At 58.2% G+C, this 56,616-nt stretch carries 55 protein-coding genes (2 of these 55 running past the window's edge); 29 read left to right on the top strand and 26 right to left on the bottom strand.

The window, feature by feature from the left end:
* The 8 genes from ACR0AW_RS07195 to ACR0AW_RS07160 all read right to left on the bottom strand — a co-directional run.
* A protein-coding gene (locus tag ACR0AW_RS07195) for a type II secretion system F family protein (RefSeq protein WP_170397358.1) crosses the window boundary here: on the bottom strand, positions 1–235 show its 5' end (the start). 734 nt of this gene lie to the left of the window's left edge; 235 of the gene's 969 nt are visible here — the first part of the coding sequence; its start codon is at positions 233–235; its stop codon lies beyond the left edge, outside the window.
* Positions 236–247: 12 nt separating this feature from the next.
* Positions 248–1,687 (bottom strand): TadA family conjugal transfer-associated ATPase, encoded by a 1,440-nt coding sequence (locus ACR0AW_RS07190; protein WP_170397349.1) that lies wholly within the window; start codon positions 1,685–1,687, stop codon positions 248–250.
* A 17-nt stretch (positions 1,688–1,704) separates the two neighbouring features.
* Positions 1,705–2,937 (bottom strand): AAA family ATPase, encoded by a 1,233-nt coding sequence (locus ACR0AW_RS07185; protein ID WP_170733261.1) that lies wholly within the window; start codon positions 2,935–2,937, stop codon positions 1,705–1,707.
* A gap of 201 nt (positions 2,938–3,138) precedes the next feature.
* On the bottom strand, positions 3,139–3,765 hold the full coding sequence (locus ACR0AW_RS07180) for an OmpA family protein (protein ID WP_170397345.1): 627 nt from the start codon (positions 3,763–3,765) through the stop codon (positions 3,139–3,141).
* 17 nt (positions 3,766–3,782) lie between these two features.
* Positions 3,783–5,189, bottom strand: a complete 1,407-nt coding sequence (locus ACR0AW_RS07175; RefSeq protein WP_170397343.1) for a type II and III secretion system protein family protein — start codon at positions 5,187–5,189, stop codon at positions 3,783–3,785.
* Positions 5,190–5,385: 196 nt separating this feature from the next.
* The gene (cpaB, locus tag ACR0AW_RS07170) at positions 5,386–6,267 is read right to left on the bottom strand and encodes a Flp pilus assembly protein CpaB (RefSeq protein ID WP_170424295.1); all 882 of its coding nucleotides are present in this window, start codon (positions 6,265–6,267) and stop codon (positions 5,386–5,388) included.
* Positions 6,268–6,435: 168 nt separating this feature from the next.
* Positions 6,436–6,618 carry a hypothetical protein gene (locus ACR0AW_RS07165; RefSeq protein ID WP_170424293.1) on the bottom strand — a complete coding sequence of 61 codons (183 nt, stop codon included), beginning with the start codon at positions 6,616–6,618 and terminating at the stop codon, positions 6,436–6,438.
* A gap of 94 nt (positions 6,619–6,712) precedes the next feature.
* Positions 6,713–6,907, bottom strand: a complete 195-nt coding sequence (locus tag ACR0AW_RS07160) for a hypothetical protein (protein WP_170511390.1) — start codon at positions 6,905–6,907, stop codon at positions 6,713–6,715.
* A 352-nt stretch (positions 6,908–7,259) separates the two neighbouring features.
* Between ACR0AW_RS07160 and ACR0AW_RS07155 the strand changes: the two genes are divergently transcribed.
* The gene (locus ACR0AW_RS07155; RefSeq protein WP_170424291.1) at positions 7,260–8,126 is read left to right on the top strand and encodes a transglycosylase SLT domain-containing protein; all 867 of its coding nucleotides are present in this window, start codon (positions 7,260–7,262) and stop codon (positions 8,124–8,126) included.
* 45 nt (positions 8,127–8,171) lie between these two features.
* Here ACR0AW_RS07155 and ACR0AW_RS07150 read toward each other — a convergent pair whose 3' ends face one another.
* The 5 genes from ACR0AW_RS07150 to tldD all read right to left on the bottom strand — a co-directional run bounded on the left by ACR0AW_RS07150 (position 8,172) and on the right by tldD (position 15,187).
* Positions 8,172–8,798 carry a 3-oxoacid CoA-transferase subunit B gene (locus ACR0AW_RS07150; protein ID WP_170397333.1) on the bottom strand — a complete coding sequence of 209 codons (627 nt, stop codon included), beginning with the start codon at positions 8,796–8,798 and terminating at the stop codon, positions 8,172–8,174.
* Positions 8,798–9,502, bottom strand: coding sequence for a CoA transferase subunit A (locus tag ACR0AW_RS07145; protein WP_170404323.1), 705 nt, complete (start codon positions 9,500–9,502; stop codon positions 8,798–8,800). Before ACR0AW_RS07145 ends, ACR0AW_RS07150 begins: the two co-directional genes overlap by 1 nt.
* A gap of 92 nt (positions 9,503–9,594) precedes the next feature.
* Positions 9,595–12,219: a type I DNA topoisomerase gene (gene topA / locus ACR0AW_RS07140; protein WP_170733260.1), complete on the bottom strand. Its 2,625-nt coding sequence runs from the start codon at positions 12,217–12,219 to the stop codon at positions 9,595–9,597.
* Positions 12,220–12,388: 169 nt separating this feature from the next.
* A complete protein-coding gene (gene dprA, locus ACR0AW_RS07135; RefSeq protein WP_170564718.1) occupies positions 12,389–13,525 on the bottom strand; it encodes a DNA-processing protein DprA in 1,137 nt (378 codons plus the stop codon).
* Positions 13,526–13,765: 240 nt separating this feature from the next.
* A complete protein-coding gene (tldD, locus tag ACR0AW_RS07130) occupies positions 13,766–15,187 on the bottom strand; it encodes a metalloprotease TldD (RefSeq protein WP_170663870.1) in 1,422 nt (473 codons plus the stop codon).
* 176 nt (positions 15,188–15,363) lie between these two features.
* Here tldD and coxB point away from each other — a divergent pair, with 176 nt between their 5' ends.
* From coxB to ACR0AW_RS07075, 11 genes are all read left to right on the top strand, one after another.
* Positions 15,364–16,275 carry a cytochrome c oxidase subunit II gene (gene coxB / locus ACR0AW_RS07125; protein ID WP_170397324.1) on the top strand — a complete coding sequence of 304 codons (912 nt, stop codon included), beginning with the start codon at positions 15,364–15,366 and terminating at the stop codon, positions 16,273–16,275.
* A 74-nt stretch (positions 16,276–16,349) separates the two neighbouring features.
* Complete coding sequence (gene cyoE / locus ACR0AW_RS07120; RefSeq protein WP_170397322.1) at positions 16,350–17,306, top strand: heme o synthase; 957 nt, start codon at positions 16,350–16,352, stop codon at positions 17,304–17,306.
* A complete protein-coding gene (locus ACR0AW_RS07115) occupies positions 17,303–17,464 on the top strand; it encodes a hypothetical protein (protein WP_170397320.1) in 162 nt (53 codons plus the stop codon). Before cyoE ends, ACR0AW_RS07115 begins: the two co-directional genes overlap by 4 nt.
* The gene (locus ACR0AW_RS07110) at positions 17,464–18,039 is read left to right on the top strand and encodes a cytochrome c oxidase assembly protein (RefSeq protein ID WP_170397318.1); all 576 of its coding nucleotides are present in this window, start codon (positions 17,464–17,466) and stop codon (positions 18,037–18,039) included. The genes ACR0AW_RS07115 and ACR0AW_RS07110 overlap by 1 nt, the downstream gene beginning before the upstream one ends.
* 22 nt (positions 18,040–18,061) lie before the next feature.
* Complete coding sequence (locus ACR0AW_RS07105; RefSeq protein WP_170397316.1) at positions 18,062–18,877, top strand: cytochrome c oxidase subunit 3; 816 nt, start codon at positions 18,062–18,064, stop codon at positions 18,875–18,877.
* A gap of 156 nt (positions 18,878–19,033) precedes the next feature.
* Positions 19,034–19,711, top strand: a complete 678-nt coding sequence (locus tag ACR0AW_RS07100) for an SURF1 family protein (RefSeq protein WP_170733259.1) — start codon at positions 19,034–19,036, stop codon at positions 19,709–19,711.
* Positions 19,708–21,096, top strand: a complete 1,389-nt coding sequence (gene thrC / locus ACR0AW_RS07095; RefSeq protein WP_170733258.1) for a threonine synthase — start codon at positions 19,708–19,710, stop codon at positions 21,094–21,096. The genes ACR0AW_RS07100 and thrC overlap by 4 nt, the downstream gene beginning before the upstream one ends.
* Complete coding sequence (locus ACR0AW_RS07090; RefSeq protein WP_170733257.1) at positions 21,093–22,355, top strand: M16 family metallopeptidase; 1,263 nt, start codon at positions 21,093–21,095, stop codon at positions 22,353–22,355. The genes thrC and ACR0AW_RS07090 overlap by 4 nt, the downstream gene beginning before the upstream one ends.
* Positions 22,355–22,939, top strand: coding sequence for a GNAT family N-acetyltransferase (locus ACR0AW_RS07085; protein WP_170397308.1), 585 nt, complete (start codon positions 22,355–22,357; stop codon positions 22,937–22,939). Before ACR0AW_RS07090 ends, ACR0AW_RS07085 begins: the two co-directional genes overlap by 1 nt.
* Before the next feature lie 128 nt (positions 22,940–23,067).
* Positions 23,068–23,859, top strand: coding sequence for an MBL fold metallo-hydrolase (locus ACR0AW_RS07080; RefSeq protein ID WP_480776495.1), 792 nt, complete (start codon positions 23,068–23,070; stop codon positions 23,857–23,859).
* A 38-nt stretch (positions 23,860–23,897) separates the two neighbouring features.
* A complete protein-coding gene (locus tag ACR0AW_RS07075; RefSeq protein WP_170733255.1) occupies positions 23,898–25,310 on the top strand; it encodes an FAD-binding oxidoreductase in 1,413 nt (470 codons plus the stop codon).
* 39 nt (positions 25,311–25,349) lie between these two features.
* On the opposite strand, the gene ACR0AW_RS07070 is transcribed toward ACR0AW_RS07075, so the two are convergent.
* The 3 genes from ACR0AW_RS07070 to ACR0AW_RS07060 all read right to left on the bottom strand — a co-directional run bounded on the left by ACR0AW_RS07070 (position 25,350) and on the right by ACR0AW_RS07060 (position 26,760).
* Positions 25,350–25,832 (bottom strand): fasciclin domain-containing protein, encoded by a 483-nt coding sequence (locus ACR0AW_RS07070; protein WP_170424274.1) that lies wholly within the window; start codon positions 25,830–25,832, stop codon positions 25,350–25,352.
* A gap of 171 nt (positions 25,833–26,003) precedes the next feature.
* Complete coding sequence (locus ACR0AW_RS07065) at positions 26,004–26,543, bottom strand: adenine phosphoribosyltransferase (protein WP_010441681.1); 540 nt, start codon at positions 26,541–26,543, stop codon at positions 26,004–26,006.
* Positions 26,544–26,625: 82 nt separating this feature from the next.
* Positions 26,626–26,760 carry a hypothetical protein gene (locus tag ACR0AW_RS07060; RefSeq protein WP_255612018.1) on the bottom strand — a complete coding sequence of 45 codons (135 nt, stop codon included), beginning with the start codon at positions 26,758–26,760 and terminating at the stop codon, positions 26,626–26,628.
* A 107-nt stretch (positions 26,761–26,867) separates the two neighbouring features.
* Here ACR0AW_RS07060 and ACR0AW_RS07055 point away from each other — a divergent pair, with 107 nt between their 5' ends.
* Positions 26,868–27,041, top strand: a complete 174-nt coding sequence (locus ACR0AW_RS07055) for a hypothetical protein (RefSeq protein ID WP_170397300.1) — start codon at positions 26,868–26,870, stop codon at positions 27,039–27,041.
* A gap of 2 nt (positions 27,042–27,043) precedes the next feature.
* On the opposite strand, the gene ACR0AW_RS07050 is transcribed toward ACR0AW_RS07055, so the two are convergent.
* Positions 27,044–27,673: a LysE family translocator gene (locus ACR0AW_RS07050; RefSeq protein ID WP_170733254.1), complete on the bottom strand. Its 630-nt coding sequence runs from the start codon at positions 27,671–27,673 to the stop codon at positions 27,044–27,046.
* Between the two features lie 284 nt (positions 27,674–27,957).
* Here ACR0AW_RS07050 and ACR0AW_RS07045 point away from each other — a divergent pair, with 284 nt between their 5' ends.
* Positions 27,958–28,815 (top strand): alpha/beta hydrolase, encoded by an 858-nt coding sequence (locus tag ACR0AW_RS07045; RefSeq protein ID WP_170733253.1) that lies wholly within the window; start codon positions 27,958–27,960, stop codon positions 28,813–28,815.
* Between the two features lie 2 nt (positions 28,816–28,817).
* On the opposite strand, the gene ACR0AW_RS07040 is transcribed toward ACR0AW_RS07045, so the two are convergent.
* Positions 28,818–29,690, bottom strand: coding sequence for an S-methyl-5'-thioadenosine phosphorylase (locus ACR0AW_RS07040; RefSeq protein WP_170511367.1), 873 nt, complete (start codon positions 29,688–29,690; stop codon positions 28,818–28,820).
* Positions 29,691–29,895: 205 nt separating this feature from the next.
* Here ACR0AW_RS07040 and ACR0AW_RS07035 point away from each other — a divergent pair, with 205 nt between their 5' ends.
* Entirely contained in the window at positions 29,896–31,530 is a 1,635-nt protein-coding gene (locus tag ACR0AW_RS07035) for a SulP family inorganic anion transporter (RefSeq protein ID WP_170733252.1), read from the top strand.
* A gap of 30 nt (positions 31,531–31,560) precedes the next feature.
* On the opposite strand, the gene ACR0AW_RS07030 is transcribed toward ACR0AW_RS07035, so the two are convergent.
* Entirely contained in the window at positions 31,561–32,205 is a 645-nt protein-coding gene (locus ACR0AW_RS07030) for a CatB-related O-acetyltransferase (protein ID WP_170733251.1), read from the bottom strand.
* Positions 32,205–32,810, bottom strand: a complete 606-nt coding sequence (locus ACR0AW_RS07025) for a flavin reductase family protein (protein WP_170511439.1) — start codon at positions 32,808–32,810, stop codon at positions 32,205–32,207. Before ACR0AW_RS07025 ends, ACR0AW_RS07030 begins: the two co-directional genes overlap by 1 nt.
* 72 nt (positions 32,811–32,882) lie before the next feature.
* Between ACR0AW_RS07025 and ACR0AW_RS07020 the strand changes: the two genes are divergently transcribed.
* The 5 genes from ACR0AW_RS07020 (at position 32,883) to ACR0AW_RS07000 (ending at position 35,933) form a co-directional block, all read left to right on the top strand.
* Complete coding sequence (locus tag ACR0AW_RS07020; RefSeq protein ID WP_170397287.1) at positions 32,883–33,377, top strand: GNAT family N-acetyltransferase; 495 nt, start codon at positions 32,883–32,885, stop codon at positions 33,375–33,377.
* Between the two features lie 53 nt (positions 33,378–33,430).
* A complete protein-coding gene (locus ACR0AW_RS07015; protein ID WP_170404266.1) occupies positions 33,431–34,198 on the top strand; it encodes an EcsC family protein in 768 nt (255 codons plus the stop codon).
* 80 nt (positions 34,199–34,278) lie between these two features.
* Positions 34,279–34,764, top strand: a complete 486-nt coding sequence (locus tag ACR0AW_RS07010; RefSeq protein ID WP_170733249.1) for an NUDIX hydrolase — start codon at positions 34,279–34,281, stop codon at positions 34,762–34,764.
* 71 nt (positions 34,765–34,835) lie between these two features.
* Positions 34,836–35,291: a DUF1178 family protein gene (locus tag ACR0AW_RS07005; protein WP_170397281.1), complete on the top strand. Its 456-nt coding sequence runs from the start codon at positions 34,836–34,838 to the stop codon at positions 35,289–35,291.
* A 3-nt stretch (positions 35,292–35,294) separates the two neighbouring features.
* Positions 35,295–35,933, top strand: a complete 639-nt coding sequence (locus tag ACR0AW_RS07000; RefSeq protein ID WP_170397279.1) for an SDR family NAD(P)-dependent oxidoreductase — start codon at positions 35,295–35,297, stop codon at positions 35,931–35,933.
* Here the strand turns inward: ACR0AW_RS07000 and ACR0AW_RS06995 are convergent.
* On the bottom strand, positions 35,927–36,283 hold the full coding sequence (locus ACR0AW_RS06995) for a hypothetical protein (RefSeq protein WP_170733248.1): 357 nt from the start codon (positions 36,281–36,283) through the stop codon (positions 35,927–35,929). The two genes, ACR0AW_RS07000 and ACR0AW_RS06995, sit on opposite strands and share 7 nt — an antisense overlap.
* Before the next feature lie 155 nt (positions 36,284–36,438).
* Here ACR0AW_RS06995 and ACR0AW_RS06990 point away from each other — a divergent pair, with 155 nt between their 5' ends.
* The 6 genes from ACR0AW_RS06990 (at position 36,439) to ACR0AW_RS06965 (ending at position 45,264) form a co-directional block, all read left to right on the top strand.
* Complete coding sequence (locus ACR0AW_RS06990) at positions 36,439–37,677, top strand: aspartate kinase (protein ID WP_170397275.1); 1,239 nt, start codon at positions 36,439–36,441, stop codon at positions 37,675–37,677.
* A 45-nt stretch (positions 37,678–37,722) separates the two neighbouring features.
* On the top strand, positions 37,723–39,966 hold the full coding sequence (ptsP, locus tag ACR0AW_RS06985; RefSeq protein WP_170511353.1) for a phosphoenolpyruvate--protein phosphotransferase: 2,244 nt from the start codon (positions 37,723–37,725) through the stop codon (positions 39,964–39,966).
* A gap of 165 nt (positions 39,967–40,131) precedes the next feature.
* Complete coding sequence (zwf, locus tag ACR0AW_RS06980; protein ID WP_170466131.1) at positions 40,132–41,577, top strand: glucose-6-phosphate dehydrogenase; 1,446 nt, start codon at positions 40,132–40,134, stop codon at positions 41,575–41,577.
* A 2-nt stretch (positions 41,578–41,579) separates the two neighbouring features.
* Positions 41,580–43,385 carry a phosphogluconate dehydratase gene (gene edd / locus ACR0AW_RS06975; RefSeq protein ID WP_480438811.1) on the top strand — a complete coding sequence of 602 codons (1,806 nt, stop codon included), beginning with the start codon at positions 41,580–41,582 and terminating at the stop codon, positions 43,383–43,385.
* A gap of 4 nt (positions 43,386–43,389) precedes the next feature.
* Positions 43,390–44,022: a bifunctional 4-hydroxy-2-oxoglutarate aldolase/2-dehydro-3-deoxy-phosphogluconate aldolase gene (locus ACR0AW_RS06970; protein WP_170733247.1), complete on the top strand. Its 633-nt coding sequence runs from the start codon at positions 43,390–43,392 to the stop codon at positions 44,020–44,022.
* A 51-nt stretch (positions 44,023–44,073) separates the two neighbouring features.
* The gene (locus ACR0AW_RS06965) at positions 44,074–45,264 is read left to right on the top strand and encodes an aminotransferase class V-fold PLP-dependent enzyme (protein ID WP_170733246.1); all 1,191 of its coding nucleotides are present in this window, start codon (positions 44,074–44,076) and stop codon (positions 45,262–45,264) included.
* Positions 45,265–45,345: 81 nt separating this feature from the next.
* On the opposite strand, the gene ACR0AW_RS06960 is transcribed toward ACR0AW_RS06965, so the two are convergent.
* Positions 45,346–46,455 (bottom strand): pyridoxal phosphate-dependent aminotransferase, encoded by a 1,110-nt coding sequence (locus tag ACR0AW_RS06960; RefSeq protein ID WP_170733245.1) that lies wholly within the window; start codon positions 46,453–46,455, stop codon positions 45,346–45,348.
* A 149-nt stretch (positions 46,456–46,604) separates the two neighbouring features.
* Between ACR0AW_RS06960 and ACR0AW_RS06955 the strand changes: the two genes are divergently transcribed.
* Positions 46,605–47,387, top strand: coding sequence for a crotonase/enoyl-CoA hydratase family protein (locus ACR0AW_RS06955; RefSeq protein ID WP_170733244.1), 783 nt, complete (start codon positions 46,605–46,607; stop codon positions 47,385–47,387).
* Here the strand turns inward: ACR0AW_RS06955 and ACR0AW_RS06950 are convergent, their stop codons facing one another.
* The 4 genes from ACR0AW_RS06950 to ACR0AW_RS06935 all read right to left on the bottom strand — a co-directional run bounded on the left by ACR0AW_RS06950 (position 47,388) and on the right by ACR0AW_RS06935 (position 53,221).
* On the bottom strand, positions 47,388–47,720 hold the full coding sequence (locus ACR0AW_RS06950; RefSeq protein WP_170511344.1) for a DnaJ family domain-containing protein: 333 nt from the start codon (positions 47,718–47,720) through the stop codon (positions 47,388–47,390). It abuts the gene before it with no gap.
* 39 nt (positions 47,721–47,759) lie between these two features.
* Positions 47,760–48,920: a benzoate/H(+) symporter BenE family transporter gene (locus tag ACR0AW_RS06945; protein ID WP_170424251.1), complete on the bottom strand. Its 1,161-nt coding sequence runs from the start codon at positions 48,918–48,920 to the stop codon at positions 47,760–47,762.
* A gap of 146 nt (positions 48,921–49,066) precedes the next feature.
* Positions 49,067–52,228, bottom strand: a complete 3,162-nt coding sequence (locus tag ACR0AW_RS06940; protein WP_170733243.1) for a valine--tRNA ligase — start codon at positions 52,226–52,228, stop codon at positions 49,067–49,069.
* 93 nt (positions 52,229–52,321) lie between these two features.
* Positions 52,322–53,221 (bottom strand): phytanoyl-CoA dioxygenase family protein, encoded by a 900-nt coding sequence (locus tag ACR0AW_RS06935; protein ID WP_170733242.1) that lies wholly within the window; start codon positions 53,219–53,221, stop codon positions 52,322–52,324.
* Between the two features lie 177 nt (positions 53,222–53,398).
* Here ACR0AW_RS06935 and ACR0AW_RS06930 point away from each other — a divergent pair, with 177 nt between their 5' ends.
* Both ACR0AW_RS06930 and ACR0AW_RS06925 read left to right on the top strand, forming a co-directional pair.
* Positions 53,399–55,690, top strand: a complete 2,292-nt coding sequence (locus ACR0AW_RS06930; RefSeq protein WP_170733241.1) for a xanthine dehydrogenase family protein molybdopterin-binding subunit — start codon at positions 53,399–53,401, stop codon at positions 55,688–55,690.
* Positions 55,668–56,616 carry the 5' portion of a T6SS phospholipase effector Tle1-like catalytic domain-containing protein gene (locus tag ACR0AW_RS06925; protein ID WP_170733240.1) on the top strand. Its footprint extends 128 nt past the window's final position, so the window shows 949 of its 1,077 coding nt (coding positions 1–949); the start codon lies at positions 55,668–55,670; its stop codon lies off the right edge, out of view. The genes ACR0AW_RS06930 and ACR0AW_RS06925 overlap by 23 nt, the downstream gene beginning before the upstream one ends.

Raw genomic sequence — 56,616 nt, 5'->3', positions numbered from 1 at the left:
CCAATAGCGAGTAGAGCGGTATGCTCTGCGACTTCATGTGCTGCTGCATTTCCTTGCGCAGCTGCTCCAGTACTTGCTCGCGCCCGACGCCCTTATCGATCATGTCCAGCCTGCGATTGACGCGGCTGTTCAGGCTGATCGATTTTCCGAATGCGACGAGATATATACCTTCGACCAGGGCAAAGACCCCGACGAAAATCACGATGTAGATGAGCGCCTCGACAGGCAGTTGCATATCTTGGTTCTCCTACATCGTGGTTGGATCGTAGATCGAGGCGGGCAGATCGAAGCCCCACAGACGGAAGCGCTCGGAATAGTGGCTGCGCACACCTGTGGCGGTGAAATGACCGATGATTTTGTTGTCGGGGGTCAGGCCAACACGTTGAAATTTAAATATTTCCTGCATCGAGATGACGTCACCTTCCATGCCGGTAATTTCGGTGATTGATGTCATCCGGCGCGAACCATCCTGCAGACGGCTGGCCTGAACGATCAGATTTACAGCCGACGAGATCTGGCTGCGGACCGCTTTGATCGGCATTTCGATCCCCGCCATGGCGATCATGTTTTCAAGACGCGAGATGCCATCGCGGGCCGAGTTGGCGTGGATCGTGGTCATCGAACCATCGTGGCCTGTGTTCATGGCCTGAAGCATGTCGATCACCTCGGCGCCACGCGTCTCACCAACGATGATGCGGTCGGGGCGCATACGCAGGGCGTTCTTCAAACAATCGCGAGGGCTGACCTCACCTTTGCCTTCAACGTTGGGCGGGCGGCTTTCCATCCGGCCAACATGTGTCTGCTGCAGCTGAAGTTCCGCCGTATCCTCAATGGTCAGAATGCGCTCGGCGTCGTCGATAAAGCTCGACAGCGCGTTCAGCGTTGTCGTTTTACCGGAACCGGTACCGCCCGAAACAATGATATTCAGACGAGTCGACACGGCGGCTTGCAGATAGGCTGCCATTTCTTCGGTAAACGCACCGAAATTGACCAGATCGTCGATGCCGAGCTTGTCTTTCTTAAACTTACGAATGGAAACAAGCGAACCATCCACCGCGATCGGCGGCACCATCGCATTGAAACGTGAGCCATCAGCCAAGCGGGCGTCAACATACGGGTTGGATTCATCGACACGGCGACCAACGGCAGAAACGATCTTGTCGATGATCCGCATCAGGTGCTTTTCGTCTTTGAACGTGATGTCGCTGATCTCAAGCTTACCGGCCCGTTCGACAAAAATCTGCTGGGGGCCGTTGACCAGAATATCGTTGACCGAGTCGTCTTGTAGCAGCGCTTCCAGCGGCCCGAGACCGGTGACCTCGTCATAAAGCTCTTTGTTCAGCTGGCTGCGGTCTTCACGGTTCAGAACGATGTTGCGGGCTTCCAGAACTTCGCTGGCAATCGCGCTGATTTCTGTCCGCAGCTCGGATTCTTCAGCTTTTTCAAGGGCTGCGAGGTTCAGGTTTTCAAGAAGCTCGCGGTGCAGCTCAAGCTTGATTTCGCCCAGCCGTTCCTTGCGTTTGCGTTCCTTGTCGTTTCCAACAACTTCTGCTGCCTTTTTCTTGACCGGCTTGCGCGCAATTGCGTTGGCAGCTGGTGCCGCAGCTGCCGCTGCCGGGGCCTCGACTTTCGACGCCTGGGTTTCAACCGGCTGCGCCGAAGGCTGTTTTTTGTATCTTGAAAACACGGCAGCTCCCCTTTGAGTTATGCGGCTTCGGCGTCACTGCTGCCAAGGCTATGAAGCGATTGAGCCAATTTGGCGATTTCCCGGCGCAGTGGGTTCTTGGCCGCTGAATTTGCCAGCGGTAAACCGTGGTCGCCGCTTTGCATGACGGGTTTGCCGCCATCGGGCAGAAGCAGATCAATGGAAATACCCAGACTTTCGCCCATACGTTTAACCCGGCTTTTACCGTTGAGATCGGTAAATTTCGGAGCCCGATTCATAGCAAACCGCAGTTTGTTGAAGGGTAATTCCTCGGCCTGCAGTGCCCGTTTCAGACGCAATGCATTCTGGGCCGAGCGCATATCCAGCTCGAGCAAGGCAAAATAGACATGGGCGGCCTGCAGAACCGTTTCTGACCAGTGAACAAGTGTTTTTGGCATGTCTATGACGACATAATCAAAATTCGCGCGTGCGGTGTCGATCACACGCTGAATGTCCTCAGGCGTGATGATGTCCAGCGGCACCATGTCAGATGGCGCCGTTAGAACTTGCAGCTTCTCTTCAAACGTCTGGAGCGCTTGTCCGAAAGAGTCTTCGTCCATCGAATCCGTGTCTGAGAGCATTTCGAACACGGCTTCATGACGAGGCAGATCCAAATAGGTCGAAACTGTGCCGTATTGCAGATCTAGATCGATCAGGCACACTTTCGGGGCTTCTTTGGCTGAAACCGTTGCAAGTTCCCATGCCAGATTGACCGCCATGGTTGTAGAACCGACACCACCTGCCAGGCCCTGCACGACAAAAAGCGCCCCTTCTTTCGAGGAGCCGTTCGTCGCAGTGGGCGCTGCCTGTGGTGCCACAACCGGATCGGGTTGTTGCATACGATCGATGGCTTCCTGAAGTTCATTTTCGGGAAGCGGGTAGGGGACAAACTCGTCCGCACCTCTGCGTAGCAGCTGATGCAATGCGGCAGGGGTGACATCCTCGGCGATCAAGACAACCTTGATGCCTTTTTCCTTGGCCTGAGTGATGATCTCACCCATCAGTGTCAGGTTGTCTTCGTCATCGCCGTCCAGCGCCAGCGCTACAAATTGAAGCGTCTTGGCTTCGGGTTGGCTAAAGAACGCAAGCGCTTCGGCAAATCCAAGATCACCCCAGCGTTCGCCCAGCGCAGCTTCCATATCCTCGATCAAAAGGTCGAAGTTCTGGACATCACGGCTGATGGTGCAGGCCAAAATGGCGTTATTATCGTCTTTCGGCGTCGCGCTTGTCATTAACACAATCCTCATCGAGAGGGCTGAGCAAACCATTTGAACGCGAGAAGATTCAGTTCTGGTATGCTGTCGCCCGATGCGGTCGATTTTGGCCGCAGGTCACCCAATTGTTCACAAAGTGGCTTGGAAGTTAGGCAAGAATTGGGCGCAAAAGAACCAATTGTAGGGAAATGGGCGACAATGCCGCCCATTTCCTATTTATTAGTCGCTGGTACCACCGGCGTCTTCTTGCCGTTGGATATCGCTTATCGGGATCGCGCTTGAGATGTATTCGCGATAGATCACGTCCGCATATTTTCCATCCAGAATATTTGGATGCCGGTCGAAGAAGCCCGATACCTCGGTCACTGTCCGCCGATTGCGTCGATCCCGATCTTGGGTGGCAACCAACGGCCTGGATTTACCAAAGGAAACAACGGCTTCCAACCGTGAGCGCGATATTCCTTGTCGTGTCAGGAATGCAACGGCGGCATTGGCGCGGCGCTGGCCCAATCGCTTGTTATATGCCTCAGAGCCAACGGCATCCGTGTGCCCATAGACACGGAACCGCGCCTCGGGGAACTGTTTGATCCAGGCCGCCTGCTGCAACAGGATTCGTTGCGCCGAAGCGTCCAATTGCGCGCTATCGAATGCAAAGTTGATCTGTGTTGGCACCTCGGCAGCGAAACGCCGCGCGAGGATTTGGCCATAGGTCAACTCACCATTCATGACCTGAATGTTGTTCAGTGTAGCGTTACCAAACGTGCCCTGATCGATTTCGTACCCGGCCTCGCGTGTACAACCGGCGACAGCAACCGAAAGACCCAGTGTGATGATCCACTTTTCCATTGGTTCTATCCTCTCTATCAGTCCAGCACGTAGCCGTAAGAGGTGCCAAAATCCTGATTGGCAACTTCAGAGGCTGCACCATTTCCGGCGCGTTCAGTCCGAGAGATCTTGCCGTTTACGAACAGATCGAACTCGCTGGGCGGTTTCACGCGATCGGTCGGCAGGGCAAGCGCCTCGCCACGAGTGGGCGACACCAGATGCGCGGTAATGATGATGATCAATTCACTCTGCTCACGCTGATACTGAGCGCTCCTGAACAACGCGCCCAATACAGGCACATCGCCAAGCCAGGGAACCTGGCTGTTCAGATCCGTGAAATCATCCTGGATTAGGCCTGCAATGGCAAAGCTCTCACCGTCGCGCAACTCGATGGTTGTCCGTGTTTGACGCGTGATGAAGCTAGGAACATTGTCGCCGTTGATCGTGAAGTTCGCACTCTGGTCGATGCTCGATACTGATGCACCCAGTTCCAGGTTGATCAGGTTGCCATCGACGACGCGCGGAACAAACAGCAGCTGTACGCCAAACTGACGATACTCGATCGCAACGACACCGTCGCCTTGGGGTACTGGGATTGGCACCTCACCACCGGCAAGGAACTCCGCCTCTTGGCCAGACAGTGCAGAAAGATTCGGTTCTGCCAAGCTGCGAACCAAACCCTTGGTTTCAAGGGCTTCCAAAAGCAGTCTAACCTGCGTTGAACCCGCGCCGAAACCGAACAGAATGGCACCGGAATTTGTCTGAACAAACGGGATGTTGTTCGCCAGTGCGTTGTTCAGTGCGCCCTGGTTATTCAAGGAATTGAAGCCCGCAGTGGTGTCGCCACCGCCAAAGCCCAACGATGCCGACAAGTTTTTGGCTACAGAGCGGTTCATTTCCGCAAAGCGCACTTTCAGCATGACCTGCTGCACGCCGCCGACATTCATCAGGTTCGATACACGTTCAGGGGCATACCGTTCTGCCAACTCAAGCGCACGCGCCAGTTTGGCACTGCTGGAAACTGTTCCCGACAAGACGATCCCATCATTGGCGGTCCGAACCTCGATTCGCTCACTGGGAAGAATCTGACGCAAGCGTTCTTTGAATTCCGAAACATCAGGGGAAACACGCACACGCACGTTGGTAATCAGATTACCCGCGCCGTCGAACATTGTCAGGGTGGTTGTACCCGGTGCCCGACCGAGAACATAGATAGTGCGGTCCGACAGGGTCGAAATATCCGCTATGCCTGCATTAGCAATGCTGATGTCTGCGAACGGTTGTTCGCTCTCCACCACGATTGCGCGATTTACGGGGACATCCAGCGTTTCCGCCGTACCCTTTTTAACCACGCGAAGATTTTGGGCCCAAGCGGCATCGCCGATTGGGCTCACAACTAGCGACAACCCCAGCAGGGTTGCGCTGATCCAGGAACGTATTGTCATGTGACCTGCCTCTCCGATCACCACTCGATTTTTTTTGGGTCTTATGCCCTATGCTATGAAACCCTGCGACAGAACCAGATTTATTGCAATAATCAATGGTTTCTGGAAAGTTCCTTATGTGGATTATGCGCAACAACACAAAGAAAGAGACCGCGCAAAATGCGCGGTCTTTGTCTCGTAAAGGTCTGAAACTTAGTTAGTTTGTACAGGGAATTGGGGTCTCTACCGTCTCGCCGCCACGACGGGTGCGGATTGTGCAGACCTTCTCCGGAGCTGCGACGGGGGCCGGGGCCCTCTCTTCAATGCCAAGCAAAGACTGCTGATCGACTTCAACCACCTCTGCCACCTTGTCATCTTGAGCGCCAACCAGTGCCAGCGACATGCGACCCGTGTTCTGAGCCTGCGCCAAAGCGGCGATCTGTTGTGGCGTCGCTGCAACTGTGACCGTGCGAGCAATGGTTGTGCCGGTCACATCCAGACCCGCCGACTGATCAACAGCGACCAATTCGATGTTCGTCAGTACCAAACGAGTAATCTCACCGCGGCCAGAATCACTGGTGCCACGCAATGAGCCGGTCCAATACACGTCCACCGTATCGCCTGGGCGCAAAAAGCCCGATACGCCAGATGCCACATCAACGCTTATCGCAAATGCGCGCATTCCCTTGGGCAATTGTGACCTGAGGCCAGCAGTCTCGCCTGGATTAGTGACTTTGACTTCCATAATCGCTTCGTCTTTCTCCATCGCGCGGAGAACGAATCGTTCATTGTTTTTGATTTCCGGGAATAGGGTTGTCATGTCCACGAAGGCACCCTCGGGAATCGCATCCTCTGGCCACTGAACGACGCGGATATCTTCCTGGTTCAAACGTTCGCCGTATTTGAAGGAGCGATTCGAAACCAAAACGCCTACTGTCGGGACAATGCCCGCCTGCGCATTGGCAAGCGCCTCTTCGCGCAACTTGCGTTCCTGAGCAAGTTTGGCCTGATTGTCCGTGATGTATTCGCGTGCCATATAGACAGCACCACCGGCCAACGCGACCCCGATGATAAGAACAAGTCCAAAAACAGCTCGCATTTGTCCCTCTTTATTTTCCGTAGACCGCGACTCTTGAAGTCACATCGATTCAGGATCCAAGATATTTTTCAATTGTGTCGAAAAAGCGGACAATCCCGGTAATTTTTGGCAGAAAATTCGCTTATTCGCAGGGTTGCCGTCTCGCTAGTAAATGGGAACGGGCCCGCGCTACTCAAAGACCATCTCTTCTACTTCTACATTTGCGATCGGCTGTCCCGCTGTTAGAAGTCCTTGGCTCAGGATGAAGTAGATTATTGCGGCGAGACCTGCGATTGCAGCAGTTAAAACCACCCAGTCTACGGTTATCGCGCCGGTCTCATCGGTTCGGAAACTATATACTCTTTTTAACATTGGACTATACCGGATCGCTCTCTTCTGAAAACAAAGGGGCCACGCCTTTGAGTAAAGACATGGCCCCAAGTTGTTATGCTAGACCGATAACAGATTAATCGGTATCCGGAACTGTCACAGTTACCGAACCCAGAGCGTCATCGATGTTGCCTGCCAGGCTGCTGGCACCATTGTGGATCTGGTTGTAAGCAACGGCTGCCAGGCCAACAACAGCTGCGGTCAGAACGACCCAGTCTACAGTTACGGCGCCGTCTTCGTCTTTGCGGAAGTTCTTGATGAACTTGATCATGTTATGTCCCTCCTAAAGGATCAAAAATTAATTAACCTCGGCGTCTTTCAGAGCTTTCTCTCTCAGTCCGCTCCCGATCGTCTCGGTATGGATATATGTTTGACCCCTGTGCGTGGCAGGAATTGGGCCAAACCAATATTTTTTTGCTCAAAGCTTAATTTTTTGTTGGTGAATTTAGTAACTAATTGGAAATAAATAAAAAAAATCACACCTTTTTTGTACTTCCGTTGTGTGGGCGATGCAAAATGGCGGCAATTGAGGCGAAATTGCCCCAATTCGCTTGGTTTTTCTGGTGTTGCGGGCCGTTATGATGTTCAAAATGCTTCAAAAGATAAGAAATCGAGGCAGGCAAATGTATTTCCGGGACGCAGTAATATGCGCCGGTGCAGCGGTGTTTCTGATGGCGGGTGCAATTCCTGTCACTGCAACCGAAACCGAGCCGCGCGGCGTCTATAAGCGCATAAAGGCCCCGAAACCGGGGACACGTCCGCGCGTGACGATTCAGATCACGCCCGAACAACATGCAGCATCACCATCAGCCCCCAGCACTGGCGCCAAGCTGGAAGTGCCTGAGATTGCCGCTATCGCAAAGCCGCCCCCATCGGTTCCTCAGAAGATTGCGGGGGCGACCAAGCCAGTTGGCTCTTATAAAGCATTCTGGAGCCGGGTATCCCCCGATCTAGCGCAGGCCAGCGCAGGTAGGCTGAGAGAGGCCGTTCAAGCGCTCACTGCCACGGGTGTCGCGGCGCCGCGTCTGCAGACCTTGCAAGACATCGCAGAAAAGCGAGGGGTGGATATTCTACGTTCGACCGTAGGGACCAATGTCTCACCCGCACTTGTCCTAGCCGTTATCTCGGTAGAATCTGCGGGCCGCACACAGGCTGTCAGTTCTGCCGGGGCGCAGGGCTTGATGCAATTGATGCCAGCTACCGCCGAACGTTTTGGGGTAGAGGACAGCCTGAAACCTGAACAGAATATCGAAGGTGGGGTCAAATACCTGCATTGGCTCATGAACGAGTTCGACAATGACCCGATTCTTGTATTGGCAGGTTACAATGCCGGCGAAGGGGCCGTGCGCAAGCATAGTGGTGTGCCACCTTATGCCGAGACCAGAGACTACGTGCCCAAGGTTCTGGCCGCGTTTCAGGTCGCGAGTGCTCTTTGTACAACAACACCGCAGTTCGTTTCGGACCCCTGCATTTTTCAGACTTCGAACTAAAAAAGGCCCGCGTCGCAGCGGGCCTTATGAATCATTGGCCTGAGGTCAATCTACGATTGTTGCCTGAGTCGCTCCTCGCATCTCGTCCTCGCTGACGCCATCGGCCAGTTCGACGATCTTCAGGCCACCTTCGACGACATCCAGAACACCCAGATTGGTGATGATGCGATCCACAACGCCCTGGCCAGTTAGAGGCAGCGTACATTCCTTCAGCACTTTAGAATCACCATGCTTGTTGGTGTGATCCATCACTACAATCACGCGACCAACGCCAGCGACCAGATCCATCGCACCGCCCATACCTTTGACCAGCTTGCCGGGGATCATCCAGTTGGCCAGGTCTCCTTTCTCGTCCACTTCCATCGCACCCAAAATCGCAGCAGCGATCTTACCGCCTCGGATCATGGCGAACGAGGTCGCGCTATCGAAGTAAGAGGTGCGGGACAGTTCGGTAATCGTCTGCTTGCCTGCGTTGATCAGGTCAGCGTCTTCCTCGCCCTCAAACGGGAAAGGCCCCATGCCCAGCATACCGTTTTCGGACTGTAGGGTGATGTCCTTGTCCCCTACATAGTTCGCCACCAGCGTCGGAATACCGATGCCGAGGTTCACATACATGCCGTCTTCCAGCTCTTCTGCCGCACGTGCGGCCATCTGATTGCGATCCCAGGGCATTATGCGTCCTCCTTCTTGCGGGTGGTGCGCTGTTCGATGCGCTTTTCGTGGCTGCCTTGGATAATGCGATGCACATAGATGCCGGGCAGGTGGATGCCATCCGGGTCCAGCGAGCCGCGCGGGACGATTTCTTCAACCTCAGCCACACAAATCTTGCCGCAAGTCGCTGCGGGCACGTTAAAGTTGCGGGCGGTCTTGCGGAACACGAGGTTCCCGGTGTCATCGGCTTTCCACGCCTTTACGATCGCGAGGTCGGCGAAGATGCCTTCCTCCATGATATAGGTCTCGCCGTTGAAGTCCTTGTGCTCTTTGCCTTCCGCGATCACCGTTCCCACGCCCGTCTTGGTGTAAAACCCGGGGATGCCAGCGCCACCGGCCCGCATCCGCTCGGCCAGTGTGCCTTGTGGATTGAATTCCAGCTCCAGTTCTCCACTCAGATACTGGCGCATGAATTCGGCGTTTTCCCCTACGTAAGAGCTGATCATCTTTTTGACCTGCTTGGTTTGCAGCAGGATGCCGATGCCAAAATCATCCACACCTGCGTTATTCGAGGCAAATGTCAGATCCTTCGCGCCTGAGGCCTTGATTGCTTCAAGCAGCATTTCCGGGATACCGCACAGCCCAAAGCCGCCCGCAGCGATCAGCATGCCGTCCGATATCACCCCATCGAGCGCCTCATCGGCATTGTCATAGATTTTCTTCATGGAAAACTCCCCCAATGACATGGTGTTGGGCCGATTTGTGCCGCCACGTCACGGGGAAGTCAACGAATCCAAGGGGCAGGTGGTATTTCTACCTAACTTGCTTTCTTGGTGGTCTTCTTGGCAGCAGCTTTCTTCTTGGGGGCTGCCTTTTTCTTTGTGCCTTTCTTGGCCGCGCGTTCATTGACCAGTTCGATGGCCATTTCCTGGGTCACATCCTCGGGTTTGATGTCTTTGGGGATCGTCGCGTTGACCTTTTCCCATTTCACATACGGTCCATAGCGCCCGTCCAGTACCTGCATCGCGCCGCCATCGGGATGGTCGCCCAGCTCTTTCAGCGGCTTCGCGGCCGCCCGACGTCCGCGACCTGGATTGGAGCGTTTTTCGGCCAACAGTTCGACGGCGCGGTTCATGCCGATCTCAAACACATCGTTCGGGTCTTTGAGGTTGGCGTAGACAGGCTTTGCCTCGTCGGCCAACTGATGCATTAGATAAGGTCCAAAGCGACCAAAGTTCGAACTGATCATGCCACCTTCGGGGTGCTCGCCGATCTGACGGGGCAAGGACAGAAGAGTCAGAGCTTTCTCCAGATCCATGTCGTCTTTGCTCCAGCCACGGGGCAGGGACGCACGAGGAGGCTTCTTGTTCTCAGGCGTGGGCTCTCCGCGCTGGACATATGGCCCAAATCGACCGGATTTCAGCCAGATCTCATCGCCCGCATCTTCGCCCAGCAAACGCTCGTCACCTTCCGCGCCCTCACCAGCGATCGGGCGGGTATAAGTGCACTCAGGATAGTTGCCACAACCGACAAACCCGCCGGTGCGCGAAGTTTTCAGATGTAACTGGCCAACACCGCATTTCGGGCAAATGCGCGGGTCAGAGCCATCTTCACGCGGCGGATACAGCTGCGGTGCCAGCGCTTCGTCCAGCTTGTCCAGCACTTCCGAGATACGCAGCTCCGATGTCTCACCAATTGCGGCAGAGAAATCGCGCCAGAACTTGCCGAGCAGATCCTTGTAGTCACGTTCACCTGCGCTGACGTCGTCAAGCTCTTCTTCCAGATTGGCGGTGAACTCGTAGCCCACATACTGGCGAAAGAAATTCAGCAGGAAGATGGTGACGATTCGGCCCTTTTCTTCGGGGATCAGCCGATTCTTGTCTTTACGTACATATTCACGATCCTGAATCGTGGTGACAATCGAGGCATAGGTCGACGGACGCCCGATCCCCAGCTCTTCCATCCGTTTGACCAGCGTGGCCTCTGTATAGCGCGGGGGCGGTTGGGTGTGATGCTGCAGCGCCAGAACGGATTCGTTCTCGGCCAGAATGGCGGCCTTTTCCGAGTCGGCGGTGGCCTTGGCAAACTGATCACGCAGCGAGGTCTTGGCAAAACGTGCGGGATCGCCCTGCATGATCTGTGGCAAGCGCTTGTCGTCATCGTCGACCACGTCATCGCGACCTTCTTCGTAAACGCGCATGAAGCCATCGAACAGCACCACCTGACCGGTGGCGCGCAGGCCAACCTGACCGTCCGTGCTGGTAATCTCGACAGTCGTGCGTTCAAGCCGTGCGGCAGCCATCTGACAGGCAATGGTGCGTTTCCAGATCAGATCATAAAGCTTGCGCTGATCCTCATCGGTCACCTTCAGCGCCTTGGCATCGCGCGACATATCTGTCGGGCGAATACACTCGTGTGCTTCCTGAGCGTTCTTGGCCTTGTTTTTGTACATGCGCGGGCTGTCTGGCACGTATTCCGCACCATAACGGTCGGCGATTGCATCGCGCGCTGCCGCCACGGCCTCGGGGGCCATGTCGATACCGTCGGTTCGCATGTAGGTAATGTATCCGGCCTCATACAGCCGCTGGGCCACCTGCATCGCATGGCGTGCGCCCATGCCGAACTTGCGGCTGGCTTCTTGCTGTAAGGTCGACGTCATGAACGGGGCAGAGGGGTTGCGCGCGGCAGGCTTGGCCTCGACCGATGTCACGCTCAGATCACGGCTGGTGATCGCCTGAACCGCCAGTTCGGCTTGCGTTGCATTCGCTAGATCGTGCTTGTCCAGTTTCTTGCCTGCCAGCGTGACTAGACGCGCCTCGTAGGTCTGGCCCCGAGGCGTCTCGAACACAGCCTTGACCGACCAGTATTCGACCGGCTTGAAGGCTTCGATCTCCATCTCGCGTTCGACGATGAGGCGCAGGCAGACCGATTGCACGCGCCCCGCTGAACGGGCACCCGGCAACTTGCGCCACAGAACGGGCGACAGGTTGAACCCTACCAGATAGTCCAGCGCGCGGCGGGCCAGATAGGCCTCGACCAGCGGCATATCGACCTCACGCGGGTTCTGCATCGCCTCGGTCACGGCGTCCTTGGTGATCGCGTTGAACGTCACGCGGCTGACTGGCGTGTCCTTCTTGATCGAACGCCGCTTGGTCAGCGCTTCTTGCAGGTGCCAGCTGATTGCCTCGCCTTCGCGATCAGGGTCAGTCGCGAGGATCAGTGCGTTGTCTTCTTTCAGAGCGTCGGCGATCGCCTTGACATGCTTACGGCTGTCATTGCCGACCTCCCATTTCATTGAAAATTCATGCTCGGGATCGACCGACCCATCCTTTGGCGGCAGGTCCCGCACATGGCCATATGAGGCCAAAACGGTGTAGTCGGGGCCAAGATATTTATTGATTGTTTTTGCTTTGGCCGGAGATTCTACAACAACTACGGGCATTTAAGAGGAATCCTCGCTCGACGGATTTTGCGCTTTGTATGACCGTGCAAAATGTGTGGGGCAAGATCGAATTGTCAATGCGTTCGTTTTCACCACCAAAAATACTTTGGATTAAAGCCTGATCTGGTCGTGCCGCTCGCGGAATCAGGTGCCGAATCCATTCGATAGCTTAGGCGCAAAGTGACAGCAGGCCGCCTGGTTGCCGCTGAATCTTGCCCTCAAGCTCCAGATCGACCAACACAGGGCCGACTTCGCCCGCAGATGCAGCGATGTCTCGGATCAACTGGTCTTCCGCGATCGGAGATGGGCCAAGTCGAGTCAGAATCGCCTCGTGCAAGGCTTGGGGCGTGATTTCGGCTGAGTCTGCCTCGGGTCCAAGGGGTAGGATTTGTTGGGCAGAAGATTGTAGCTGTTGCTTGGGCAAAGCATCAATAACGTCTTCTGCATTGCGGACGAGTGTCGCCCCGTCTCGGATCAGCAGATTGCATCCTGCCGCGCGGGCGTCAAAGGGATGGCCGGGCACGGCCAGAACCTCGCGCCCTTGGTCCAGGGCGTCCCGCGCGGTGATCAAGCTGCCGGATTTCGCCGCGGCCTCGACAACGACCACTGCCTGCGCCAGACCCGAGATAATGCGATTGCGGCGTGGAAAATGTCGTGCCTGAGGCGTTGTGCCCATCGGTTGTTCAGACAGGCGAAGTCCAGTGTCTGCGATATCTCGCGCCAGATCGGCATTTTCGGCCGGATAGATCACATCAACCCCACCTGCTAACACTGCCACAGTACCGGTCGCCAATGCGGCGAAGTGCGCCGAGGTGTCAATGCCGCGGGCAAGCCCCGAGACCACGACATAGTCTTGCTTACCCAGATCCGTCGCCAACGCCCGCGCCATGCGCGCGCCCAGCGAAGAACAGTTCCGTGCCCCGACCATGGCAATTGCCCGGCGTTTCAAGATCGACGGATCGCCGATTGCCCAAAGCATCGGGGGCGCATCCGAAAGGTCACATAACGCGTAAGGGTAATCGGCGGCCCCAAGGCACAAAAGCCGCGCTTTGGCGACCTTTGCGGCCTTGAGCTCCGCCTCAATTACGCCGGGCGGGCAGATTTCATAATCCTCGATCCCGGCAGCGCGCGCCATTTCCGGCAACGCGGCCAGCGCGTTCTGCGCCGAGCCATGTTCGCGCAATAAGCGCCGGAATGTTGCCGGCCCTACTTTGCGTGAGCGCAACAGACGGAGCCAGGAAAACCGGTCCTCTTCCGTGGTGGGTGGGAGTGGGGGGTGATTGGAAGAAAGCTGCTCTTCGGTCATCCGATGCTCCGCCTGATTGCAAAACTGGTTTACGGTGCAGCGGGTTAACAGCCTGTGAATCTTAGAAAATTAGATCAGTATTTTTCGAACCCATCCCTCGGAGAGATGATTATGTCATTGAAAGAAAGAAAGAAAATTCGTGCGAATTATCTTGGCTCACATATCCATGGATGAGTTTTTGATTTGACGCGAAGGGTAGTGTGTTAACCCTTCGCGCCTCGATTCTCATTTTGGGCCGACTCAGGTGGCAGAGCCGCCCACAGTCAGCCCATCCATCAAAACGGTAGGTTGGCCGACACCGACCGGCACCCATTGCCCATCCTTGCCACATGTGCCCATGCCGGGATCCAGCGCCATGTCATTGCCCAGTCCCCGAATGCGTTTTAGCGCCGAGGGGCCGTCGCCAATCAGCGTCGCGCCTTTGACCGGAGCGCCGATCTTGCCGTTCTCGACACGATATGCCTCGGTGCAGGAGAACACGAACTTGCCGTTGGTGATGTCGACCTGGCCGCCGCCGAAGCCCACAGCCCAGATACCGTCTTTGATATCTGCCACCAACGAGGCCGGATCGGCATCGCCACCCAACATGATTGTGTTGGTCATGCGCGGCATCGGTTTATGGGCATAGCTTTGACGCCGGCCGTTCCCGGTTGGAGAAACGCCCATCAGGCGTGCGTTCTGTCGGTCCTGCATATATCCGGTGAGGATTCCATCCTCGATCAGAACTGTACGCGAACTGGGTGTACCTTCGTCATCCATTGATATCGAACCGCGTCGGTCTGCAATCGTCCCATCATCCACGACTGTTACACCTTTCGAAGCGATCTGCTGCCCCATCAGCCCGGCAAAAGCGGAACTGCCCTTGCGGTTGAAATCACCTTCAAGCCCGTGGCCGATGGCCTCGTGCAACAGAATGCCGGGCCATCCGGGGCCCAACGCGACTTCCATCACGCCGGCAGGTGCAGGGACGGCATCCAGATTGACCATCGCGATCCGCAGAGCCTCACGCGCCTTATCTTGCCAGTCTGAGGGATCGATCAAGCCATCCAGCCCCACGCGACCGCCACCTCCGGCAGAACCGCTTTCGCGTCTGCCGTTCTGTTCTACTATAACCGAGATGTTCAGGCGGGTCATCGGGCGTATATCGCGCACCTGCACACCATCGGGGCGAAGAATCTCGACCTCCTGCACTGCAGCGGCAATCGTGGCGCTGACTTGCACAACCCGGGAATCCAGACCACGGGTAAAAGCGTCTATCTCGCGCAGTGTCTCGATTTTGACCGGGAAGGCGGCGGATTCGATCGGGTCTTCATCGGTATATAACCTGGTATTGGTGGCACGTGGTGGCCCGGCCAGCGTCCCACCACCATCGCCGACCGCCAACCGCGCGGTTTCGGCTGCACGCTTCAGAGAGGGAATCGAAACATCCGTTGAATGCGCGTATCCAGCCACTTCACCCTGCACCGCGCGAAGACCGAATCCCTCGGAAGCGTCGTAAGAAGCCGTGCGCAATCGGCCGTCATCAAACACCAAAGATTCGGATTTGCGCCGTTCTACGAACAGTTCCCCATCCTCGGCGCCATCAGTTGCAGCCTTCAGTACAGCAAGCGCTTCATCCTTGGGAAGAACGCTTTCAAACGGGCGAAACGGGGCCTGAGTCATCAGTTGTGACCTTTCGGGTTTGATCCAGATCAAAAATAGCGTCTGTTTGACGCAAGCATTTTGCTTTATCTACCCGACGGAATATGGTTTTTAACGCGGCCAAAGACAACGGGAGAGGTGCGACCGATTCACACCTTTTCGCGAGAGACGCAAAGATCAAACGATCAGGACAGAAAATGAAGAATGCTTTGATGCTTTCCGGGCTTGCTACGGCCCTCTCCAGCCTTCCCGCCATGGCTCAGGAGCTTGAGATTATTGGCAAGCCGGTTGACGGCGGCATGGGGTTCCAGCCTGCTGCCACCAGCCTTGCTGAAGGGATTCAGTCGCTGGACAACATGATTCTGGTGATCATCACCGCGATTTGTGTGTTTGTTGCGGGTCTGCTGGTTTATTGCATCGTACGCTATAACCAGCGCGTAAACCCGAACCCGGCTCGGTTCTCGCATTACACTCCGGTTGAGATTGCATGGACTTTGGGCCCGATCCTGATTCTGGTCTTCATCGGGGCTTTCTCGCTGCCGGTTCTTTTCAAGCAACAAGAGATTCCCGAAGGCGACATCACCATCAAAGTCGTGGGGAACCAGTGGTACTGGACCTACGAATATGTCGATCATGACTTTGCCTTCGACAGCTATCTCCTGGGCCACCCGGCCACCCTCGACGAGGGCGCGCGCCCGGCTGATGCCGACGTAACACCGTTTGTTCTGGACGATGCGATGCGGGCGAAGCTGGCCGATGCAGGCTATGGCGAAGACGAATGGCTTCTCGCCACCGATACCGCCGTCGTTGTTCCGGTTGGCAAGATTGTCGTGATGCAGGTTACCGCATCGGACGTGATCCATTCCTGGACCATTCCTTCGTTCGGCGTGAAGCAGGACGGCGTTCCTGGTCGTCTGGCCGAACTGTGGTTCGAAGCAGACAAGGAAGGCGTCTATTTCGGACAGTGCTCTGAGCTGTGCGGTAAAGACCATGCCTATATGCCAATCACTGTCAAAGTGGTCAGCGAAGAGGCATATGAACAGTGGCTGCAGGGCGCGCTTGAAGAATATGCAGGTCAGCCTGCTTCCTACCAAGTGGCCTCGAACTAAGCCCTTTGCGGCCTAGGTAAACACATGCGGGCTGCGCGGAAATCGCGCAGCTTTTGCCCCGAAAAGGACCGGATATGAGCGACGCGAGCTTCAATGCCAGCACCGTCTCTGCGCAGACCCGCGCGGACGAGGCCAGCTTTGGTGATTATTTCGCCCTGCTGAAGCCGCGCGTGATGTCGCTGGTCGTATTCACGGCTTTGGTCGGACTACTTGCGGCTCCTGTTCCGATACATCCGTTTGTTGGCTTCTGCGCCATCCTGTTCATCGCTATTGGTGGCGGTGCATCCGGCGCGCTGAACATGTGGTGGGACGCGGATATCGACCGCGTGATGAAGCGCACCAAAGGCCGTCCAATCCCCTCTGGCAAAGTTGAAGAAGGCGAGGCATTGGCGCTGGGTCTGGCTCTGTCTGGCCTGTCCGTGATTATGCTGGGTTTGGCAACCAACTGGTTTGCAGGGGCGTTTCTGGCCTTCACTATTTTCTTCTATGTTGTCGTCTACACGATGTGGCTTAAACGCTCGACGCCTCAGAACATCGTCATTGGTGGTGCCGCGGGGGCGTTCCCGCCGGTCATCGGATGGGTCGCGGCCACTGGCTCGATGACGCTCGAACCGTGGTTGATGTTTGCCCTGACATTCATGTGGACACCTCCGCATTTCTGGGCGTTGGCCTTGTTCATGCGCTCGGACTATGACGATGCCGGGGTGCCGATGTTGACCGTCACCCATGGTCGACGCGCGACGCGCTGGCATATTCTGGTTTATACCGCGTTGCTGGCGTTGCTGGCGGTGGGGACTGCGTTCTCGGATATCGGAGGCCCGATTTATCTAGTTGTTGCGCTGGTTCTGAATGGCTTGTTTCTGCGGGGGGCCTGGCAGATTTCTCGTCGAAACGAAGACGATTCGGAGGCCGACAACTTCAAGGTCGAACGCAGTTTCTTCAAACTGTCGCTGCTGTACCTGTTTCTGCATTTCGGCGCGATTCTCGTCGAGGCCCTGTTGAAACCTTACGGATTAGGAGGCTGGTCATGAGCCTGCGCAAAACTCACGAACTTCACCAAAGACGGTTCAGCCGCAATCTGGGCGTCGGCCTGACACTGGCCGCGTTCATCGTGATCATCTTCGGCCTGACAGTCGTCAAGGTCTCGAACACAGATTTTAGTCTGGCGACGCAGCAGGTGCAGAACTGATGAAGTTGACGGGGCCACAGAAAACGGTCGCGCAACTGGTCGGCGTCGTCGTCCTTATGGGCGGTTTGGCATGGGCAGCGGTGCCGTTTTATAATTGGTTCTGCCGGGTCACGGGGTATGGAGGGACCACGGGGGTTGCCGAGAAAGCCCCTGATGACATTCTCGACCAAGTTGTGACGGTCCGATTTGATGCCTCCAAGGCCAAGGGTATGCCGTGGGAATTCAAGCCCGTCGAACGCGAGATGAAAATACGTATCGGTGAGACAGGTCTGGCGTTCTACGAAGCGTACAATCCAACCGACAAGCCCGTCGCAGGGCAGGCGTCCTACAACGTGGCGCCCTATTCCGCCGGGGGGTATTTTCAGAAAATCGCCTGTTTCTGCTTCGATGAACAGGTGTTGGAGCCGGGTGAGCGAGTCGAGATGCCCGTTACGTTCTTCGTCGATCCCGAACTGATCGAAGATCCCGAAGCAAAATATGTGCATACGATCACGCTGTCGTATACATTCTATGAGATTGATCTGCCCGAGGGCTATGCCGCCCTTGATGTGCAGGCTGAAACAAACAAGAACTAACGCCTGTAGGTGAGGGACGCTGATGGCACACGCAAAAGACCATGATTACCACATTCTGAACCCGTCAATCTGGCCACTGATCGGCGCGGTAAGCGGATTTGTGATGCTGTTCGGGGCCGTTCTTTGGATGCACGGGATTACCCCGTGGATCTTCTGGATGGGGCTGGTCGGGGTTCTTTATACCATGTTTGCATGGTGGTCCGAAGTCGTGGTTGAAAGCCGTCAGGGCGATCATACGCCGGTCGTGCGTATTGGCCTGCGCTATGGCTTTATCCTGTTCGTGATGTCCGAGGTGATGTTCTTCTTCGCCTGGTTCTGGTCGTTCTTCAAACATCGCATGTATCCGATGTACGACTATGCCGGTACTGAATACATCCAGCCGGATATCCACGCCGTTGATCCGTTCCACCTGCCGCTGATCAACACTTTGGTCCTGTTGCTTTCGGGTTGTGCGATTACTTGGGCCCACCACGCGCTTGTTCATGACAATGACCGCAAGGCGCTGATCAATGGTCTGGCCATTGGTATCGTTCTGGGCATCGCCTTTACTGCGCTTCAGGCGTTTGAATACTATGAGTTACTGGCCCATGAGGGTTGGGAGTTCGGTGGCGATCAGTTCTATTCGAACTTCTTCATGGCAACCGGTTTCCACGGCGCGCATGTGATTATCGGCACCATCTTCCTGTCGGTCTGTCTGATCCGCGCCCTGAAGGGGGACTTTACGCCCGAGAAACACGTCGGTTTCGAGGCTGCCGCATGGTATTGGCACTTCGTTGACGTCGTCTGGCTGTTCCTGTTTTTCGCCGTCTACATCTGGGGTCAGGCCCCGCTGATGTAACGCCACGCAGGTGATCCAATTGCAAAAGCCGCCCCACGGGGCGGCTTTTTCTCAATCAGGGGCGCAAGATTGCGCCCGATACAATTACATGGTTGCACTTCGGTTCACGTGCCCCTTAACAAGGCGCCGGTTCCCGCAATAAGGTCTGATCCCACCATGCGCAGCTTTCTGTTTCTGCTGATCTTCGGTCTTGCCGGTCTGGGCCTGCTGCTGTCGCTGGGCATTTGGCAATTGCAGCGGCTGACCTGGAAACAGGAGGTGCTGGCCGAGATCGAAAGCCGCATCGCTGCCGATCCTGTCGCCTTGCCAGAGCAAGTCTCCGAGGATGTGGACAAATACCTTCCGGTGACGGTCGCAGGCGAGATCGAACCGGGCGAGATCCACGTTTTGGTTTCGGTCAAGCAGGTGGGGCCGGGGTATCGGATCATCCAGTCCTTTGCCACCGACAACCGGACTATTCTGGTGGATCGCGGTTTTGTGCCGACCACAGCCAAGCAGGCTGATCGACTGACTGGCCCGATGGAAATCACCGGCAACCTGCACTGGCCCGATGAAGTCGATGGCTACACGCCTGACGCAGATATTGACGGCAACATCTGGTTCGCCCGCGATGTGCCCAATCTGGCTGCCGTGCTGGGGGCTGAGCCTGTGTTGCTGATTGCCCGCTCGGAAACCGATCCGAATGTAACGCCAATGCCGGTGGATACGGCGGGCATCCCCAACGATCATTTGCAATATGCAATCATCTGGTTTGGTCTTGCTCTGGTCTGGGCCGCAATGACCGGATACTTCCTGTGGCGCAGCCGTGCCAATTCCGAAAGTGACGCGACATGAAATACATCTCGACCCGCGGGCAGGCGCCCGAACTGACCTTTGAAGAGGCGATGCTGACCGGACTGGCCCGTGATGGTGGTCTGTACTTGCCCGCTGAAATTCCGGTGATGTCGCAGGACGAAATTGCTGCGTTGGTTGGCCTGTCCTACGAAGAAATCGCATTCCGCGTGATGTGGCCCTATGTGAGTGGCTCGTTCTCCGATGATGAGTTCAAAAAGATCATTGCGCGCGCTTATGAGGGCTTCGGCCATGACGCCCGCGCGCCGTTGAAGCAGCTGAACGAGAACCATTTTCTGCTGGAGCTGTTTCACGGACCCACACTGGCTTTCAAAGATTTTGCCATGCAGCTAATCGGCCAGCTGTTCCAGGTCGCGCTCAAACGGCGCGAAGATCGCGTGACCATTGTCGGCGCGACGAGCGGTGACACCGGTTCAGCCGCAATCGAAGCGTTCCGTGGGCTGGATGCGGTCGATGTGTTCATCCTGTTCCCACATGGCCGTGTGTCCGAAGTGCAGCGCCGTCAGATGACTACGCCTGCAGACAGTAATGTGCACGCTTTGGCGGTAGACGGCGATTTCGATGACTGTCAGGCCGCGCTCAAAGACATGTTCAACGACTTTGATTTCCGCGACGGTGTGAAACTTGCAGGCGTCAATTCGATCAACTTCGCCCGCGTGTTGGCACAGATCGTTTACTATTTCTCCGCCGCCGTCAGCCTCGGCGCGCCACATCGCAAGGTCAGCTTCACCGTGCCGACAGGGAATTTCGGCGATATCTTCGCAGGCTATCTGGCCAAACGCATGGGGCTGCCCATCGATCGTCTGGTGGTGGCGACCAACCAGAACGACATTCTGCATCGCTGTCTCTCGGGCGAGGGATATTTCAAGGGCGATACGATCCCCTCAATCAGCCCTTCAATGGATATTCAGGTTAGCTCGAACTTTGAGCGCGCACTGTACTACGCCTATGGCGAAGATGGCGGCGCAGTCGCTCAGTTGATGGATGAACTCAAGAGCGGAGGCTTCAATGTCAGCCAAGGCGCGATGGAGGCTCTGCGAGAAAGCTTTGACTCGGGCCGCGTTTCTGAGGACGAGACGCTTGAGACGATCAGGCGCACGATGGTCCACAGCGCCGAGTTGGTTTGTCCGCACACCGCCGTTGGGATCAAAGTGGCTGAAGACCACCGCGCTGCCGATGTGCCCATGATAACGCTCGCAACCGCGCATCCCGCGAAGTTCCCGGCGGCGGTTGAGAAGGCAAGCGGCGAACATCCGCCTCTTCCATCCCGCATGTCTGATCTGTATGAACGTCCGGAACGGGTGACCCGCGTTGCGAACGATCTGGGTGCCTTTGAGGATCATATCAGAAGGCATATTGCTGAGTGACAGTCAGACAGGACCAACTGAAGAACGGATTTCGTATCGTCAGTGAACATATGCCGGGGCTGCAATCTGCGGCCATCGGCATCTGGGTAACCGCCGGTGGTCGGCACGAGCGGATCGAGCAGAACGGTATCGCGCATTTCCTTGAGCATATGGCGTTCAAGGGAACCCAGCGGCGTTCTGCGCTGCAAATCGCCGAAGCGATCGAGGATGTGGGCGGGTACATCAACGCCTATACCTCGCGCGAAGTTACGGCCTATTATGCACGCGTACTGAAGGACGATGTGGCGCTGGCCATGGACGTGATCGGCGACATCGTCCTGAACCCGGTATTCGACCCGCGCGAGATCGAGGTCGAGCGCGGCGTGATCCTGCAGGAAATCGGTCAGGCCTATGACACACCTGACGATGTGATCTTTGACTGGCTGCAAGAGCAGAGCTATCACGACCAACCCCTTGGCCGCACCATTCTGGGCCCGACCGAGCGCGTCAGTGCGTTTTCCCGCGAGGACTTGTCTGGTTTCGTGGCCGAACACTACGGGCCGGAACAGATGATCCTGTCTGCAGCTGGAGCTGTGGACCACGATGCGCTGATGAAACTGGCCGAAGAGATGTTCGGCCACCTGCAGCCGCGCAAGGGTCTGATTCCCGACGCTGCGCGGTTCACTGGTGGTGAGGCGCGGCAGGAGAAAGAACTGGAGCAGGCGCATTTCGCGCTGGCGCTGGAAAGTCCGGGCTATCGCGATGATGCGATCTATATGGCCCAGATTTACTCGACCGCTCTGGGTGGAGGCATGTCCTCGCGCCTGTTTCAGGAAGTGCGCGAGACGCGCGGGCTTTGCTATACGATCTTTGCTCAGACCGGTGCTTATGCGGATACCGGTACGACAACGATTTACGCAGGCACCTCGGCCGATCAGGTGGGCGAATTGGCGACGATTACCATCGACGAGATGAAGCGCGCTGCCGAAGACATGAGCGCAGAAGAGGTTGCCCGCGCGCGGGCCCAGATGAAGGCCGGGATGCTGATGGGGCTGGAAAGCCCGTCGAACCGGGCCGAACGGCTGGCGCGGCTGGTGCAGATCTGGGGACGTGTGCCCTCGCTTGAGGACACCGTGGCCAAGATCGATGCGGTCAGCACCGAGGACGTGCGTGCTTTTGCCGAAGACATGGCAGTCAAAGCCCCTGCAGCGCTAGCGCTATATGGGCCGGTCTCGGGCGCACCGACGCTGGTGGATCTGCAGGAGAGGCGTGCGGCGTGATGCTGTTAGGCAGACGCAAGCTAAAACTCGAAACCGAGCGCTTGACGCTGCGCCCGCCCATGCATTCCGACTTCAACGACTGGACCGCCTTGCGGCGTGCTTCAAAGGACTATCTGGTGCCGTGGGAGCCGGTTTGGGCCAAGGACCATCTGAGCCGCAAGTCGTTTACCAACCGGGTCTATTGGGCCCAGCGCTCAGTCGCGAGTGGAACGGCGATACCTCTGTTCCTGTTTCGTCGCACAGACAATATTCTGCTGGGGGCGATCACGTTGGACAATGTTCGCCGTGGTCCGGCGCAGGCTGGCACCTTGGGCTATTGGACCGGGCAGGCCTTTGCGCGTCAGGGGTTCATGCGCGAAGCAATTGGCGCCGTTGTTCATCACGCCTTCACCCGTCTGGATTTAAGCCGGATCGAGGCCGCGTGTTTGCCTGAGAACAAGGCCTCTCGCGGTCTGCTGGAAAGCTCAGGCTTCAAATACGAAGGCGTGGCGCAGTCTTATCTGCAGATCAATGGGCGCTGGCGAACACATGTTCTGTATGCCAGCTTAAGGTCCGATCGTCGGGGCAAGACTGAGGCAGGCTAGAGGGCTCTGCCGCCAGGCATGGCAAGCCTCCTGTCATGGAGATATCCGTGGCCAGATCAACAAGGGCATGACTTGTTCGCCCATTGCGCTACACTTGCGCTATGTGGCGGTTTGTTGCGGGACTGATGATGATTGCAGGCGGGGCTGTGGCGCAGGAGCGGCGGCCTAGTCACTGTATCGCCATCGCAGATGCGGCACCGGGGATTGAATATCTTCACAAAGCGGCGTGGCAGGATCCCGTGCCCGAGTTTTCGGTTCGTATCAGCTATGTCGCGCATGCATCGTTTCTGATCCAGACACAGGGCGGGCTGAACGCGGTGACCGATTTCACCGGTTTTATCGGCGGCGCTGCGCTAATTCCTGACGTGGTCACAATGAACCATGCGCACAGCACCCACTGGACTGCCCATCCCGATCCGGCCATCCCGTATGTCTTGCCGGGCTGGGGCGAGTTCGGCGAAGGCATCAAGCACCATCTTGATCTGGGTGAGATGCTGATTCGCAATGTGTCGACCGATATCCGTTCGGCCTATGGCGGTATTGAAGATCGCGGAAACTCGATCTTTGTGTTCGAGGTCGAAGGGTTGTGCATCGGCCATCTGGGGCATCTGCATCACATTCCGTCGGATGAACAATTCGCTGCACTGGGTCGGCTGGATGTGGTCATGGCGGCGGTGGACGGAGGCACCACGATGCCCTTGCCCGAGATGGTTCAGGTTCTGAAACGCCTCAAAAGCTCGGTCATTATCCCGATGCATTGGTTCTCGGACTTTTCGCTTGAGCGGTTTCTGGTGGATATTCGGGATGAATTCCCGGTTGAACGGGATGGGGTGTCCGAGATTGTCGTCTCGTTGCGCACGCTGCCCGACAGGCCGACGGTTGTGGTGCTGGAGCCTCAGTACCTGATAGAGCTGGAATAGGGCTTGTCGCGGCCCGTGGCCTTTGGCAGGGAAGAGCCATGAAACTGAACCCTGCAGACAGCCGCCTTGCCGAAGCAATCAGAGCCCGATTGGGTGCTGACGTTTTGCGCCCGATTGCAGATCGTTACCTTGAAGAGCCGCGTCAGCGGTTTGTCGGGCAGCCCGGTTTGCTTGCCTTGCCGCGCACCGTGGAAGATGTGTCGGCTCTGGTGCAATTGGCCGCAGACGCTCGGGTGCCTGTTGTCCCTTATGGCGGCGGCACCGGTCTGGTAGGAGGGCAGGTTGTTCCGGATGGTCCTGTCCCTTTGATCGTTTCCCTGGAACGGATGACGGCGATACGGGCGACTTACCCCACCGAGAACATACTTGTGGCCGAGGCCGGTGCCATTCTGGCCGACGTCCAGACTGCCGCTGAAGACGCGGACCGTCTATTTCCCCTGTCGCTGGCTGCGCAGGGTTCTTGCCGGATTGGCGGCAATCTGGCCACTAATGCGGGTGGCGTGAATGTGCTGCGCTATGGCAATGCACGCGATCTGTGCCTGGGGCTTGAAGTGGTATTGCCCAGTGGTGAGATATGGCACGGGCTTAGCCGGTTGCGTAAGGACAACACCGGTTATGACCTGCGTAACCTGATGATCGGGTCCGAAGGGACACTTGGCATCATTACGGCGGCGGCGTTGAAGCTGTTCCCGCGACCCAGGGGCGTTGGAACCGCAATGTTTCAGGTCTCCTCACCCGAGGCTGCCATTGATCTGTTGTCAGTGGCGCGGGATCAAGTGGGGGAAGCGGTCAGTACGTTTGAGTTGATCCATGGGCAGGGCCTCGAATTCCTGACCGAGGTTTTGCCCGACGTGCGGCAACCCTTTGCAGCAACACCAGAATGGAGTGTGTTGATCGAGCTGGGCTTGTCGGTCGGCCAAGACCCTTCGGACATGCTTGAGGCGATTTATGTCGCCGCTGATGAGCGCGATCTGGTCCGCGATGCGGTCATCGCGCAGAGCGAAGCACAGCGGTCCGAACTCTGGGCCGTGCGCGAGCGCATCCCCGAGGCCAACCGGCTGATCGGGTCAGTTTCCAGCCATGATATCTCGGTCCCGATTTCCCGCATTCCAGAGTTCATTCGGCGCGGTGCGGATGTGGTGGCCGGGCAGGGGCCGTTTCGCGTAAACTGCTTTGGCCATCTGGGCGACGGTAATTTGCACTACAACGTATTTCCACCTGCCGGGCAGGATAAGGCGGAGTTTGTCGCACAGCGGGGCGCGGTCAAACGCGCGGTACATGATCTGGTTCATGAATTTGGTGGATCGGTCAGCGCCGAACACGGTGTTGGTAGGCTCAAGACAGATGATCTGGAACGCTATGGCGATCCGGTCAAGTTGCAGGCCATGAGGGCGATCAAAACAACGCTTGATCCTCAGGGGATTATGAACCCCGGGGCGGTTCTGGTCTAATAGACGCGCCCCGGACGTATACCGGGGCGCTGCCGTTCTTTACGACGCGGGCAGAATGACCTTGTCGATCACATGGATCACGCCGTTCTCGGCTTCGATATCGGCTTGCACAACGTTGGCATCATTCACCATGACGCCATTGTCGAGATCGATGGTGATATCTCCGCCCTGCACGGTGGCGGCGGTCATGTCATCGGACAGATCACCCGACATCACTTTGCCCGGGACAACGTGATAGGTCAGCACTGCGACCAACTGGTCCTTGTTTTCGGGCTTCAGAAGATTTTCGACCGTGCCCTCGGGCAGCGCTGCAAAAGCCTCATCCGTTGGGGCGAAAACGGTGAACGGCCCTTCGCCTTTCAGCGTTTCAACCAGTTCGGCGGCCTGAACGGCAGCGACGAGCGTTTCAAAACTTCCCGCGCCCACCGCAGTATCGACGATATCCTTGGCGTGCCCATCTGCCAAAGCAGAGGTGGTCAACAGAAGACTGGCAACTCCAGCAACAGCGAATTTGCGCAACATGACATGATTTCCCTTGTTGAGAATGCCTTAGGTGGCATCATTCGGGGTACGCAGTCAGGTCGCGACAAGATCACAGAATCCAGAGGCAACTGTTTCTTGAAAGTAACCCCATTCGCGCTAAGCCTGCGGCGCACGCGATTTCCAGTCACGAGTTTGTGAAGTTTGTGGAGATCAGAGCCCTTCGAACTCGCACAGAACGTGCACGTCCATGCCCAAATCTTCCAGCGCTTTGCGACCACCCAATTCGGGCAGATCGATGATGAACGCGCATGAGATGATCTCGCCGCCCAGCCGTTCGATCAGCTTGATCCCCGCGGCGGCGGTGCCTCCGGTAGCCAGAAGATCATCAACGACCAGGATCTTCTCACCCGGTTGGATGGCGTCATCGTGAATTTCGACGATCGCCTCGCCATATTCCAGCTTGTAGTCCTGGCTGATCGTGGTGCCGGGCAGTTTGCCCTTTTTGCGGATCGGCACGAATCCAACGCTTAGCTGGTGGGCAATCGCACCGCCCAGAATAAAGCCGCGCGCCTCAAGGCCCACAACCTTGTCGATTCGCTCACCGGCGTAAGGGTGCAACATCTGGTCGATTGCCATGCGGAACCCACGCGGGTCGGCAAACAGGGTGGTGACATCGCGGAACATGATCCCTTCATGCGGGAAATCGACGATGGTCCGAATGTAATCCTTGACCGTTTTGTTTCTGGACATGGGCCACCCCTTTGGCATCAAACACGCGCGGGGTATTTCGCCCATAAGGTGCGGTCATGCAAGAGAACTCTGACCCCTGCGGCTACTTGCTGCGGCCGCGCATGGCGTTAGGCAGGCCGTAGTAGCGATACAGCGCGTTCGGAAGCCAGGACAGGTGCGGCTTGCGCCAGTTGCGTTGATCCCGAAGAAGAATGGCTTGCGCGACATGAAGGTTCATTGCTTTAATCCCACTTTTGCTGTTATGTGCGTGATATCTACATGTTATATGCTATGTATATACATAACATCGCGGTTAGAATCAAGGACAGGACGGGGACTGGACGTGTGACCAAGAAAGATGGAAAGAAATCTACCAAGAAAAACAGTCAGTTGGTTTTGCGTCTCGACAAGGATGAGCGCGATGCATTCGTCGAGCTGTGCAGGGATCTGGACACCTCCGCCGCCCGCGAAATTCGCCGGTTTATCCGGGGGTTCATGAAGGAAAACGCAGAAAACTGAAATCACGCCGGGCGGCGCAGAACCGCTGTGGCGATGCCCATTCCGATCAGGGTCAACCCTCCGAACCGGGTCATGGTCGTGATGACATTCGCACGTCCGATCATACGGCGCAGCTTGTCCGCCAGCAGCGCATAGGCCAGCGCGTTCAGCCCCGCGAGACCCACAAATGTTGCGATCAGGATCGCGAATTGCGGACCCAAAGGCTCGGCTGGACGCAAGAATTGCGGAACGAAAGCGATGAAGAAGGCAATGGACTTCGGGTTCAGCGCGGTGACTGCAGCGGCATGGCTAAAAACACTGCGGGCGGTCACGTCACGTTCGGTTTCAATTGCTTGCAGCCCGCCCGACGGCGCGCTGCGCAGGAGTTTGACACCCAGCCAGACCAGATAGGCTGCCCCAACCCATTTCAGCACGGTAAACAGTGTGGCAGAGGCCAGCACCAGCGCCCCCAGCCCCAGCAGCGACGCGGTCATCGCCACCAAATCCCCCAATGCGACCCCAGTGGCCGAGGCAACCGCCACACTGCGTCCTTTCGACAGCGCATAGCTAAGCACCAGCAACACGGTCGGGCCTGGGATCAGTAGCAGCGCGGTCGAAGCGGCCACAAAGGCCAGCCAGATTTCAATGGACATGGAGTATCCTATTAAAGTGTTTCCCACACCAAGCCTTGGCGCGACGTATTGGTCAAGGCTTTGCGGGCGCATTCTCGTGGTGAAACACCGACTCCAACGGGTTGGCGTTCGGATTTGCGAAGCCGGGGTCGCCTAAATACCGAGGACATGGGGCAGGGAATTCAGGCGTGCAATGCGATCTGGGATTGCCGCAACAGGTTTAAGATTGGATGAAGCTTGGCTTATGCATCTTGAAACGCCTCCAATGTACCCCACTCTCGCAATGCGACCCAAAGGAGGGAGCCATGGTTCAAACCCAACACGCTGAGGCCGATACCGGCCGCGCCAGATCCGGTGTCGAGCGCCTCAAAAGCATCTTGGTAGGACTGCTGTTGGCCGCGGCGATCTTGTATGCGGGCGTCCTCGGATACATGTTTTTCAACCAGCAATCTCTGCTGTACAAACCCGAAGGTACGTTACCGGATCCGGCTTCGGTGGGGTTGGCGGATGTTGATGCGCTATCGCTGACAATGGCTGATGGTACTGCCCTGACGGTCTGGGCAGCACCCGCTGCAATCCCGGATGCACCGACCGTCCTATTCTTCCACGGCCAAAGCGGCAATCTGGGGGACCGTGCTGAACGGCTGCGCGAAATCCTAAACTCGGGCTACGGGCTGCTTGCCCCCAGCTATCGCGGCTTTCCGGGCAGCGAAGGCGAGCCCTCGGAACTGGCGCTGATCTCTGATGGAGTTCAGCTCTATGACAGGCTGGCGGGTCAGGGCAAAGCTGTGGTGCTGCACGGTCAGAGCCTCGGCACCGGCATTGCCGCCGCTGTTGCTGCCGAGCGTCCCGATGCAGAACTTCTGGTGCTTGAGGCCCCGTTCACTGCAACCGTTGATGTCGCGGCGGAACGCTATCCTTTCCTGCCGGTCTCAGCCTTGATGAGGGATCAGTTCGCCACACGTGATCTTATCGAACAGATCTCGGTGCCGACGTTGATTTTTCACGGCACCGAGGATGAAACTATTCCACTGCATCACGGAAAAGCTCTGGCCGAGATGTCCGATACCGCGCAGATTTACGTGATCCCCGACGGCACCCACAACGATTTGTGGTCGCGTGGCCTATGGGACGAGGTGCAAAAGAAACTGTCGCAGTACTGAGTTTATAACACCCGCCCAGCCACAGCATCCAGCTTGGCCAACAATTCCGGATCGCGCTTTTCAGGCGCGGTCAGGATGGCATACTCCAGCGCCCGGTCGCAGCCATGCGGGCAGGGCGCACGGTCGGTCCCCAGCATAGCGGGCAGACCTTTGACCAATGCCCGGCCTTTTTCCGCATTACCGGTCAGCGTGGCGATGATGGCGGCCACGTCGACTTCACCGTGATCAGGGTGCCAGCTGTCATAGTCGGTGACCATGGCAATTGAGGCATAACAAAGCTCGGCCTCGCGGGCGAGTTTCGCTTCGGGCATGTTGGTCATGCCGATCACGTCGCACCCCCATTGTTCGCGATATAATTTGGATTCCGCCAATGACGAGAATTGCGGTCCTTCCATCGCCAGATAGGTTCCACCTCGGTGGATGGTGATGCCAGCCGTCTTGCCAGCAGTCTCACAAGCGTCCGACAGGCGCGGGCAGGTCGGATGCGCAACACTGACATGGGCGACGCAGCCAGTCCCGAAAAAGCTCTTTTCACGGGCAAATGTTCGATCGATGAACTGATCCACGATCACGAAATCACCCGGCGCCATATGTTCGCGGAACGACCCGCAGGCCGAGACCGAGATCACATCCGTTACGCCAAGCCGTTTCAACGCGTCGATATTGGCGCGATAGGGCACCTCGGTCGGCGAGTGCACATGTCCGCGACCGTGACGCGGCAAGAAGGCCATTTCGACCCCATCCAGCGACCCGGTCAGGATCTGATCCGACGGATCGCCCCATGGCGTTTCTACTGTGACCCACTCGGCATTCTCTAGACCATCGATGTCATAAATGCCCGATCCTCCAATGACGGCGATTTTTGTTTGGGTCACGAGTGCTCTCCATTGAAAATTCCTGCTGTGTGAGTTCTGCGGGCCACAGCTTCATTTGACAAGTGGGTTCAACGGTTTGTGTGCGCTTGGGTCAAGCTATGCGCACGGCGCATATCAGGGTCCCGCCTGGCGCGGTATCTCAAGACCGGTTTGACCGCTAGAAGGCCCCTTTCGCGCGAACAAAACCGACCAACAGGACCGATCCATGCCCCGAGCCATGCTGGCAAGCTTTGCCAATCGTATAGCCAAACCCGATTTGCGCTGGGTCCCGGATGAGGGATTGACCTTTTCCCGCCTGCGGATCGAGTTGCTGTCCGGTCTCACCGTCGCCTTGGCGCTGGTCCCCGAAGCCGTGGCCTTTGCCTTTGTCGCCGGGGTGCACCCTCTGGTCGGGCTTTACGCAGCGTTTCTGATCGGTCTGATCACTGCTTTGATCGGCGGTCGCCCCGGCATGATCTCGGGCGCGACCGGGGCGCTTGCGGTTGTCATGGTCGCACTGGTCGCACAACACGGGGTCGAATACCTGTTCGCAACGGTGGTGCTGATGGGGATTATGCAGGTCATCGCAGGTGCGATGCATTGGGGCCGGTTCATCCGACTTGTGCCGCATCCGGTGATGCTGGGCTTTGTGAACGGCCTGGCGATTGTGATCTTTCTGGCGCAGCTGGGGCAATTCAAAGTGCCCGGAACCATGGAAAATACCGGCCACGGCATGGGCGGTGGCGAGTGGCTTTCGGGCGTTCAGCTCTACACAATGCTGGGTCTGGTCGCTCTGACCATGGCTGTGATCTGGATCATGCCCCGCATCACCCGCGTCATCCCAGCGCCTCTGGCCGGGATTTTTGTTGTCGCTGCTTTGGTCATTGGCATTGGGCTGGACGTCCCGCGTGTCGGTGATCTGGCTTCGATCGAAGGCGGCCTGCCCAGCTTCCATATACCTATGGTGCCGCTGAACTGGGAGACCTTTGAAATCATCCTGCCCTATGCCCTGATCCTTGCCGCAATTGGTCTGATTGAATCCCTGCTGACGCTAAACCTTGTGGGTGAGATCACCGGCAAGCGCGGTGGTGCCTCGCAGGAATGTATCGCGCAAGGCACAGCGAACGTAGTCACCGGTTTCTTTGGTGGTATGGGCGGTTGTGCGATGATCGGTCAGTCGATGATCAACGTGAAGTCAGGCGGGCGCACGCGTATCGCAGGTATCGCTGCAGCGCTGTTTCTGTTGCTCTTCATCCTGGTGGGTTCGCCTCTGATCGAGCAGATTCCACTGGCCGCACTTGTCGGTGTGATGTTCATGGTGGTGATCGGAACCTTCGCCTGGAATTCGCTGAAGATCATGCGCAAGGTGCCTTTGATGGATGCGTTCGTGATCGTACTGGTGACAGTCGTCACCGTGATGGAAGACCTTGCGGTGGCTGTTGTGGTCGGTGTTATTGTCTCTGCCCTGGCTTATGCATGGAATAACGCCAAACGCATCCACGCGGTTACGCGCGACTCGGAAACGGAAGAAGGGGCGAAGGTCTATGAAATTCAGGGCCCGCTGTTCTTTGGCTCGTCCGAGGGCTTCGTGGAGCTGTTCGACGTAACAAACGACCCCGAGACCGTCATCATCGACTTTGCAGCCAGCCGTGTCGTGGACCAATCCGCGCTGCAGGCTATCGAAAACATCGCCGCCAAATACGAAGCGGCTGGCAAACGCGTCATGCTGCGGCACCTGAGCCGTGACTGTCATACACTGCTGAACAAGGCCGGCCATCTGATGGTCGACAGCGATGATGACCCGGATTACGAACTGGCTGTGGATTATTCGGTCCGCACCGGTATTCTGGGCGGGCACTGAATACGCGAAAGGGCGGCCGGATTGGCCTCCTTATATCTCAGAAGCAATGCGCTCCAACGCATCGATATTGCCTGAAAGCAAGGCATCTTCGGCCCGAGTGATTGTTTCTGCGGGCCAATCCCACCATCGCAAGTCTTGCAGCCTTTCAATCACATCGCGATCAAAACGATAGCGCCGGACTTTTGCCGGATTTCCGGTAACGACTGCATAGGGTGGAACCTGACCCCGCACGACCGAGCCTGCGCCAACAATCGCGCCATTTCCGATCTGCGCTCCGGGTAAAATCAAAGCTCCGTAACCGATCCAGACATCGTGCCCGATAACGGTATCACGTGTATCAGGCTGGTAGCCTGACATGCGATCCGGATCGAAGATTGGAAATGGAAAGCAGGTCAAGCCATCGGTCGCGTGATTTGCGGAGGCAGTGATAAACCTTACTCCATGAGCGATTTGGCAGAACTTGCCCAGCATCAGCTTTTCTTCTGAAAAGGGAAACAGATACGGTGCAAGCCGCTGCGCCCAGTCCTTCGGTGCATCGAAATCCGAAGCATAAGTGTAAGCTCCTGCCTCAAAGCGGGGATGATCGATGACCTGAGACAGAAACACTGTTCCGTTGTGGCTAGAGCCGTCGGGCAGAACAATCGGATATCTGCGTGTAGGATCAGGCAGTGGCATTAGTCATCCGGGCGTGAAAGGCTGAACAATTCTGTCACCACAGAATAGTCCCGATAACCCAACCGCGCGAGCGGGTTGAATGAGGTCACGTCAAATTTGCCGTCACGGATGTGGTCATCGTGCAGGTGCACACCAGTGACCTCTCCGAACACCACCCGATTGGACTCACCCGGCAGAGTTACGATCTGGGTAAGTTTGCATTCCAGCGCTGCGGGCGCTCCCTCGACCCGAGAGCAATTGATGGTTTCGCATTCAACTGGTGTTAGCCCAGCATGAGTGAACTCGTCGACGTGCTTTTCCAAACCCTCTGAGCTGGCATTCATTGCGTCGCGATGCGCATGGGCCACCACGTTGACGCAGAATACCTTCGTGGCCTCGATATTGGCGATGCTGTCCTTGCCGCCATCCTGATCGTGTTTGGAGCCGGTTGAGGCGAACATCACCTGAGGCGGTGTATAAGCGACACCATTGAAGAAGGAATACGGGGCCAGGTTGTTGATCCCGTCAGCATCGCGCGTCGAAATCCAGCCGATCGGGCGTGGGGTTATGATGGCGTTGAAGGGGTTGTGCGGCAGGCCGTGGCCGTCTTCGGGGCGATAGAACATATGGACTCCAAGCGTTTGCCCAAGGCCTATCGAAGTGCTAGGGCGATTTCCAGCAAGGATAAGAGGGCGCGCGTGCAGCAATTCAAGATCAGGCCGGAAGAGCCGGAAGACTGGTGGGAGGTCGAAGCGCTCTATGACCTGTGCTTTGCTCCGGGGCGCGAGGCGTTGTCGTCTTATCGTCTGCGCGATGACGTGCCGCCTGTCGCTGGCCTGTCGCAGGTCGCGCGCGATGGGCAGGGCATTCTGGCTGGTGCAATCCGGTTTTGGCCCGTGCATGTGGGTGAACATGACGCGCTGCTGCTAGGTCCAGTGGCGGTCCACCCGACCCATCAAGGCGAAGGGTTAGGCGGATATCTGATCCATCAGGGGGTAGAGGCCGGGCGCGCCAAAGGGTGGGATCGCGTCATGCTTGTGGGCGATGCGCCCTATTATGCCCGGTTCGGGTTCACCCCGCTGACGGGTGTCGAAATGCCCCCGCCCACCAACCCTGATCGCATACTGGGTTTGGAACTGACCCCCGGAGTTTGGTCCGAAATTCAGGGGCTTGTTAGTCGCTGGACCCGTTGACCCATTGAAAACCCGCTGCAAAGTCCCGATGTTTTCAGGACAGGAGGGCACAGATGCAGGACGTGGTTCTTGTCGAAAAACTCGATCCTGAGGCCGAGCTTGATCGGCTTGCGCAGCTGTACGGTGCGGCAGGTGGCGCAGGAGTGAATCTGCTGAACAAGCTTGGTGGTTCGGCGGAATCCTTGTTGGATCAGTTACCTAAGCCGGTGCGAGAAGGTCTGACCGAAGCAACCGAACAGGCGCTTTGGCTTGCCATGCATGCGGCCGAAGGCTCTCGGCGTGCCGTGCCGGACCAGAAACCATGGGTCAACACAGCCTTGACTACTGCCATGGGCGCAGCCGGAGGTCTGGGTGGAGTGTCCACAGCACTTGTCGAGCTGCCCGCGACAACCGCCATGATGCTGCGCGCGATCCAAGGCGCAGCGATGCGGGAAGGATTTGATCCGACCGCCGAGAACGTGAAATTCGACTCGATCCGAGTGTTGTCAGCCGCAGGTCCTTTGGCCGAGGATGACGGGGCTGATCTGGGCTTTTTCTCAATGCGCATGACCCTGACCGGACCGACCATGCAACGCCTCATCGCGATGGTGGCGCCGCGCCTGTCCGTAGTGCTGGGCCAGAAGCTGGCGGCGCAGTCTGTACCGTTGCTTGGGGCGCTTGCTGGGGGCGGTACAAATTTTGTCTATACCCGCTACTACCAGCAGATCGCGCATGTGCATTTTGGGCTGCGTCGATTGGCGATTGATGCCGACATCCCTCATGACGAGCTGGTGCGGCGTTTGTCGGGGCGGATGGCTCTGAACAAGGGGGCTTTCCCGTAAAGCTTGGCAGACTCTGCCGGATATGATAAATATCACTTTATAAACCGCAACATAAGCGGAGCGAGCAGTGGATATGAACCGTGTTTGACGGGCGCAGTAATGGTGCGATTGCCGGGCTTTCGGCAGAAAACCTCTCCCTTTCCGGGGCGCTGCCTGTTTATTCTCAATCCGCTGCGCTTTGCTATCGAACCAATGACGGCCTGCCCGAGATTTTGTTGATCACAACGCGCAGGGCGCGGCGCTGGATCATCCCGAAGGGGTGGTTGATCAACGGGCTGACCCCGTCTGAAACAGCCGCCCGCGAGGCCTGGGAAGAGGCTGGTGTTTTGGGGCAGTGCGGAAGCGAAAGCCTTGGTCGGTTTGCCTATATCAAGAACCGGCCTGGCAAGTCATCGGCGCTGTGTCTGGTTGATGTGTTTCCGCTGCATGTGCAGCGATCCGAGGCGCATTTTCCCGAAGCGGGTGAGCGCAGGCGCAAATGGGTTTCGCCCAAAAAGGCGTCATCGAAAGTGGCGTCGCCTGATCTCGCCGCGCTTTTGGGTGGATTCGGGCTGCACCGGCAGTAGCGCGACAAGATCAAGACTTGATATTGCCATGTTGGTCGGTATCTATTCGCCAACCGGATTTTGGATGTGATATGATTCAATACGCATTGAAATGCAGCAATGACCACAGCTTTGACAGTTGGTTTCAATCCGCAGCCGCCTTTGACAAACTGTCAGCGGCCGGGTTGGTAACCTGCGCGGTATGCGGCTGCGACAAGGTGGAAAAGGCGGTGATGACACCGCGTGTCCGGCCTGCGCGCAAGGCGGTGACCGAGGTTGCACCAGCGCAGCCTTCTGCGGATGAGATCAGCATGGCAACACCTTCGCCCGAGATCGCTGAGGTCCTTAGCGAACTGCGTCGAAAGGTCGAGGAAAACTCGGACTATGTGGGCAAGGATTTCGCCAAAGAAGCCCGCAAAATCCATCTGGGGGATGCGCCCGAGCGCGCGATCTATGGTGAGGCCAAGCCCGAAGAGGCGCAATCGCTGATTGAAGACGGCGTGCCGGTCGCACCGTTGCCGTTTGTTCCTAGCCGCAAGACCAACTGACCCATGCACATCGTTGTTACGGGCGCGAACCGAGGGATCGGGAAAACCGTTGCGGATCAATACCGTGCAGAAGGTCATGAAGTGACCGGAACTGCCCGAGACGGTAGCGCAGATATCGTGCTGGATGTCTCGGACCCAGAACAGCACGCTGCAATGGCCGAGCAACTGCGAGGCCGCCAGATTGACCTGCTGATCTGCAATGCGGGCGTTTATCTGGACAAAGGACACGACATTAGTGGCTATCCCGCCGAGATGTGGGCGCAAAGCTTCGCCGCCAACGTGACAGGCGTGTTTCTTACCATCCAGTCCTTGTTGCCGAACCTGCGAACCGCGCGGGGCCGGATCGCCATCGTTTCGTCTCAGATGGCGTCACATACGCGCGCGCCGGGTGGCAGCTATATCTACCGTGCGTCAAAGGCGGCGGCGCTGAATTTGGGCCGCAACCTAGCGACTGACCTACAGGCGGATGGCATTGCGGTGGGAATCTACCATCCGGGCTGGGTGCAGACGGACATGGGCGGAGCTGCGGCAGAGATCACGGTCGATCAGGCGGCAAACGGCTTGATCGAGCGATTTGCGGCTCTCTCGCTCGATACTACCGGTTGTTTTGAAACCTGGGATGGTCGGGCGCACCCTTACTGAGAGTTCAGGGCCGCCTTGGGGATTTCGTAGACTTCACCGGGATCAATGAAGATCACCATGATATCACCGCGTTTCTCATAGGTCAGTTTCGATGTCGAACTGCTGGAATCCGGCACGCCTTTGGTGAAGTAAATCCGCCGGACCTCGCCAGTGTTCAACTGAACCGCCAACGTCGCCGTTCCATCTTCGCGCTTCCGCAATTCGGCCGGACAACTGGCCAGTGTATCACCTGCCAATGCAGCGCATGGAACGGTGCCTAATGAGTTCTCGCCATCCGTTCCCGATAAGGTTGCCACTTGGGCATTTGCGGCAGTCGAAACCAGGCTTAGGGCAAGGGCAAAGCGGAACATTGAAATCCTCGTGGAATAAGACTTTGACCGAACGCTTACACCACGCACGACCAAAGTAAAGCACTGCGGTGCAGACTTTGCCCACTTGCCCTTGCGCCCCCCCTCGCATAAGAGGCACGGGATCAGAAATTCAAGGCGCGGAGACACTAGCCCCCATGCCCGTACTCGTGATGAAATTCGGCGGCACATCGGTCGCCAATCTGGACCGGATCCGCCGTGCTGCCAAACGGGTTGGTGTCGAGGTAGCCAAAGGCTATGACGTCATCGTCATCGTTTCGGCGATGTCCGGCAAGACCAACGAGCTGGTGGGCTGGGTCGATGAAATCTCTCCGCTCTATGACGCGCGCGAATATGATGCCGTTGTCTCCTCTGGTGAAAACGTTACAGCTGGCCTGATGGCGCTGACCCTGCAGGAAATGGACATCCCGGCGCGCAGCTGGCAGGGTTGGCAGGTGCCGCTGATCACCAACGGTGCCCATTCAGCGGCCCGGATCGAAGAAATCCCGCCCGAGAATATCAACCAGAAATTCGGCGAAGGGATGCGCGTTGCGGTGGTCGCGGGCTTCCAGGGCATCAGCCCCGAAGGTCGCATCACCACGCTGGGTCGGGGCGGTTCGGACACCACTGCCGTGGCTTTTGCTGCCGCTTTCGAAGCCGAGCGCTGCGACATCTATACGGATGTGGACGGTGTCTATACGACCGACCCGCGCATCTGTGAAAAGGCGCGCAAGCTGGACAAAATCTCGTTCGAGGAAATGCTCGAACTGGCCTCGCTGGGGGCCAAAGTGCTTCAAACCCGCTCGGTCGAGCTGGCGATGCGCTACAAGGTGAAACTGCGCGTTCTCTCAAGCTTTGAGGAACAATCCGACGAGGCCGGTACACTGGTCTGCGACGAGGAGGATATCATGGAATCCAATGTTGTGGCCGGTGTGGCCTATTCCCGCGACGAAGCCAAGATGACCGTCGTTTCCGTGGCGGACCGTCCCGGCATCGCCTCGATCATCTTTACCGCGCTCAGCGACGAGGGCGTGAACGTGGACATGATCGTCCAGAATATCTCGGACGAAGGGCGCACCGACATGACCTTCTCCTGTCCGACCAATCAGGTCTCCCGCGCCGAAAAGGCATTGCTGGCGATCAAGGATCAGGGTGAGCTGAACTACGCCGAACTGGTTGCGGATGAGGATGTTTGCAAGGTCTCAGTTGTTGGGATCGGTATGCGCTCGCAATCCGGTGTTGCGGCCAAGATGTTCAAGATTCTCTCGGATGAGGGGATTAACATCAAGGTCATTACAACCTCCGAGATTAAAATTTCCGTCCTGATCGACAGGAAATACATGGAACTTGCGGTTCAGGCACTGCATGATGCCTTTGAACTGGACAAGGCGGCCTGAGCTTTCAGCCAAGTGTCCTGTCTGAAACCGTAACGTGGGTGGGCCATGGCGGAAGGCACGGAAACAGAATCTCGCAAGCTGCTGGGACGGCTGCGCGAAGAAATGGCGAGCGAAGCCGCCGGTCAGGAACGTCTTGACCGGATCACGCACCTGATCGCCGACAGTACCGGTCGCGAAGTTTGCTCGATCTACCTGTTTCGGGATGAGGATACGCTTGAACTGTGCGCCACCGAAGGTCTGTCCCCAGAAGCGGTGCACAAGACGCGGATGCGTATGGGCGAAGGGCTGGTCGGTCGCGTCGCCAAATCTGGCAAGGTGGTGAATACGGCGGACGCGCCCTCGGCCAAGGGCTTTCGGTACATGCCGGAAACTGGCGAGGAACGGTATTCGTCCTTTCTTGGTGTGCCGGTACAGCGTCTGGGTCAGAAACTGGGCGTGCTGGTGGTTCAGTCCCGGGACGCGCGCGAGTTTTCGGCGGATGAGGTTTATGCGCTGGAAGTTGTCGCGATGGTTCTGGCCGAAATGGCCGAACTGGGCGCGTTCGTCGGCGAAGGCGCGGCCTTGTCACCGCTGCACCAGCAATCGGTGCAACTTACCGGTGGCCCGGCGCAGGAGGGATCTGCTGAAGGCCATGTCTGGCTGCATGAACCTCGTGTTGTTGTCACCAATCCCATTGCCGAAGACCCGCATCGTGAGCGTGAGCGGCTGACCGAGGCCGTTGAAGAGCTACGCGTCGGCGTCGACAAGATGCTTGAGATTTCTCAGGGCGGCGACAAAGAGCAGTTGCAGGTTCTGGAAGCCTACCGGATGTTCGCCAACTCCAAGGGTTGGATGCGCCGGATGGAGGAGGACATCGCTCTTGGTCTCAGCGCAGAGGCGGCGGTCGAGAAAGAACAATCTCAGGCGCGGGCTCGCATGGGGCAGGTCACCGATCCGTATTTACGTGAACGGTTGGCCGATCTGGACGACCTCAGCAATCGGTTGCTGCGAATTTTGACTGGACAGGGTAACGGAAATGGGGCTGACCTGCCGCCCGATCCGATCCTAATTGCGCGAAATATCGGCCCCGGTGATCTGCTGGAATATGGCCGTTCTCTCAAAGGGATCGTATTGGAAGAAGGCTCGGTCGGAAGCCATGCCACTATCGTGGCGCGCGCGTTGGCGATCCCACTGGTGGTGCATGTAGGTCGCATCACCACCGAAGCCCTGAACGGCGATCACATTCTGGTTGATGGCGATAGCGGTGTCGTTCATCTGCGCCCCGAAGACACCGTTGTTAGTGCATTCCGTGACAAGATCGCGATGGAGGCCAAAGCGCAGGAGCGCTACGCCTCGATCCGTGAAACGCCCACCGTTACTCAGGATGGTGCGCGAATCAACATGGTGATGAACGCGGGCCTGATGGCCGATTTGCCCTCGCTTAGTACCTCTGGCGCCGAAGGAGTGGGCCTGTTCCGCACCGAACTGCAGTTTCTGATCCGCAATCAGATGCCCAAGCGATCCGAGCTGGTGACGCAATACAAACGTGTCCTGGATGCTGCGGGAGAAAAGCGCGTGGTGTTCCGCACGCTCGATATCGGGTCAGATAAGGTTCTGCCTTATATGAAACATGTGGAAGAGCCGAACCCGGCGCTGGGCTGGCGGGCGATCCGGGTGGGTCTGGACAAGCGCGGCGTGATGCGGATGCAGTTGCAGGCGCTGATCCGGGCCGCCGATGGCCGCCCCCTGACGATCATGTTCCCGTTTGTCGCGCAGGCTGACGAATTCCGTGAGGCGCGCTGGGAGGTCAAGAAAACGATCGAGCGTGAACGGCGCCTGGGCCATGTTCTGCCTGAATCGCTCGAAGTGGGGGCGATGCTGGAAACGCCTTCACTTGCCTTTGCGCCGCAGAAGTTCTTTGACGAAGTCGGCTTTATCTCGATCGGTGGGAACGACCTGAAACAGTTTTTCTTCGCCGCCGACCGCGAAAATGAACTGGTTCGCCGTCGCTACGATACGCTGAATGTCAGCTTTCTGAGTTTCATTGAACGTATCGTTGAGAGATGCTCGATCTCGGACACACCGCTCAGCTTCTGTGGCGAAGATGCCGGTCGCCCGGTCGAGGCGCTGTGTCTCGCGGCCATGGGCATCCGTACCCTTTCGATGCGCCCGGCCTCAATCGGGCCGGTCAAAAGCCTGTTGTTGCGGTCGAACCTTCAGGATGTGCGTAAAATTATCGCCGATGCCCGCCATCGCGGGGAACAATCCGTGCGTCCGGCGGTGATGGACTGGCTGCGGACGCAGTCCTGACTGATCTTCCGCGATGCCAGCTGCAAATCCGCGCTTGATTTTTGCGCTCAGGTTTTCTATTCAGCCGGTGAATGTTAGCGATAACATAGCTAATGGCGCACATGCGTTTTAATCCCGGGCTGAAACCTCGCTTATGCTGGCGGGGAATTCGAAAGGAGCCTTGCAATGGTCTCACGCGTAATTCCGGTAGATCCGTTCGACCTTGTGTTGTTCGGCGCGACGGGCGATTTGGCGCAGCGTAAAATCCTGCCGGGCCTCTATCATCGCTTCGAAGTCGGCCAGATGCCTGAGAATGCGCGCATCATTGGAACCGCCCGATCCGACATGGACAGCGACGGGTTCCGTGAACAGCTGCGTGCGTCGATGCAAGAGTTTGCGCCGGGTTTTAAAAAGGATACGCTTGATCGCTTTCTGTCCCGCGTCGAGTATGTTCCGGTAGATGCGCTTGGCGATGCGGGTTGGTCTGACCTTGCGAAAACGCTGCGACCGGATGTGGTACGCGCTTTCTATCTGTCAGTAGGCCCAAGCCTTTTCTCGGGCATCGCCCAACGTCTGAACGAGCACGGCCTGTCCACACCTGACAGTCGTATCGTGGTCGAGAAACCCTTTGGTCACGATCTGGCATCAGCCAAAGCGTTGAACGAAGGGCTGCGGGCCTGTTTTGAAGAACATCAGATTTACCGGATCGATCATTATCTGGGCAAGGAAACCGTGCAGAACCTGATGGCGCTGCGCTTTGCCAATTCGCTTTTCGAACCGCTCTGGAACGCCACTCATGTTGATAACGTCCAGATCACCGTGGCCGAAACCGTGGGCGTCGAAGGGCGCGGTGCTTATTATGATCAGTCCGGCGCGATGCGGGACATGATCCAGAACCATCTGGTTCAATTGCTGTGCCTGACAGCGATGGAACCGCCTTCGAAATTCTCACCCAACGCGGTGCGCGATGAGAAAGTCAAAGTGATCGAAGCGCTGGAGCCGGTGGAACCCAAGGATATCGCTCGTGGTCAGTACCGCACCGAAAAAGGGGGCGATGGCTATCTGGATCACGTCGGCAACCCCGCCAGCCGTACCGAAAGCTTCATTGCGCTGAAGGCGCATATCGGCAACTGGCGCTGGGCCGGTGTCCCGTTTTATCTGCGGACCGGCAAGCGCCTGCGCGCACGTGAATCCGAGATTGCAGTGTTCTTCCGCGACCCGCCGCATACGATTTTTCCGAATGTCGGACCATTGCATGGCAACGTGCTGGTGATCCGCCTGCAACCGGATGAAGGCATCACGCTCCGCACCACCATCAAGGAACCGGGGCAGGGCGGGTTCCGCCTGTCCGACGTTGCACTCGATATGAGTTTCGCTGATGCGCTGGGCGATGACGGCCAATCCCCGGATGCCTATGAACGCTTGATCATGGATGTCATCCGCGGCGACCAGACTTTGTTCATGCGCGGGGATGAAGCCGAGGCCGCATGGGCCTGGGTCGATCCCATCATTCACGGCTGGGAAGAGCGTGGAGATAAGCCCGCGAAATACGATCAGGGCAGTTCGGGGCCTGAAGAAGCATTGATGCTGATGCATCGCGATGGACGCCGCTGGCGTCAGATCGGAGGGTAATCATGGTCAACACAGTTATATCCGACGTCACCAAACGCATCATCGACCGCAGCGCCGATCTGCGTGGCCCGCATCTTGAACGAATGGAGCAGGCCAAATCCAAGGGCCCTGCGCGTGCGCACCTGTCCTGCAGCGGGCAGGCCCACGCCTATGCCGGGGCGGGCGAAGATCAGGACTCTATGGCCACCGGCACGGCTGGCAATCTGGGGATCGTTACCGCCTATAACGATATGCTCTCGGCCCATCAGCCTTTCGAACGCTACCCGGCCCTGATCCGCGATGCGATCCGCGCAGCAGGCGGCACAGCGCAGGTTGCAGGCGGCGTGCCAGCCATGTGCGACGGCGTCACGCAAGGCGAGGCGGGGATGGAACTCTCGCTGTTCTCGCGCGATGTGATCGCGCTGGCGACCGGAGTGGCGCTAAGCCACAACACTTATGACGCCGCCGTTTTCCTGGGCGTCTGTGACAAGATCGTGCCCGGCCTGATCATCGGCGCGCAAGCCTTTGGGCATCTTCCTGCCGTCTTCCTGCCTGCAGGTCCGATGACCAGTGGCCTGCCGAATGACGAAAAGGCCAAGGTCCGCCAGAAATTCGCCGCCGGAGAGGTGGGCCGCGAAGAGCTGATGAAGGCCGAAATGGCCGCATATCACGGCCCCGGCACCTGCACCTTCTACGGAACTGCCAACACCAACCAGATGCTGATGGAATTCATGGGCCTGCACCTGCCAGGGTCCAGCTTCATCAACCCCAACACCCCCCTGCGCGATGCCCTGACCGAGGAAGGCGCGCGCCGCGCCCTGTCTCTCAGCGCGCTGGGCAATCACTACACACCGGTCTGCCAGATCCTTGATGAGCGCGCTTTCGTCAATGGCATCGTCGGCCTGATGGCCACCGGTGGCTCCACCAACCTACTTATCCACCTGATCGCCATGGCGCGTGCCGGTGGTATCGTGCTGGACTGGGAGGATTTTTCCGACATCTCCGCTGTCGTGCCTTTGGTCGCGCGCGTCTATCCCAACGGTCTGGCAGACGTGAACCACTTCCACGCTGCGGGTGGCCTGGGCTTTGCCATTGGCACGCTGCTGGAAGATGGCTTGCTGCACCCCGATACGCTGACTGTCGCGGGGCAGGGCCTGCACAACTACACCAAAGAACCCAAGCTGAAAGACGGCGAGTTGGTCTGGGAAGAGGGCGCGGGCCACAGTCTGAACGAAAAGATCGTCCGCCCGGCCAAAAATCCGTTCCAACCCACGGGCGGGCTCTCTCGCTTGACAGGCAATCTGGGCACAGGGGTCATGAAGGTGTCGGCTGTAGCACCTGAACACCAAGTGGTCGAAGCGCCCGTGCGTGTATTCCACGACCAGAACGCCGTTAAAGCCGCTTTCAAAGCCGGAGAATTCACCGATGACGTCATCGTTGTTGTTCGCTTCCAAGGGCCAAAAGCCAACGGTATGCCTGAACTTCATTCGCTGACGCCGATCCTGTCGATCCTGCAGGGCAGGGGGCAGAAGGTGGCTCTGGTCACCGATGGCCGTATGTCGGGCGCATCCGGCAAAGTGCCCGCCGCCATCCATGTCTGCCCCGAGGCGCTGGATGGTGGACCGATCGCCTATCTGCAAGACGGCGACCAGTTGCGCGTTGATGCGGTCAAGGGCGAGTTGGAAATCCTGACCCCTGGTGTTCTCGACCGCAATCCGGCCACCGCCGACCTTACGGCAAACCAATACGGCGTTGGCCGTGACCTCTTCGGCGCCTTCCGTCAGAATGTCGGCTCAGCCGACGCCGGCGCCAGCATTTTCGGAGTGTAACCCAATGTCCAAAACCCAACGCACCCGCGAGATCTGCGCGCTGGCCCCGATTGTTCCAGTCCTGGTCGTCGACGACGTGGCCCATGCGCGCCCGTTGGCCGAAGCTTTGGTCGCCGGTGGCCTCCCGGCGCTTGAAGTCACCTTGCGCACTCCCGCCGCGCTCGACGCGATCCGCGCCATGGCCGACGTCCCCGGCGGTGTTGTTGGGGCGGGTACACTGGTCACACCCGAAGATGTCCGCGCTGTCAAAGAGGCTGGCGCTCAGTTCGGCGTCTCGCCCGGTGCAACCGATGCCCTGATCGCCGCCTGCGAAGCCGAAGGTCTGCCCCTTCTCCCCGGTGCGGCTACTGCAAGCGAAGCCATGGCTCTGCTGGAAAAGGGCTATGACATGCTGAAATTCTTCCCCGCCGAGGCCTCAGGAGGGGCTCCCGCCCTAAAAGCGATCGGCGCACCGCTACCGCAGATCACCTTCTGCCCAACTGGTGGCGTATCGCCGTCAAATGCCCTCGATTACCTGTCACTGTCGAATGTTGTCTGCGCCGGCGGCAGCTGGGTCGCGCCGAAGCAGATGGTTCAAAACGGTGATTGGTCCGGGATCGAAACACTTGCCCGCGAGGCCGCCAGTCTGCTGGATTGACGCCGCAGGGCAAGACGCTAGGGTAGGCCTCAATTCAAACAGGTTGCCCTCATGACAAACCAAACCTCCCTCGCGCATGGGCGCGAGTATCTGGCCATCCCCGGCCCTTCGGTCATGCCCGATACGGTGCTGCAAGCGATGCACCGTCCGTCGCCCAATATCTATGACGGTGAATTGATCGAGATGATGCCCGCGCTCACCCGAGATCTGAAACGCGTTGCCGGAACTCAGCACAACGTCGCCATCTATATCGCTAATGGTCACGGTACATGGGAGGCTGCGCTTTCCAACGTCATTGCACCCGGTGAAACCGTGCTTGCCCCGGCCTCTGGCCGATTCACCCACGGTTGGGCCGAGATGGCCGAAGGAATCGGCGCCAAGGTTGACCTGATCGATTTCGGAATGTCCTCGCCCTGGGATCTTGACCGCATCGCCGAGGCCCTGCGTAACGATACCAGCCACAAGATCAAAGCGGTCCTTGCGGTCCACGTCGATACCTCCACTTCGATCCGCAACGATATCCCGGCCCTGCGCGCCTTGCTCGACGACCTCGGCCACCCTGCTTTGCTGATGGCCGATTGTATCGCATCCATGGGCTGCGACCGGTTTGAGATGGACGCCTGGGGCGTCGACGTCACTGTCACGGCTTGCCAAAAGGGGCTTATGACCCCGGCGGGCACCGGCTTTGTCTTCTTCAACGACAAGGCGCAAGCCAAGCGCGCCACAATGCCCCGCGTCTCGCATTATTGGGACTGGCAACCACGCGCCAATCCAGATCTGTTCTATCAGTATTTTAACGGCACCGCGCCAACCCACCACCTGTATGGCCTGCGCGCCGCGCTCGACCTGATCCATGGCGAAGGGATCGAACAGGTCTGGGCCCGCCACGAACACCTGGCAACGGCCATCTGGGCCGCCTGTGAAATCTGGGCGCAAGGTGGCGCGCTGCATTTCAACGTCGCCGACCCGGCCCATCGCAGCCACGCGGTCACTGCCCTCCGCCTGACCGAGGGGCGCGGCACGCCGCTGCGCAGCTATACCGAAACCCAACTGGGTCTGACGCTGGGCATCGGTCTGGGAATGGAGGATTGGGACGGCTGCTTCCGCCTTGGCCACATGGGGCACGTAAACGCTCAAATGGTCATGGCCATGCTGGGTGGCGTCGAAACCGCTATGGCTGCGCTCGATATCCCCCGTGGTCAGGGTGCGCTCGAAGCCGCCGCCGCGACGCTGGCCGGATAAGCCCGATCCGCCTCTTCATCTGGCCCGAAATACCTTCGGGGGAAATCGCGCATGTGCGCGATAGGGGGCAGACAGCCCCCTTTACGAGGCTCGGGCTTTTGCCAAGGCCGTGGGCAGAGCAGCTTCAAACGCCGCCATTTCCGCCTCACCTCCGCAGCTGACCCGAATGCACCGGTTCTGGGGCGCGGCAAATGGCATCCGCACGAACACGCCTTGTTCAACGAGCGTGTCCAACAAGGCCTTGGCAAACACCCCATCGCGCCCACAATCAATCGCGACAAAGTTTGTCGCAGACGGCAAAGGCACCAGACCATTCGACCGTGAAATCTCTTCGATGCGGTTCCGGGACCCGGCAATCCTTTGCTGCACATGCGTCAGCCAATCTTCATCTTTTAGCGCGGCCAACGCCCCTGCCTGCGCGGCTCGGTTCATGCCGAAATGGTTGCGCACTTTGTTGAAGCTCGCAATCAACTCGGGCGAGCCGATAGCGTAGCCTACCCGCGCCCCGGCCATGCCATAAACCTTGGAAAACGTTCGCATCCGGATCACACGTGAATCATCAGCAGCGACAGGTGCAGCGGTCCCTTCGGGCGCGCATTCGACATATGCCTCGTCAAGAACCACTAAACAGCCCTCTGGCAAAGCCTCCAGAGCGGACACGATATCCTCACCTGAATGCCATGTTCCCATCGGGTTGTCCGGGTTGGCCAGATAGACCAACTTGGCGTCTACCTCCGCCGCTTTGGCGAACAGCGCCGTCGGGTCCTCGTGATCGTCGTGGTAGGGGACCTTGTGCAATACCCCACCAAACCCGGCCACGTGGTAATTGAAAGTCGGATAAGCTCCATCCGAAGTCACAACTGCATCGCCGTGACCAACCAGCAGGCGCACCAGATAGCCCAGCAACCCGTCAATGCCTTCGCCAACCACGATGTTTTCAGGCGCAACCCCATGATGTACCGCCAGCGCATGGCGTAGTTCGTAATTCTCGGGATCGCCATACATCCATATCTCGCCTGCGGCCCGTTGCATTGCATCGATGGCGCGCGGGGACGGGCCAAACACGCTTTCATTCGCACCGATCCGGGCCACGAAGGGCGCGCCACGTTGGCGCTCCTGCGTTTCGGGGCCGACAAAAGGCACGGTCGCGGGCAGCGTGAGGGCAAGCGGGGTATAACGAGGACCAGTCATGGCCGCAGATAAGCGCAACCGATCAGGCGGGGCAAGCCTTGCCAGAAGTTCAAAGGAGGCTTCGGATGCGCGGTTTGCCCTGACGTCGCTGTGGCGCTGCTGGCGTCTTGCTGGCATGTTTATACAGCAAATCACGCCCCGGAGGTCCCATGTCCCGCGTATCAGTCGAATACAAAGACCACATCGCCCATGTCACGCTGACTCGCGGCGACAAGATGAACGCGCTGGACGATGCGATGATCAAGGCGATCCTTTCGGCCGGCCAAGAAGTCGCCGCAGCCGATATCCGCGCCGTGGTGCTATCGGGAGAGGGCAAGAGCTTTTGCGCAGGGCTCGATATGGCCAGCTTTGCCAGCATGGCACACACAGACCCAACCGAATGGCTGATGACCCGCAGCCACGAAGATGCCAACGAAATGCAGGAACTTGCCTTGATCTGGCGGCGCGTCCCGGTGCCGGTGATCTGCGCTATTCAAGGCGTCGCCTATGGCGGTGGGCTACAGATCGCGCTGGGTGCCGACATCCGCATCGCGCATCCCGAAGCCAAGCTGGCAGTGATGGAGATGAAATGGGGCATTATCCCCGACATGGGCGGCATGGTTCTGCTGCCAGAGCTCGTGCGCTCGGACGTGCTGCGCCTGCTGACCTATACCGCCCGCCCTATCGGTGCGCCACAGGCGGCAGATTGGGGGCTTGTTACCAAACTGTCGGATGATCCCCTGACCGAAGCGCTGGCGCTGGCCGAGGACATCGCGGGTAAAAGCCCGTCCGCCATCCGCGCCGCCAAACGGTTGATTGATGTGGCCGAAACCCGTGACCGTGCTGATGTGCTGTTGGCCGAATCTACCGAACAGGTCGACCTGATCGGTAAGTCGGATCAAATGGAAGTTGTCATGGCACAGATGCAGGGCCGAAAGCCCGAGTTCAAATGATCACCGCATGAATGCGCGCCGTGCATCACGGGCCATGTTGTATCGCATCTCAAGATCAGCAATCTTTGCCATTGCGGCCCTGCGGTCCTGATTGTCAGTCAGCGCTGCAAACTCCTTGCGGGCGGCGTCGAGCTGTTTCTTGATGTCGAACTCCTCGGGCAGAACTCCGGCCTGCGCCATGATCCGATGACCCGCAGCAATGGCGGGATCGCCTTGTGCCTCGCCCGAGCGGTCGGGTAACGGGGCACCTTCGCCTTCAAGACCCTGCAGTTGGCCTTCGGCCTGCGCCTTTTTGATCTGGCGTTCAATCAGTTTTCCAAGCGATCCGAACATGCGCTCATTTTACCGCCTGAGGGGTTCTGATGAAAGGGCTCAGCGCACTCGGTTTGTTGCCAGATATGCGATACCCCCAGCCAACAGCCCCCAGACTGCCGCGCCCAACCCAAAAACCGTTATTCCAGAGGCCGTAATGGCCAGTGTCAAAATAGCCGCTTCGCGCTCGACAGGGACGTCCAGCGCGGCATGCATGGCATTGGCCAGGACCCCGATCAGGGCCACACCTGCCAGAGTGCCCATAAGCAGCGGGTCGGCATGGGCGGCAAAACTGGTGATCGCCACGGCAAAGATACCGAAGAGGCAGTAGAACACGCCACCCATGATTGCCGACCAATAACGCTGCGCCGGATCGGGGTGGCTTTCCTCGTTGGAACACATCGCTGCGGTGATTGCGGCCAGGCAGGTTGCGGGCGCCCCGAAAGGGGCCGAAAGCATGCTTGCGCCACCGACGGATGAAAACAACCGGCCGGGAACAGGATCAAAGCCAAAGCTGCGCATCACCGCGACGCCGGGGATATTCTGTGTCGCCATCGTGACGATAAACAGCGGTACGCCGATCCCGATGGCCGACGCGACCGAGAATGATGGCATGGTCCAGATCGGAGCCGCGATCAAACGATCCGGCATCAATTGGGCATCTCCTGCGTTCAGCGACACAATGATAGCCGCCGCGACCACAGCTGCCGGAACCGCGATCAATCGATTGAAACGGCCCGCGACAAACCACGTCAGGATCACCGGCAACGCCTGCCATGGAATCTCGATCGCCGCCTTGAAGGGCACAAGGCATAGTGGCAAGAGCACGCCTGCCAGCATTGCTTGCGCCAGTGTTGTGGGAATTGCTGCTGCCAATCGTCCCAGCGGCTTCCACAGCCCTGCCAGAACCGTTAATGCTCCGGCGCACAGGAACGCACCAATCGCGCCTGAAAATCCCTCGACCGGGGTGGCCGAGACGGCTAACAGAGCGGCCCCCGGAGTCGACCACGCAACGCTGATCGGCATTTTGTACCGCAGGCTGAGGACGATGGCTGCAAGCCCCATGGCAATCGCCGCACTCATCAGACCCGAGGCGGCTTCCTGCGATGAAGCTCCCATCGCGCCCAACCCCTGCAGTACGATGGGAAACGAGCTGAAGAACCCGACAATGGCCACAACCAACCCGGTTGAGACGGTCTGCATCGGAGGGAAAGATCGCATCGTCAGTGCCTCGCCAGGTTGTGTCGTCGAAGTGCTAACAAGCGGGGCGTGGCGTGAACAAGGGGAAAGCTCTGAGGGTAAAGAAAAACCTCACCGCCGGTTGGGTGGTGAGGTTCGATTTCAATATATCAGCAGCAGGAAAAAGATCAGGCGATTTCAGCCAAACGGGCGAGAGCTTCGTTTAGCTTGGCTTCTTCTTCTTCGCGGGCGGCAAGGTTAGCTTTGGCTTCCGCAACAACCTCTTCCGGGGCCGATGCCACGAATTTCGGGTTGTTCAGGCGTCCGCGCAGACCGCCGAGTTCCTTGGCCAACTTGCCTTTGGCTTTTTCCAGCCGTTCCTTTTCCGCACCAATGTCGATGATGTCCGCCAGTGGCAGGCCAAAGGAGGCACCGGGGGCGGCAATCGAGATCGTGCCCTTGGGCAGTTCATCCGCCTTGGTCAGGCTGTCGATCCGCGCCAGACGTTTGATCAGCGCTTCGTTGCGGTCCCATGCCGCTTGGCCGTGCGCGTCAATCTCCGTCACCAGCATCGGCACGTAGAGGCCAGCAGGAACCCGCATCTGTGCGCGGGCCGAGCGGGTGTTTTCGATCACCGAGATCACCCAGTTCATTTCTCGATCCGCATCCGCGTCGATCAGGTCGGCAGCCGCATAGGTCGGCCAATCTGCGTGTACAACCATTTTGGCACGCTTACCAGTCAGGCCCCACAGCTCTTCGGTGATGAAAGGCATGATCGGGTGCAGCAGAACCATGCACTGATCCAGAACCCAGCGCATGGTGGCGCGGGTCTCGGCCTGTGCCTCGGTGTCGTCGCCTTGCAGCAAGGGTTTAGAGAGTTCCACGTACCAGTCGCAGACCTTGCCCCAGACAAAGGCGTAGAGCCCGTTGGCCGCGTCGTTGAAACGATAGCTTTCCAGCGCCGCGTCGACCTCTTCCCGCACACGGGCGGTTTCACCGATGATCCAGCGGTTCACGGCGGCTTTGGGTTTCAGGTCAGTCACGTCCAGTTGCGGGACAGCGTCGGTGAAGACCTCATTCATCTCGGCAAAGCGGACGGCGTTCCACAGTTTGGTGCCGAAGTTTCGGTAACCTGTGATGCGCTCGCGCGACAGTTTCAGTACCCCGCCAATAGCCGCCATTGAGGCATTGGTAAAGCGCAGCGCGTCAGCACCGAATTCGTCCACGATCTCCAACGGGTCGATCACGTTGCCGGTGGTTTTGGACATCTTCTTGCCCTTCTCGTCGCGGACGAGCTGGTGCAGATACACGGTGTGGAACGGGATTTCTTTCACCACCGCCAGTTGCATCATCATCATCCGCGCGACCCAGAAGAACAGGATGTCAAAGCCGGTGATCAACACATCGGTTGGGAAATAGCGCTCTAACTCTTCGGTCTTTTCGGGCCAGCCCAGCGTGCCGATAGGCCAGAGGCCGGAAGAGAACCATGTGTCGAGTACGTCGGGGTCGCGCCAAACCGGGTAGACCAGCTTAGTCGGATCTTGTTCGACTGCGTATTGAGCAAGGCTTTCGGCGAACTGATGGATCGCTTCCTGCTTATCGGCAACTTCGATGACCGTCGCGTGGCTCAGCGGGCTGGGTATATTGGCATTGTCGTCGAGGAATTTCTCTGTAACGGCCTCAAGGCTTGCCGCGCATTCCATGACATTGCCACGATGCAGCATGCCGCCTTCGTTGAGCAAACGACCCAATTCGACCAAATCAAGGTCGCCGTCGTTTTCGTCGTCCTTGAAATTCTCAGCCGAGAGATCGAGACCATACCAAACCGGTATCTGATGCCCCCACCATAGCTGGCGCGAGATGCACCACGGCTCGATGTTTTCCAGCCAGTGGTAATAGGTCTTCTCGCCCGACTCGGGGATGATCTTGACAGTGCCGTCCTTGACCGCGTCCAGCGCAGGGCCGACGACCTTGGCGGCGTCGACGAACCATTGGTCGGTGAACATCGGCTCGATGACGACTTTCGAGCGGTCGCCGAAGGGCTGCATGATCGGTTTGCTTTCGACCAGCGGCACCAGCTTGTCCGCGCCTTCGTGTTCCGGCTTTAAAGCGGTCGAACCCAGACGTTGATCATCCGCGCGAGTCATGACAGCCAGACCGTCTGCAGTGATCTCCTCAACCACCTTCGCGCGGGCCTCGAACCGGTCGAGCCCGCGCAGGTGATCCGGGATCAGGTTGATCGCGTCGATCTCATTCTCGGTGAACTCGCGGCCCCGCGCATATTCCTGCGCCAAATCGGCCGCTTCGGCGTAAGGCGCGCCGTCTGCCCGCATCGCACCCTTGGTGTCCATCAGGCGGTACATCGGAATGCCGCCGCGCTTGGCAACCATGTTGTCATTGAAGTCATGCGCGCCGGTGATCTTCACCGCGCCCGAGCCGAAATCGGGATCGGGATAGTCATCGGTGATGATGGGGATCTGACGGCGATGCTCTTTCGGCCCAACCGGGATTTCGCAGAGTTTCCCGACAATGGGCGCATAGCGCTCATCGGATGGGTGAACCGCAACTGCGCCGTCGCCGAGCATGGTTTCGGGGCGGGTCGTGGCGATCGAGATATAGTCGCGCTCTTCCTCCAGCACGATATTCCCGTCCTCATCTTTCTCGACGTAGGTATAGGTCTCACCGCCCGCCAGCGGATACTTGAAGTGCCACATATGGCCCGCAACTTCGATATTCTCGACCTCAAGGTCCGAAATCGCGGTCTCGAAATGCGGGTCCCAGTTGACCAACCGCTTGCCGCGATAGATCAGACCCTTTTCGTACATGTCGACAAAGACCTTGATCACCGCGTCGTGAAAATTCGCAGAATTTTCGTGCCCGGTGCGCGGGTCACGCGGCGCACCCGCCATGGTGAAGGCGTTGCGCGACCAATCGCAGGACGAGCCCAGGCGCTTGAGCTGCTCGATGATCGTGCCGCCGTATTCTCCCTTCCATTCCCAGACCTTGTCCAGAAACGCCTCACGTCCCAGCTCACGACGTCCCGGCTGCTGGGTGTTGGCCAACATCTTTTCCACCTGCATCTGCGTGGCGATACCAGCGTGGTCCTGACCGGGCTGCCATAGCGTGTCGAACCCGCGCATCCGGTGCCAGCGGGTCAGAACATCCTGCAGCGTGTTGTTGAACGCGTGGCCCACATGCAGCGCACCCGTCACGTTCGGCGGTGGGATCATGATGGTAAAGCTCTCGTCGCGCGATTTGTTCGCGCCTGCCTTGAAGGCTCCGGCCTCTTCCCAGGCCTTGTAGATGCGGGCCTCGGCTTCGGCCGCGTTGAATGTCTTTTCCATCGCCATGGGGTGCGTCCTGCGTCATCAATCTCGGGTCAGCGCCTGCAATAGCGAATGCGTAAGGGAAGGGGAAGGGTCTGCGCGGCGGTCCTGCAATGATCAGCCGGGATTTGATGGGGCGGGCGCATAAAGATCCAGCTTTTCGCTGGCCCCTTGCCCCATCGCCTTGGCCTGATCGCTGCGGATGCGCGCGTGCAGGTCCAGCGCCTCAGGAGCAAACAGCTCGGTCGGCTCAGGGATATGGATGAAATTCCCCACCCGGTCCTCGCCCCGCGCCAGAATGGCATAGTCGCGATCCGCCACTTTTTGCTGCGCATTGGGGTTGAGATAACGGATAGCCAGGCCAATTCGACGATCATCAGATACGTTCGGCCCTGACCCATGAATGGTCAGCCCATGGTGCAGCGACATCTGGCCGGGCTGCAACTCGATATGGGTTTTGTCTTCCTCCGCGACATCGACTGCCACCTCTTGCCCACGCGACAGCAGGTTGTTGTCGGAGAACGTATCATCATGCGGCAGGATCGGGTTCTTGTGGCTGGCCTTCACGAAATCCATGCAGCCACTTTCAACCGTCGCAGGGGACAGGGCGATCCAGGCGGTCAACTGGTCCGAGGTTTCACCCATACCCCAATATGTCAGGTCCTGATGCATGCCCACCACTTGCGTCGTACGCGGTTCCTTGATGAACAGCTCAGCTGACCACAGCAGCAGGTCTGGGCCCAAAACACCTTCGACAACGTCCAAAACGCGCGGATCCAACGCGATGCGAGTGGCAAATGGCATCACCACATGCGCGTTGATGCGTTTGTACATGTTCAGGGGTAGCGGCAGGTCAGCCTCGCGCCAGCTGGCCTCGACATCCTCCAACTCGGCACGGTACCCGGCGGCTTCTGCGGCAGAGAACACGGGGATCGGAAATATAAACCCATCATCCCAATAGGCCTTGGCACTTTGGCTGTCCAATCGGCCATTCGTCAGCTTGATTTCTTTGGGCATGGAAACCTCCACTCGACTGAATTTAGGTTCAGCCTAGGCGCGGCCCAGATCGGCGCGCAACGCTGTTTCCAGACATGAATGTCGCTTTCAGACCGTGCGGAGTTAATTTTCTCAGCCACTGGACAAGGTCCTGCTTCACGCTAGGGTCGCGCATTCAGGCAGCCAGAGGATCATCCCATGGAAAAATTCGGCAAAAGCCAGCCCGTCAAACGAACCGAGGACCAGCGGTTTCTGACCGGGCAGGGGCAATACATGGACGATTCTGTGCCCGAGAATGCGCTGTTCGCAGCATTCTTTCGCAGCCCGGTGGCGCATGCCACGATCACGTCGCTGGACCTTGAAGATGCACGTACAGCGGATGGGGTGCGCTTGGTCATGACGCTGGAAGATCTGACTGCTGCCGGGATCGATACGGTGATGAACGCGACTACAGTCGCCAACCGCGACGGCAGTCAAGGCGCTGCGTCCGAGCGGAACATGCTGGCCAAGGACCGCGTGCGTTTCGTCGGAGAACCCGTTGCGGTCGTCATTGCCGACTCGTTGTTACAGGCCCGCGATGCAGCCGAATTGATCTGGATGGAAACCGAGGACCTGCCGGTCAAGACGGATGTCGCTGCGGGTGGGGAACCTTTGCATCCACAAGCCCCCGACAACCGCGCCTTTGACTGGGGCTTGGGTGATGAGAAGGCGACCAATGCCGCCTTTCATGCAGCGGCGCGCACCGTCGCGCTGAACGTGCATGACAACCGGGTCATCGTGAGCTCGATCGAACCGCGTGGCTGTCAGGCCGATTGGTCGGGTGGCCGTATGCATTTCTCATATGGCGGGCAGGGTGTCTGGGGGATGAAAGCGCAACTGGCACAAAAGCTGAAACTGGACCCCGAGGCGATCCGTGTTACTACGCCAGATGTCGGCGGCGGATTTGGTATGAAGGCGATGCCTTACCCCGAATATTTCACCGTTGCTGTTGCTGCCATGAAACTGGGCCAGCCCGTGCACTGGATGTCGGACCGGTCCGAAGCGATGTTGTCAGATCACCACGGCCGTGACCTGACGTCGCTGGCGGAACTTGCCTTTGATGCCGATCACAAGATCACCGCCTATCGGGTTCACAGCAAGATCAACCTTGGTGCCTATAACAGCCATTTCGCGCAGGCGATCCAGACCAGCCTGTTCAGTAAGGTTTTGATGGGTGTCTACGATGTTCAGACCACCTACTTGCGGGTCGAAGGATTCTTCACCAACACCACGCAGGTCGACGCCTATCGCGGTGCCGGGCGACCCGAGGCGATCTATGTGCTGGAACGCGTCATGGACCGTGCTGCGCGTGAGTTGGGGATTGATCCGTGGGAGTTGCGGCGCAAGAATTTCATCCGACCCGAAGCTTTCCCCTATAAGACCGCAACCGGCGAAACCTATGATGTGGGTGAGTTCAACATGGTCCTCAGCCGCGCCGCCGAACAGACTACGGGCTTCGAGGCCCGCAAGGCGGCGGATGCGGAAAACGGCCTGATCCGGGGTCAGGGGCTTTGTTACTATATCGAAAGTATTTTGGGAGACCCTTCCGAAGGCGCGAAGATCGAGTTTTGCGAGGACAGAACGGTGAACCTCTATGTCGGCACTCAGTCCAATGGGCAAGGGCACGAGACCGTCTACGCCCAGTTCCTTTCGGACCAGACAGGGATTCCTTCGCACCTGATCAATGTTGTGCAAGGCGACACGGACAGGCTGGCGCAGGGCGGCGGAACCGGCGGATCACGCTCGGTAACGACCCAAAGCAACGCGACACTGGTCACAGTTGATACGATGATCGCCGCATTCACGCCCTATCTTGCGGATAAGATGGGGGTCGAGGAAAGCGATGTGACCTTCGACCATGAAACCTTCCGCGCGCCGGGGTCCAACCTGACCCCCACGCTGACCGAGGCGGCCGAGATGGCGCGCGCAGACGGGCGCACCGATCTGTTGCAGCACGAAGCCCGCGCCACGCTAGATGCACGCAGCTATCCCAATGGTGCACATGTTGCCGAAGTCGTTATCGATTCTTTCACTGGTGAAACATGGGTCGACCGCTACACGGTGGTGGATGATTTCGGCAATCTTATCAACCCGATGCTGGCCGAGGGGCAGGTACATGGCGGCGTGGTTCAGGGTATCGGCCAAGCACTGACCGAGCATGTTGTTCATGATGCCGAGGGGCAACTGCTCACGGCTTCGTTCATGGACTACGCCTTGCCCCGCGCTGCTGAGATACCCATGATAGAGTTTACCTCGGCGCCGGTTCCGTCAACCGCCAACCCGATGGGGATGAAAGGCTGTGGCGAGGCAGGCACCGTGGGCGCACTGGCCGCAGTGGCGAACGCGGTACAGGATGCGCTCTGGGATCACGGGGTGCGGCAGGCGGATATGCCTTTCACACCTCACAAAGTTTGGGAATTGTTGACGCATGGTTCTGTCGCGGCTGAGTAGAAAGGTACTGGGATGGCTCGGACGGCCTCTGCGGTCCGAGCACTCGGCCGAAACGCGCCACCGCGAACCTGTCAGCCATGTCATCATTCTTGACGGCACCATGTCGACTCTGGAAGCAGGGCGGGAAACCCACGCGGGCCAGACCCTGCGCCTGTGCTGCGAGATGGGCAGCCAGGTTTCGGTTTTCTACGAATCCGGCGTGCAGTGGGAAAGCTGGAAGTCGACTATGGACGTGATGATGGGGCGGGGTATCAACCGTCAGATTCGGCGGGCCTATGGTTATTTGGCTTCGCGTTACAAACCCGGTGATAAGATCTTTTTCATCGGCTATTCACGCGGCGCATACGGGGTCCGCAGCCTTGCAGGCGTGATCGATGCTATCGGGTTGCTCAAGGCCGAACACGCCACCGTCCGCAACATCAAACAGGCCTATCGACACTATGAATGTAACGCCAATGGCGAAGCGGCGGCGGTCTTTCGTCGGGAGTTCTGTCACGAGGATGTCGCCATCGAGATGGTCGGCGTCTGGGACACGGTCAAGGCGCTGGGCCTGCGCCTGCCGCTGCTGTGGCGCTGGGCCGAGGAACGCCATGCCTTCCACAACCACCAGCTTGGCCCGGCCACCCGCCACGGCTATCACGCCATGGCGCTGGACGAGACCCGCGAGGTGTTCGAGCCGGTGCTGTGGAAATGCACGCCTGACTTCAAAGGCCATATCGAGCAGGTTTGGTTCCGCGGCACCCACGGCGATGTTGGCGGCCAGTTAAACGGGTTCGAAGAGGCCCGCCCCCTCAGCAACATCTCGTTGATCTGGATGCTGGACAAGGCCGAGTTGCACGGCCTGCCCCTGCCCGAAGGTTGGCGCGACCGTTTCCCCACCGACCCCCACGCCCGCTCGGTTGGCACATGGCGCGGCTGGGGAAAGA

The organism is Ruegeria sp. C5, assembly GCF_056537605.1.
This window is presented reverse-complemented; position numbering and strand designations above follow the sequence as displayed.

Bases quoted from the DNA above. Each gene is read 5' to 3' on its own strand.
- thrC (WP_170733258.1), top strand. From the start codon at position 19,708: ATGAAATACATCTCGACCCGCGGGCAGGCGCCCGAACTGACCTTTGAA.
- ACR0AW_RS07155 (WP_170424291.1), top strand. From the start codon at position 7,260: ATGTATTTCCGGGACGCAGTAATATGCGCCGGTGCAGCGGTGTTTCTG.
- ACR0AW_RS07165 (WP_170424293.1), bottom strand. From the start codon at position 6,618: ATGTTAAAAAGAGTATATAGTTTCCGAACCGATGAGACCGGCGCGATA.
- ACR0AW_RS07030 (WP_170733251.1), bottom strand. From the start codon at position 32,205: ATGCCACTGCCTGATCCTACACGCAGATATCCGATTGTTCTGCCCGAC.
- ACR0AW_RS07085 (WP_170397308.1), top strand. From the start codon at position 22,355: ATGCTGTTAGGCAGACGCAAGCTAAAACTCGAAACCGAGCGCTTGACG.
- ACR0AW_RS07050 (WP_170733254.1), bottom strand. From the start codon at position 27,673: ATGTCCATTGAAATCTGGCTGGCCTTTGTGGCCGCTTCGACCGCGCTG.
- ACR0AW_RS07015 (WP_170404266.1), top strand. From the start codon at position 33,431: ATGCAGGACGTGGTTCTTGTCGAAAAACTCGATCCTGAGGCCGAGCTT.
- ACR0AW_RS07075 (WP_170733255.1), top strand. From the start codon at position 23,898: ATGAAACTGAACCCTGCAGACAGCCGCCTTGCCGAAGCAATCAGAGCC.
- ACR0AW_RS07100 (WP_170733259.1), top strand. From the start codon at position 19,034: ATGCGCAGCTTTCTGTTTCTGCTGATCTTCGGTCTTGCCGGTCTGGGC.
- ACR0AW_RS07035 (WP_170733252.1), top strand. From the start codon at position 29,896: ATGCCCCGAGCCATGCTGGCAAGCTTTGCCAATCGTATAGCCAAACCC.
- ACR0AW_RS07000 (WP_170397279.1), top strand. From the start codon at position 35,295: ATGCACATCGTTGTTACGGGCGCGAACCGAGGGATCGGGAAAACCGTT.
- ACR0AW_RS06940 (WP_170733243.1), bottom strand. From the start codon at position 52,228: ATGGCGATGGAAAAGACATTCAACGCGGCCGAAGCCGAGGCCCGCATC.
- tldD (WP_170663870.1), bottom strand. From the start codon at position 15,187: ATGACTCAGGCCCCGTTTCGCCCGTTTGAAAGCGTTCTTCCCAAGGAT.
- ACR0AW_RS07070 (WP_170424274.1), bottom strand. From the start codon at position 25,832: ATGTTGCGCAAATTCGCTGTTGCTGGAGTTGCCAGTCTTCTGTTGACC.
- ACR0AW_RS06935 (WP_170733242.1), bottom strand. From the start codon at position 53,221: ATGCCCAAAGAAATCAAGCTGACGAATGGCCGATTGGACAGCCAAAGT.
- cpaB (WP_170424295.1), bottom strand. From the start codon at position 6,267: ATGCGAGCTGTTTTTGGACTTGTTCTTATCATCGGGGTCGCGTTGGCC.
- ACR0AW_RS07115 (WP_170397320.1), top strand. From the start codon at position 17,303: ATGAGCCTGCGCAAAACTCACGAACTTCACCAAAGACGGTTCAGCCGC.
- edd (WP_480438811.1), top strand. From the start codon at position 41,580: ATGGTCAACACAGTTATATCCGACGTCACCAAACGCATCATCGACCGC.
- ACR0AW_RS06945 (WP_170424251.1), bottom strand. From the start codon at position 48,920: ATGCGATCTTTCCCTCCGATGCAGACCGTCTCAACCGGGTTGGTTGTG.
- ACR0AW_RS06950 (WP_170511344.1), bottom strand. From the start codon at position 47,720: ATGTTCGGATCGCTTGGAAAACTGATTGAACGCCAGATCAAAAAGGCG.
- ACR0AW_RS07150 (WP_170397333.1), bottom strand. From the start codon at position 8,798: ATGCCCTGGGATCGCAATCAGATGGCCGCACGTGCGGCAGAAGAGCTG.
- ACR0AW_RS06970 (WP_170733247.1), top strand. From the start codon at position 43,390: ATGTCCAAAACCCAACGCACCCGCGAGATCTGCGCGCTGGCCCCGATT.
- ACR0AW_RS06930 (WP_170733241.1), top strand. From the start codon at position 53,399: ATGGAAAAATTCGGCAAAAGCCAGCCCGTCAAACGAACCGAGGACCAG.
- cyoE (WP_170397322.1), top strand. From the start codon at position 16,350: ATGAGCGACGCGAGCTTCAATGCCAGCACCGTCTCTGCGCAGACCCGC.
- zwf (WP_170466131.1), top strand. From the start codon at position 40,132: ATGGTCTCACGCGTAATTCCGGTAGATCCGTTCGACCTTGTGTTGTTC.
- ACR0AW_RS06965 (WP_170733246.1), top strand. From the start codon at position 44,074: ATGACAAACCAAACCTCCCTCGCGCATGGGCGCGAGTATCTGGCCATC.
- ACR0AW_RS07045 (WP_170733253.1), top strand. From the start codon at position 27,958: ATGGTTCAAACCCAACACGCTGAGGCCGATACCGGCCGCGCCAGATCC.
- ACR0AW_RS07080 (WP_480776495.1), top strand. From the start codon at position 23,068: ATGATTGCAGGCGGGGCTGTGGCGCAGGAGCGGCGGCCTAGTCACTGT.
- ACR0AW_RS07005 (WP_170397281.1), top strand. From the start codon at position 34,836: ATGATTCAATACGCATTGAAATGCAGCAATGACCACAGCTTTGACAGT.
- topA (WP_170733260.1), bottom strand. From the start codon at position 12,219: ATGCCCGTAGTTGTTGTAGAATCTCCGGCCAAAGCAAAAACAATCAAT.
- ACR0AW_RS07060 (WP_255612018.1), bottom strand. From the start codon at position 26,760: ATGAACCTTCATGTCGCGCAAGCCATTCTTCTTCGGGATCAACGCAAC.
- ptsP (WP_170511353.1), top strand. From the start codon at position 37,723: ATGGCGGAAGGCACGGAAACAGAATCTCGCAAGCTGCTGGGACGGCTG.
- ACR0AW_RS07185 (WP_170733261.1), bottom strand. From the start codon at position 2,937: ATGACAAGCGCGACGCCGAAAGACGATAATAACGCCATTTTGGCCTGC.
- ACR0AW_RS06990 (WP_170397275.1), top strand. From the start codon at position 36,439: ATGCCCGTACTCGTGATGAAATTCGGCGGCACATCGGTCGCCAATCTG.
- ACR0AW_RS07145 (WP_170404323.1), bottom strand. From the start codon at position 9,502: ATGAAGAAAATCTATGACAATGCCGATGAGGCGCTCGATGGGGTGATA.
- ACR0AW_RS07160 (WP_170511390.1), bottom strand. From the start codon at position 6,907: ATGATCAAGTTCATCAAGAACTTCCGCAAAGACGAAGACGGCGCCGTA.
- ACR0AW_RS07110 (WP_170397318.1), top strand. From the start codon at position 17,464: ATGAAGTTGACGGGGCCACAGAAAACGGTCGCGCAACTGGTCGGCGTC.
- coxB (WP_170397324.1), top strand. From the start codon at position 15,364: ATGAAGAATGCTTTGATGCTTTCCGGGCTTGCTACGGCCCTCTCCAGC.
- ACR0AW_RS07105 (WP_170397316.1), top strand. From the start codon at position 18,062: ATGGCACACGCAAAAGACCATGATTACCACATTCTGAACCCGTCAATC.
- ACR0AW_RS07065 (WP_010441681.1), bottom strand. From the start codon at position 26,543: ATGTCCAGAAACAAAACGGTCAAGGATTACATTCGGACCATCGTCGAT.
- ACR0AW_RS07175 (WP_170397343.1), bottom strand. From the start codon at position 5,189: ATGACAATACGTTCCTGGATCAGCGCAACCCTGCTGGGGTTGTCGCTA.
- ACR0AW_RS07180 (WP_170397345.1), bottom strand. From the start codon at position 3,765: ATGGAAAAGTGGATCATCACACTGGGTCTTTCGGTTGCTGTCGCCGGT.
- ACR0AW_RS06955 (WP_170733244.1), top strand. From the start codon at position 46,605: ATGTCCCGCGTATCAGTCGAATACAAAGACCACATCGCCCATGTCACG.
- dprA (WP_170564718.1), bottom strand. From the start codon at position 13,525: ATGACCGAAGAGCAGCTTTCTTCCAATCACCCCCCACTCCCACCCACC.
- ACR0AW_RS06960 (WP_170733245.1), bottom strand. From the start codon at position 46,455: ATGACTGGTCCTCGTTATACCCCGCTTGCCCTCACGCTGCCCGCGACC.
- ACR0AW_RS06995 (WP_170733248.1), bottom strand. From the start codon at position 36,283: ATGTTCCGCTTTGCCCTTGCCCTAAGCCTGGTTTCGACTGCCGCAAAT.
- ACR0AW_RS07025 (WP_170511439.1), bottom strand. From the start codon at position 32,810: ATGTTCTATCGCCCCGAAGACGGCCACGGCCTGCCGCACAACCCCTTC.